This window comes from Cerasicoccus arenae, assembly GCF_014651635.1.
GTDB lineage: Bacteria > Verrucomicrobiota > Verrucomicrobiia > Opitutales > Cerasicoccaceae > Cerasicoccus > Cerasicoccus arenae.
Genome location: NZ_BMXG01000019.1, coordinates 1 through 57,671, shown reverse-complemented (window position 1 = coordinate 57,671; position 57,671 = coordinate 1). Strand labels below are relative to the sequence as shown.

The following is a 57,671-nucleotide window of genomic DNA, read 5'->3' as shown; positions in this document are numbered from 1 at the left end:
TGACCTCATGGCCTTCTTCTTGAAGTGAGGAAACAAGGGCGTCTTTAAGATCGACGCCGCCGTGATCAGAACCAATGGCGATTTTCATGATGAGCTTTGCGCGTATTGCGGATAGTGTTCGCGGAGAAAGTTTAGGAGGCTGGGGATGGCTTCGACCATGGAGTCACGGCAGGCCTCATATTCGCGGAGTTCGCGTCCAAATGGATCGGGGATCTCGATGCCAGCATCGCCAGACATCAGTTCGCGGAAGAGATATAGATGACGGGGCACGTGGTCGAAATGGACTTCAATCAGCGTGCGGTGGGTCTGTGTCATGCAGAATATGGCAAAGGCCTTGTCGAGCAGTTCCTGGCTAATCTGTTGGCTCTTGTGGTCGCTAAGATTCAGGCCGACGGATTTGAGTGCGCGGACGGAATTAACGGAAGCTGGGTCCCCGTCATAGGCCGAAATACCGGCGGAGACGACTTTGAGGCGGTCGAGGGGGGGGGGCTCCGCCGCCAGACCGTGCGCCAACATGCGCTCACCCATCGGGCTACGACAGATGTTGGCGGTGCAAACGACGATGATGTGATCCCGCTTAGGCATAGTATCCATTGCTTATAGCACAGGTGGGAATCCTTGCACGAAAAAACGGAGAATTTCAGCTTTCGCGCTCTAATTGACGCCAGCCAATGTCACGGCGGAAATAGGCATCGGCCCAGCTAATCATTCGAACGATTGAGTAGGCTTCATCTTGCGCGGCTTTCAGGGTGTTACCAGTCGCCACAACGCCGAGGACACGTCCTCCAGCGGTGACAATCTCACCCGCATCTGTGCGCTTGGTGCCTGCGTGAACGATTGAAACGTTGTCTGGAAGTTGGGCAGGAAAGGAAATGACGTCACCCTTGCGGTAGGCGTCCGGATAACCGCCTGCGGCCATGACGACGATCATCGCGTATTCATCCTTCACGCGCACGGTTTCGGGTTTCAGCTCGCCGCGGGCACAATCGAGGATCAATTGCACGGGATCTTGCTCTAGCAGAGGGAGTAATATCTGGCACTCAGGGTCCCCAAAGCGGACGTTGAACTCGACCACCTTGGGTTGACCGTCTGGCATCACCATAATGCCCACGTAGAGCGTGCCACGGTAGTCAATGCCGTCCTTTTTAAGTGCACGGAGTGTAGGGATGATAATTTCCTCGCGGACCTTCTTTTCAACGGTGTTGTTGACAACGGCTGCGGGGGCGTAGGCACCCATACCGCCGGTATTCAGGCCCGTGTCACCTTCGCCAGCGCGTTTATGGTCCTGGCTGGCAGGCAGCATAATGTAGTCTTCGCCGCTGACCATGAGCATGATCGAAGCCTCCTCGCCGTCCATAAATTCTTCGATCAAGATTTCTTGGCCTGCTTCGCCAAAGGCATTCTTGACGAGCATTTCCTGTGCGCCGCGCTCAGCTTCTTCGAAGGTCTGGCAGATGAGGACGCCTTTGCCCGCGGCCAAGCCGTCTGCTTTGATGACCAGTGGATATTCCGAGCGGCGCAGATAATCGACCGCTAGCGCGAAGTCGGTGAACTTCTCGCCCCACGCTGTTGGGATTTGATTATCAATTAGAAACTTCTTAGTAAAGTTCTTGCTGGCTTCGAGACGGGCACCATCGAGGCCGGGGCCATAGGTATCAAAACCAGCGGCGCGCAGGGCATCTGCTGCCCCCACGGCCAAGGGGGCTTCGGGGCCGACAATGACTAAATCGGCTGCCACTTCGTGGGCTAAAGCGACAATGGCGTCTGAGTCGTTGACGTCTAGAGGGCGGCACTGGGCGTCCATCGCCATACCACCATTGCCCGGAGCAGCAATGATTTCGTCCACTAACGGGCTTTTACGGCAAGCGATGACCAGCGAGTGCTCGCGGCCGCCGGATCCAATGACCAATACTTTCATGGGCAGAAGAAAACCATCGGTCCGGCTTCGTGCAACCATGGAATGCGGTCTGAAATTTCCTACCAGTCGAAGATTGCCGCAAAAACTTCTAGAATATCCAGACTGCCGATGGCTTGTTCCCATGCGCTGGGACTTTGTCTGGCTTCTCGAGGTGTGACTTTCTGGTTGATGACTGAACGGAGTTTTCTCATCTCGCCTTTATCCAGCCAGACGCCTTTGCAATGGCGGCAGTGATCGATGACGACGCCATAATACTCAATGGCCTGAAGAGGTATTTGACAGCCAGCACATTGACGGACTGGGGCATTTACTGGTGGCTTAGATGTGAAGTCGAAATGCGGATCTTGAAAAACTCGTTCTAATGTATAGCCAGGCACCCAAATGCCGGAGCATTTCTCACATGAATGGTAGTCAACGCCACCGCCAGCACGAGTCGCCAACACATGGCCATCAATCGGACAATAGAGTGATCTGCTATGTTGGTTGGGATTGGATCGCATGATGATTAACTGGTCTGACGCATTTGCCATTCGTCCAACGTAATGCCGTGCTGGTTTTCTTCGACCCATTGGCCGTTCTTGAAAAATCCAAACTGAAGGAAGCGGAGGAAACGGAGCCCGTTTTTCTGGAGCACGCGCTCGCTGGCCTTATTCCAAAGCGCATGGTTGGCGATGATCTGGGCGGCACCTAGGCGGGTAAAGCCGAAGTGGAGTAGGGCGGCGACGGCCTCGGTCATGTAGCCTTGTCCTTGCTGTTCGGGGTGCGTCCAAAATCCGAGGTTCCAGATGCCTTCCGTTTGTTCACGACGTATGGCGCACCGGCCGATGAATTTACCGTCTTTGTCCTCAATCGTGAATCCGTAAGCCCGGTCACTATCCCAAGCTTTGAGCGAGTCGAGATAATGGGGAAGCAGCTCTTCCTCGGACTGCGGTGGCTCCCAGAGCATGCCATCATTAAAGCCGGGATAGCGTGAGGCCGCCATTGTGTGCGGTGCGTCTTCCCGAGAGACGATACGCAAGTGGCATCGGCTGGTATTGAGAGTTAAGCTCTGGGGGAATTTTGCCATGTCGCTACAATCGTTTCACGCATCTTGAATGCGGTTATAGGCTGAGCTAATTAGATTATGAACGCTGGTTTTGATTTGCGTTAGCTGCTTAGCGGGCACGATGAGACCGTTCTCGCAAATTGCTTTCGTAATCAGAGGCTCAATGGGGTTATCGATAAACCTTTCGGGGGAGAGGAATATTTCGTTCTTGATGTCGAGATTAAGCAGGAGGTTGCGGCATTTCGCCGCGTAGCAGTAAGGTGTGACGGGGACGCCGCACATGATACCGAACGCAAGGGCATGGAAACGGGTCGTGTAAAAGCGTTGAACATTCCTTATACGGGCCAGCACTTTTGCTGGCTTGTTCTGAAATTTCAGGTAAGTCACATCCATTCCCTCCAGAATGTGCCGGGCGATCGTGTCATCACCTACGGTGAAGGGAATGTGGGTGACTTTTTTTCCCTGCGCCAACCAATGCGCAACGATGGCTCGGAAATAAGTCCGGTATTGTTGGAATATTCGCTCACCCTGTCGGCGGTGTGCATCGGAGGAAGCTTCAACGAATTCCGACTCAATCTGAACGCTCTTATTGAGCAAGGAGCACTGCACTTCAGCGAGATTTATCCCAATTGGCAGCTCATGGTTATTGGAGGTGTTCCGGTAGGCATTTTCTTCAAAGTGCGCGAATGACAAGTCATATGCGCAGTTAGCGATCGTTTGGCCTGTCATCGATTCAAACTTTTGTTTGGCGTCGTGGGTGCGCACGCTGAACACACTAATTTCACGAAGAAACTGTAGAATATCCGGCTTTTGGATATCTCCAACGAAGCCGACTCCTAAGATAGCCACACGTTTCCACTGGCCCCGATAGCGTTCAGCCAAGTTTCTTAAAAAGCTTTCATCAGCAATTGCTCCTCCACCAATGATTGCGCGTGGAGCTTTTGGCCACACACCTAGGTTGTAGTGTGACTGCAACCCGTATTTGGTGGAGGTATCTTTAAGCGCCAGTTGGATGGCACCGGCCAAAGCCATGTCACCAGTGTTGCCACCGTGATAGCTGCCAATGATAGCTACTTCCGGGGGCGAGATCTTTTGACGCACCCAGCGCAGTCGATGTTTCGCAGCTAAGTAAAGAGGAGACAATTTCTGATTCTCTTAGTGCTCCGCGTCAATCTGCTCTGGCTGAAATCGGTGCTTCTGCTTTCGCTCAGAATCCCTTGATTTCAAACAGACCGGAGACGCTCTCGTTGGAGTGAATATGCATGATCGCCTTGCCGAGTAGCTCGGCTACAGAAAGTACGGTGATGGGCAAGCCACGTGGGTCAACTGGCGTGGTATTCGTGGTGATCAACTCGTCAATAACGCCCTTTTGGAGACGCTTGTAGCCCTTTTCATTGAGCACACCGTGGGTAACGGCTGCACGGACGCTTTTCGCACCGTTCTCCTTGAGGAGTTCGGCGGCGGCGGTCAGCGTGCCTGCGGTTTCAGTCATGTCGTCAATCAAGAGGACATCTTTGCCCTCGACATCGCCCACGAGATTGAACGCCTCGACTTCGGTGGCGCTAACCCGCTTTTTGGCGACGAATCCGAGAGGAGTTTTTAAAATTGCAGCGTAGGCAGCCGCCATCTTCATCCCGCCAACATCAGGCGAGTAAACGACAAGATCGCTCTCAAGCTTGAGTTTTTGGAGGTAGTCGGAGAAGACGGGTGAAGCGTAAAGATGATCGACTGGTAGGTCGAAGAAACCCTGAATTTGCTGGGCGTGCAGGTCCATCGTGAGGACACGATTAGCACCAGCGGCTGCGATCAGGTTGGCTACGAGCTTGGCAGTAATTGGCACGCGTGGCTGGTCCTTGCGGTCCTGGCGGGCGTAGCCGAAAAACGGTAGAACTACAGTGATGCGGTTGGCTGAGGCGCGGCGGGCGGCGTCGACCATGATCAGCAGTTCCATCAGGTGTTGGTTGGCCGGATTACAGGTAGGTTGAATCAGGAACACGTCGCGACCGCGAATGTTCTCATCAATGCGAACAAACGTTTCGCCATCTGGGAAGGCTTCCACGGTGGCCTCACCAAGTCGGCAGCCGAGATACTGGCAAATTTCTTTGGCTAGTTCGGGATTCGCGTTTCCGGTAAAGATTTTAAGTTCCTGTTCTTTCATGCGGGTGGTTTCCAAAGGGAAAAGTGGCGTGGCGGCGAGTGAATTCAACGTTTAGGTGACGTTTATGGTTATTTCGTGAAGTGAAATTCGATTACTTGGCCTCAATGAGCAGAAGGCAGCAGAGATTCCTCGATCTTCTCCAATCGCTTGAAAAGCTCAGGCAGACGTTTGGAAAGGATGTGGATACGATTAGCCAGAGAGGCCTCCAGTGCTGGGCTGCCACGATAGTATTTGCCTGGCTCGGTATCAAAATGAATGCCACCTTGAGCACCTACGATTGTGCCGGCGGCCAAGCGCAGATGTCCGGTGATGCCGGCTTGGCCAGCCACAACAACATGGTTTTCCAGCACCGTGCTGCCAGAGACGCCAGCTTGGGCAACGATTAGGCAATGAGGGCCAATGTGGACGTTGTGCGCGATCTGGACGAGGTTGTCGATCTTCGCGCCTTCGCCGATGCGAGTGCTGCTGAATCTAGCGCGGTCAATGGCGGTGTTGGCACCGATTTCCACGTCATTTTCGATTACGACATTGCCAATCTGTGGTACTTTTTCGTGGACGCCGCTAGGGCTTTCGTAGCCAAATCCGTCCGAGCCAATCACAGTCCCAGCATGGATGCGCACGCGGTCGCCGAGGATACAATCGGCATAAATAGTTACGTTGGGCCGTAGCCAGCAGCGTTCGCCCATAAGAACACCGCGACCGACAAAAACCTGGGCTTGCAGCCAACTGCGGTCGCCGATTTTCGCATCGGCTTCGATTACGCAGCCGGGGCCGATATGTGCCCCCAAACCGATTTCAGCCGTTTCGTGAATGACGGCGCTGGGGTGGATGTTGGCTTCGGGCCAAGGCCAGAGCTGAGACTCCAATTCCCCGCAGATACGGGCCAGGGCCAAGGATGGGTTTCCCACCCGGACAAAGCATTGGCCTGCCTTGGGTGTGCCTTGGTATTCGATTGGGACGAGGATAACGCTGGCGCGACTCTCCTTGACCTCAGGCGTGTATTTCTTGTTGCCGAGGAATGACAAATCGCCGGGTTCAGCGTCGCGCAGTGCGGCTATGCCAGTAATCATGCCTTCAAATGCGCCATCCAGTTGGTCGGCACCGCTGAGGCTTTGGATCTGCGAAAGGCGATAAGCGATCTGCATCGTCAGTTAGATTTTGCCGCAGCGCTCACGAACGCGAACATTTTATGAACGGAATGAGCGGTAAGTTGATAAAGGGGCGTTAAAAAACCCCGGAGGCGTTAACCTTCCGGGGCTGAAAATTGAATTTCTCTGTCGACTACGGTTTGGCGGCGTTGAGCTTGGTCAGAACGTCATCGGTGACATCCATGCTCTCTTTGGAGAATACAACGGCGAGGCCTTGCGTGTTGAGGACCAAATCAGCGCCCTTTTCCTCGGCGACTTCGGTCACGACTTCTTGGATATCAGACAGGTGCAGCTCGGTGATGGCCTGACGGCGCTGTTGAAGCTGGCGATCGGTCTTTTGGCGGAAGGCATTGACGTCACGCTCTTTTTGTTGGATGGCCTGGATTTGTGTCTGGGCTTCTTGGGCGATTTCGTCTTTGCGATCTTTGGAAATGGCCGGGCTGCCGGATTCCGCTTGTAGAGCCTGCAGCTTTTCGGTCATCGCCATGCCTTCTGTGATCATGGATTGGATTTCCTGCTGTGCGTTTTCAATCGAGCTTTGGAACTTGGCTTCAGCTTCCTTGGCCTTCCAGTAGCCGTCGTAAAGCTTGGCGACATTCACCGTCAGAATGACGGGAGTCTCCGCAAATGCCATGTTGATTGCGCTGAATGCGAGGAGGGTGATCAGGAGTTTTCTCATAGTTAGGATTTTGATGTGCTAAGGGCGTTTTGCTGATAAAACAATGACTGTAGGAGGTTCAAAGGCTGTGTCATGCTGACAGCCGGTTTAGAAAACCGTTCCGAACGAAAAGTTAAATACTGGGCCACTGCTTTCATTGAACTGGTCACTGTGGATTGGCCAAGCGAAGTCTAGATTTAGTGGTGAACCGAGTAGTAAGATGATCAGGCCAACGCCCACGTCGTCGTTCCAGCCGCCAGAAGTGCTGGTGATCGATGTGCGGTTGACGGGGATGATTTGGCGAGGGCGGACGGCAGCCAGAACGCCAGTGCCGGTGTCTGACGTTGGAATCCAGTTGCCAGCCGATTGGTTGACGAAACCGCCGTCATAGAAGAACTTCATGCCGAGCTGCTCCATGAAGCGGAAGATGTATTCCACCTGAACGAGACCCATGGTGTCGCCACCAAGTGCTTCGCCGGAGATCGGATCTTTCGGGCCAACTTCTCGGAAATTAAAGCCACGTAAAGTGTAAGGCCCACCGAGGAAATATTTGTCGAAGAAGGGCACGCCGTCCTCGTAGGTCTCAGGCAACCAAGCTCGTTGATTGAAGAAAACGCCCGTTTCGGTCTTGGTGGGGATGACCGTGCCAGTGCGCGCGTGGAGGCGGATGGTTTGGTCAAACAGATCGAAAGTGGGGATGTATTGGGTGGCACGCACTTCTTGGCGAATGTAGTCGGTGTTACCACCAATGCCGGTGCCCGCGAGCTCGGTAATGTATTCGAGACGGTTACCACTGGTAGTCCAGAGGAGATTGTTACGCGTATCGCGAAGGAGCTGGAAACCAAGCTTGGAAACGGTGCGGATGCCCTTTTCCTGTTGGATAACCGGCGAAGCGTAGGGGTCGACGTCTTTGATGTCGACCTGCTCAATTGTGTAGGACAAACGGCCTTCAACCAGTTCGAAGAGACGTTTGCGCAGATAAAGCTCCATGCCTGTGCGCAACTCATTGTAGGAGCTGGAGAGGTAATCGGACTCGGTGCGGTAAATTTCAAAACCAAAGGCAAGCTCGCGCTGGAAGACCCAAGGCTCTTCAAAGGACAGCAGGAATTCGCTGGACTGCACACCGATCGAGAAACGAAGGCGGAACTTCTGACCACCACCTTGGAACATTGAGCGGTAGTTGAAGATGTCGAAGTTACTTTGTGTTAATTCGGCAAAGGCGACCACGGACTCGATGGAGCTAAAGCCCGCACCGAAGGTTAGGTTACCCGTGCTGCCTTCCTTGACTGTTACACGCAGATTGCGGCGGTTGGGGAGGTTGCTCGCTTCAGGTGCCAGATTTACGGCCTCGAAAAAGCGGGTGTTTTCCAAGCGTGCCTGGCTGGCCTTCATGCGAACAAGGTCAAAGACATCGCCTGGTGCGAGCGCCAATTCGCGGATGATCACGCTGCTGCGTGTCTTGGTGTTGCCCTGCAGGGTGATGCTCTCTACGTAAAACTGTTCACCCTCGGTAACGACGAAGGTCAGGTCGATCTTTCCGGTATCTACGTTGGGCAAACGCTCAATGCGGATAAAGGTGTCGAGGTAGCCAATTTGGCCGTAGAAGTCTTTGAGAAGCTCGACATCTTCGTCGATTTTCTTGGGGGAGAAGACATCATCGGTCTGGGTGGCAAGAATGCTGACCAGTCTTTCGGTGGTGAACAGTTTGTTCCCTTCAAAGGTGATGTTGCCTACATAATAGCGACGGCCTTCGTGAATCGTAATGATAATATCAAGCTCGCCACTGGCTGGGTATTCCAGAACCACTTCGGATTCAGGGATTTCTACGTCGAGATAACCTTCGTTCTTATAGTAATCACGAATGATGTCCAAATCGCGTTGAAAGTCTTCTTCTTGCAAACGCCCGCCGCCGACAAGCCAAGACCAGAGCCAGAAATACTCGGTTGTGGTCATCATGTCACGTAGGGTGCTGGAGCTGAAGTTCTCGTTGCCCACGAACTCGATATTATCGATGTCCAAACGCTCGCCCTCATCGACAACGAAGATGACGACGGCGGTGCCGGTCGTGTCATTACGGTCGATGCGATAGCTGACCTTGGCATTGGTGTAGCCGTCTTTTTGCAGAAGATCGAAAATTTTCGTGGAGTCGCGTTTGACCTGCACTTCGTCCAGTGGCAGACCACTAGAGGTTTCGATTTCGTCTTCGAGGTCGTCTGCATCTGAGTCCACCAAGCCTTCGAAGGTGATACCGGTAATACGGTATTTGGGAACAACGACGAACGTCAGCTCAAAGTTACCGTTGGGGAGGGTCGTCCGGCGCGCTTCGATAAACTCGAAGAGTCCACTCTGATAAAGAGAGCGGACGGATTTATCGACCTGTGGCTCTTGATAAGGCAGGCCCACCCGTTGCTGGATGTGCGCCAGCACGTTTTGTTCGCTGACGTTTTTAAAGCCCTCGAATTGAATGTCTACTTTTTCAACAATTGGCGCATTAGCAGAGGCATCTTGCCCCCGCGCGAGCGGGCATTGCAGTATAAGAAAAAGCAGCAGTGATGCCTTAACGGTCCAGTCAAGCAGGTTGTGGCGTGTAGTTTTCAAAGCGCGTCAGGTTCTTCGTGAACATTAAAGGCACGGTTCCTACTGGCCCGTTACGTTGCTTGGCAATGATTAAATCGCGTGCAACCGCGTCACTGGCAAGGTCTTCCTGCTCGTCGAATTCCCGGGGCTTGGAAATGAGTAGCACTACGTCAGCGTCTTGCTCGATCGAGCCGGACTCGCGGAGGTCAGACATTCGAGGCTGTCTTTTTTCCTTTTCGCTCTCACGGTTGAGCTGCGCGAGCACGATTACCGGGATGCCTAATTCCTTGGCCATACCCTTCATGCCGCGCGAAATATCGGCAATTTGCTGTTCACGCGGGATGCTGTTATCGCCGGCCACGAGTTGCAAATAGTCCACTACGACCAAGCCAAGTGGCATCTGATTACTCAGGCGGCGGGCTTTGGCGCGGATTTCCAGAATTGTCAGGCCCGAGCTGTCATCGATAAAAAATGGTGCTGCTTTGACTTCTTGTGCCGCACGGACGAGGTCTTTTTGCTTTTCTTGCGGCAAAAAGCCTTCGCGCAACTTGGACATATTAACGCGTGCACGACTACACAGCAAGCGGACGGCGAGCTGTTCGGCAGGCATTTCCAGCGAAAACATTAGGGTCGGGGCTGCAGTTCCGGTACGGGGCATGATTGCGCCCTCGACCATATTCAAAGCCATCGAGGTTTTCCCCATGGACGGTCGGGCAGCGACAACAATCATTTCTGCCGGATGCCAGCCGGTTGTCATTTTATCCAGATCGACGAAACCTGTTGTGGTACCGGTAATTTCGCCCCGGTTCTCATACATCTGGTAGATCAAGCGCATGGCACCGTCGACGGTCTTGTCGATTTTTTGGGCCGAATCGCTGATGCGGTCTTCGCTAATCTTATAAATGCTTTGCTCTACTTCTTCAATGAACGCCGTAACATCGCCCGGATTCTCGTAAACGCCCTCGACGGTGCGGTTGGAGAAGCGGATCAGCTCACGCAGCAAATGGTATTCTTTGATGCGCTCGATGTAGTGGGGCATGTGCGCGGTGGTGCTGATTTGCCCCGTAATTTCAAATAAGTAGGCATCACCGCCAATTTCCTCGAATTTTTGTGTGCGGTTGAGTTCGTCACGGAGGATGAGTTCGTCAATCGGGGTCGACTCCTTGTAGAGCGCCGTCATCGCGTCAAAAATCATCTGATGCTTGGCGCTGTAAAAACACTCGGTACGCACCTTTTCCTGAATGCACTGCGCCATGGTATCGCTGCCGCCTTCCAGCAAAATACAGCCCAGCAACGCCTGCTCGAGGCGCAAATCATGCGGGATCAGACGATCTCCGGCATATGGTTCCAGATCATTTTTTTTCTTCTGAAACGGACGCTGTTTGTACTGAGTGTCGGCCATTGGACGATCATTGATATTTGGCCCCGTTCGTAAAGAAAAACGTTATTCCCAAAACCTTGTGAGTAACTCTGTGGGTTACGTTAATTCCGCTTTACGATACGCTTACACGATCCGTACCCCTGATTTTGTCGGGTTAATTCTCCTGAAGATTTTTTATTGAGCTTCCAGTTTCTGGGCCAGAGAGTTGACGATGCGCTGGGCGGCACCTTGGTTACGGGCGTGCCAGTTACGGGCGGCGCGGGCCAGCGAAAGGCGTTTGGCAGGATCGCGGAGGAGTTGAAGCAGCTTTTGCTCGGCGTCTGAGGCGTCGATTCCCCGCCAAGCGGCGTTTTCAGCTTCGAGGGATTGGCAGACTCGGCGGAAATTGCCCATGCCTGGGCCGTAAACGATTGGCAGGCCGAGAGCGGCAGCCTCAATTGGTGTTTGGCCTTCGGTGTGCGGCGGTAAGCTTTTGCCGACAAAGACCACGTCTGCGGCTTGGGTCAGCATCGCCAGTTCGCCGGTGGTGTCGCCCACGTAGACATCGAGCGGGGACGTCACCGCCTCGCCGGTACGGAAACTAAACCTGACTGCGTGGCGCTCTAGCTCGCGGCGGATTTCCTTGCGACGCTCGGCATGTCGCGGTGCGATGAGCAGACGGGCGTCGAGTCCTTCGCGTCGGGCTTCTTGCAGGACTTGGAGCAGGAATGCTTCCTCTCCAGGCCAGGTGGAGGAGCCGAGCAGGACGAGTGAGTTGTCGGCAAAGCCCATTTCCGCCCTTAGTCGGCTGCGAGCGGTCTCATCGAGGATTGGTTCCACGCGGACGTCGAACTTGACGTTCCCCGTGGTCTCCAATCGGTCCTTGGGCAGGCCGAGTTCGGCGAAACGCTGGGCGTCGATGGATGACGCGGCAAAAACGTGGCTGATTTTTCCGAAAAGCCATTTGGCCGAATTGCCAAATTTGCTGTAGCGCCGAAAGGAGCGGTCGGACATGCGGCCGTTGATCAGGATCACGGGTACATTGCGCTTGTTCGCTTGATGGAGATGCTCTGGCCAGATGTCACCTTCCATCAGCAGCGACAGGTCTGGATCGATACGATCCCACGTATTTGCACAAAAAGGTGCCCAGTCGAGTGGGAAAAGACCAGTCTTCAAGCAACAGCGGGTATAGTGTTCCTCGACGAGCGCATAGCCGGTGCTGGTAGTGGTCGTGAGCACGATTTCGACGTTTGATCGCGTTTGCAGCCCCTCCATGATGGGTTGCAGGGCACGGAGCTCACCCACACTGACGGCCTGTATCCAGATGCGTTTGACGCCCGTGCGGCGAGCGGGGGGGCGGTCCATCAGCCCAAAACGGTGATGCAGATCGCGCCCATAGCCACCCCGTTTCAGCATCCGGGAGCCGTAATAGGGCAACCCTAGCAACAGCATGAAGGGAAAGAGGATGCGATACAGGAGGATCATTGAAATTATAGCCTAAAGGGGAACTTGATAACGACTTACGCGTCAAAGGAAACACATCTTTTTGTCCTTGGCTTGTCTGCCATGGCTGTTCGTTAATGCCTCATGCTCATGAATTTTCTTCGATTTACTCCAATTTTCCCCGTTTTTACCGTATTGTTTTGCTCTTTGGCTGCGCCGGTTTTTGCAGATAAAACCGTGACTGCTAATGACTTGCCCGTTGATCCGGCAGTGGTTTTTGGTGAGTTGCCCAATGGCCTGCAATACGCGATTATGCCCAATGCTGAGCCGCCGGACCGTGTCAGCATGCGCTTGCTCGTCAAGGCAGGCTCACTGCAAGAGACCGAAAGCCAGCGCGGCGTGGCGCATTTCCTTGAACACATGGCCTTCAATGGTTCGGAGCATTACGCTCCCGGCTCACTGATCGAATATCTACAACGCCTTGGTATGAGCTTTGGGGCCGACACCAACGCCCACACCAGCTTCGACGAAACCGTTTACAAGCTCGAGCTTCCGGAAAAAACACCCGAGCTCTTTCACGAAGGGCTACAAGTGCTCCGCGATTACGCTGGTGGTCTTTTATTAAGGGAACAGGAAATCGATATGGAGCGCGGCGTTATCCTCAGCGAAAAGCGCGACCGGGATTCGGTGGACTACCGCACCTTCATTGCCTATTGGGAGTTTCTCTTTCCTGAGGCACTCATGCCGCAGCGTATGCCAATCGGCTTGGATGAGGTGATCACCAACGCGCCGCGCGCTGAATTCGTTTCTTTTTATGAGACTTGGTATCGGGCGGACAACATGGCCGTGGTGATTGTCGGTGAAGTGAACGTCGAGCAGGCAGTTAAGGCCATCACGGAAATGTTTGGCGATTTGCCCAAGGCGGAAACGCCGTTGCCAGTTGTTGACATGGGTAAATTGACGACGCCTGAGCTGGCCACAAGCTTGCATTCCGAACCCGAAGCATCGACCACCGAGGTGTCATTGATGACGCTGAGGCAGTTTCATGGCGAGCCGGATAGCCGTGAAGTGCGGGTAAGGGATATGATGACCACCGCTGCTAATCGTATGCTGACGCGCCGTTTGGAAAAACTGGCCAAGCAGGAAAATGCTTCATTCACCACCGGTAGTGCTTATTTTTGGGACTATCTTGATTTCTTTGAATTGGGCGGTGTGGATGTGACCTGCCAGCCTGACCAATGGCGGGATTCGGTCGCCATCATCGAGCAGGAACTTCGGCGCGCTCTGGAGCATGGTTTTTCTGAGGCCGAAGTAGCTGAAGTGAAGGCGAATATTCTCAATGATTATGAAGAAGCCGTGAAGGCCGCGCCAACTCGCAAGTCACGTGCCCTATCCGGGGGCATTGTCAGCAGCTTGTCACGGGAGAACGTCTTTACGTCGCCCCAAACCGATCTTTCCATAGCAGCTGAAGCGATGGACCAATTGACCCCTGAAAGTGCTCAAACTTCACTGGAAGAACTTTGGCGGGGGGGGGGGCGTTTCCTCTTTGTTAGTGGAAATTTAGAGCTGGAAAACGCTGAAACCGAGCTAGCTAAGGTCTATCAGACCAGTGCTGGGAAACTTGTTGAAGCCCCAGAGAAAGAGCGCGAACTCAAGTGGCCCTACACGGACTTCGGGCCGGTGGGAAAGATCGTCAAACAGAGCTACGTGAAGGATCTGGATATATGGCAGGTTCAGTTCGACAACAACGTGCGCCTTAATTTCAAGAAAACAGATTTCGAGGCCAATTCAGTCGGCGTGCTGGTACGTTTCGGGGGGGGGGGGCTTACAATGAAGCCCGAGCAGAAAGGTATCGCGGCGTTTGCTAATTTGGCCTTTTCAGCCGGTGGGCTGGAAGCGCTTTCAGTTGATGAAATGCAGCGTGTGCTTGCGGGGCAATCGGTCGGTGCTGTGTTCTCCGTGGGGGAGGATTCGTTTGAACTGGTGGGCGGCACGACACCCAAGGATTTTGAGCGTCAGCTGCAGCTAATGGCCGCCTATATCACTGCACCGGGCTACCGCGAAGAGGCTGCACGCCAAGCTCGTAAAGCCTATGAGGAGATGTCAATCGAAGTGAATCATACTGCAGAAGGCGTCTGGGGCAATCTGGTGATGAAGTATTTATCGGGAGATAATTATCATTTCGGATTTCCATCACAAGATGATTTTGAATCGCAAAACATGGATTCCTTGCGGGAGTGGCTGAAGTCTCCTTTGGCTGAAGATTATTTGGAGATCAATGTTGTTGGCGAAGTCGATTATGATACCGCGCTTGTTGCGGTGGCGGCGACGTTTGGTGCCTTGCCTGATCGCAAAACCGAGGCCGATAAGTATGAAGATGCGCGAAAAGGTGTGGTTTTTCCCAAGGCGACCGAGCAGCAGCTCTATACCTATGAGTCGGACATCCCGCGGGCAATGGCTGCGGTCTATTGGCCAACGACGGATTTTTGGGACATCAAGCGCACTCGCCGACTAAATGTGCTGGCCAGCGTATTCCGCGACCGTCTCCGTCTGGAAGTACGGGAAAAACTCGGTGAAGGTTATAGCCCCTATGCGCGCAACAGTTCGAGTGAAATCTACCCGGATTATGGCTATCTCTTCGGCTTGAATTTCGCCGATCCGGCCAAGGTCGAATCCGTTGTGGGTATTATTCGCGAGTTGGGCGTGGGCCTCGGCGAAGGAAATATAACGGACGACGAACTTGTGCGCACGGTGTTGCCTTTGCAGAAATACGTAGAGGAATACGTCCGCCAGAATAATTACTGGTTGAGCCGTGTCATGTCAGGTTCCACTATCTATCCACAGCAATTCGATTGGGCGCGCACGCTGGCGTCGGACTACAGCACGGTGACGTTGGACGAGGTCAACGAATTGGCGAAGCAATACCTAGGCGTTGGTCCTGGTTTGCCGATAATCATCAAGCCAGCTACTAACGCCTCGCCTGAATCGGCCGAATAGCCAAGACTTCTTGTCGCTTGCCATCCTGAGAAAAGGGAATTTCTTTTCTTTTGATGGCCGATGAATTGCCCAACGCGTGTTGCCACACCGACGCTTCTCCGGGAGTTACGACGGACGAGCGTGCTTGGACGATGACTTGGCTCAAAGTGGGAATTGCGGCCGTTATGGCTGGTCAGGGGATGATTTTTGGCCTTGGGTTAAACACAGCGGAGGTTCCTCTGACCCGCAGCCAGCCAATTTATTGGGTGCTGCATGGCGGGTTGCTGATTTCTGCCGTCGTTGTGCTAGCGCTGCTGGCTCCGCCACTGATCCGCAATGCATGGCAGGCTTTTCGTGAGCATCGTATCACCGTAGAGGCATTGTTCCTCATTAGTGCGTTGGGGGCGCTTGGGGCTTCATTGACCGCGACGCTGACCGGGCAGGGCGCTGTTTATTACGAAGTCGTGGCGATCGTGCTGGCGATTTACACCGTGGGCAAAACGCTGGGTGCTCGCTCACGAGAACGTGCTCTCGGTGCGGTGCGCGAATTGCGTGACGCCTTTGATTTCGCCTATTTGGAAACATGCTGCGGGCAGCGTCGACGTGTACCAGTTGATGAGCTTGCGCCCGATTCTGCCGTCTCCGTTGCACCAGGCGAACCGATCCCTGTTGACGGCGTAGTTCGCTCTGGTGTGGGTGACATCACCGATACGGCGATGACTGGTGAGCTGACGCCGACTCGCCGGCAGCCGGGTGACTCCGTTTGGGCCGGTTCGTATTCAGTGGATGGGACGTTCATCATCGAGCCCCGCGCCTTGATTGGGGAACGCCGCATTGACGCCATGCTGGAGGCTGTTGAGCAGGCGCGTTTACGTCCGTCGGAATTACAAGTTCAGGCAGATCGGCTGATGCGTTGGTTTGTGCCGAGCGTGATCGTGATTGCGGCAGTGACTTTCATTGGCTGGTCATTGGTCGTTCCTTGGACGACTGCGCTTTTCAATGCCATGGCGGTGCTACTCGTCGCTTGTCCCTGTGCGTTGGGCTTGGCCACACCGATTGCGGTCTGGAGCCAATTGCTTCAATTTGCGCGGTTGGGGTTGACTGTGCGCACTGGTGACTTTGGCGACCAATTGGCTCAAGCGGACCGTATCATTTTCGATAAGACTGGCACGCTCAGTTTTGAATCTTTGCAGGTGGAAGACATCGAAATTGCGCCCGCTTATATGGGCAACCAGAGTGAGCTATTGGCCGCTGTGCGTGTGGTGGAAAGCCTTAGCCCGCATCCGGTTGCGCGCGCGTTAGCCAAGATAGACGCGGACAATATCGATGTGGAGCCTTTGGCGATTACGCAGCATCCGGGTCGTGGGGTGGAGGCTGTCGTGCGCATGACTTCTGGCCGTGAAGCAGTGCTCCGCATTGGCGCACGGGATTTTATCGAGGAATCGCTAGGGGGGGGCGTGCTGATCCGTACCCGTGCGACAAGCAGCAAGCGCGAAGTACTCGTGGCGCTGGATGGCCATTGGGCAGCGGCATTTGACCTGCGCGAGCAGTTGCGGCCCGATATGGAAACCGCGCTGAAGGCTTTACAGACGCAGGGTGTTGCGGTGTCGATTCTCACTGGAGATCCCGAGCCTGCTCAAATGGATTTTGCAGGCATCACCGTGGAGGCTGGCTTGTCGCCGACTGATAAACTGGCACGTGTACGTGCGTATCAAGCGGCAGGTGAGCGCGTAGTGTTTGTGGGGGACGGACTTAACGATGCGGCAGCAATGAGCCATGCCCATGCTGCGATCGCGATGGGCCAGGGGGCTGATTTGAGCCGGGCAACATCCCCTGCGGTGCTGATGGGCGAGTCGCTGTTACCGATTGCCCGCGGCTTGGCTTTGTCACGTAAAGTGCGTCGTGCAGTGCAGGGTAATTTGATTTTTGCCGGGGCGTATAATTTGTTGGGAATGGGGTTGGCGGCAGGTGGCATCCTGCACCCGGTGGTGGCCGCGCTGCTTATGTTGGTGTCCAGCGTTGGGGTGTCAGTCCGGGCAGCGCGAAGTGCACGCAATGAGCCAATTTCTCCGCTTGGGCGGAACCAAGAATAGGCTTTTCGTGTCCTTAGTTCGCGGATAGGATTACCGGTTCCTTTTCATTATGAGCGAATTGCCAACCAATCCTGAAAATAAGACCGAGCCCATTGTAAAGCCAACGCCCGACCCGACGCCTTGGATTGGTGTCGACCTGGACGGTACTTTGGCAAAGTTTTCTGCATGGCGCGGTATTTCCCATATCGGCAAACCGATTCCCGAGATGATGGCGCGTGTCCGCCATTGGCGTGAAGAAGGCCGGAAGGTTAAGATTTTTACTGCCCGCGCTGCGCATGAGGAATACTTACCGCCGATCCGTAAATGGCTGAAAAAACAGAGGCTGGCAGATATGGAAATTACCAACGAACTCGACCCGTATGTGGTTGAGATCTGGGATGACCGAGCGATTCAGGTCATCACCAATAAAGGGCAGATTTTTCGGCATCCATCCGTTACGGCTCGGCCGAAGGCACCGTTATTGGAAGAAGCATTTCCACACGAGAATCGGCCCACGCTCAGCTACATGCAGGCCCGCGTCTAGCTGGAAAATCTACAGTTGAATTGGTGACAGATCGCGGTTTTTCTTATTGGAATGGCCTCAGAATACACCCGCCCGAACATTATTCTCATTAACTGCGACGATCTCGGCTACGGCGACCTCGGTTGCTACGGATCGACGGTTAATCGGACGCCTGCTCTGGATCGTATGGCTGCTGAGGGCGTGCGTTTTACGGATTTTTACATGGCCTCGCCAGTGTGCTCGCCTTCGCGCGGTGCCATGATGACGGGTTGCTATCCGCCACGGATTGGGTTTGGCACGTTTAATGGTCGATGGGTGCTGCATCCTGGGCATGAAGTTGGCCTGAATCCCGACGAGACAACCATTGCCAAGCTGCTTCAGCAGGAGGGTTATGCGTCGAAGCTCGTTGGCAAATGGCATTGTGGCGATCAGCCCGAGTTTTTACCAACCTCGCATGGCTTCGACAGCTACTTTGGGATCCCCTACAGTAACGACATGGGGCGGCAAAAGGAAGACGATGTGAACCCGCCCCTCCCATTGCTGAGGGATAAATCAGTAATTCAGGAGCAGCCTGACCAAGCTGGGATTACCGAGCGTTACGTGGAGGATTGCGTTCAGTTTATGCGGGAGAAAAAGGATCAACCATTTTTCCTCTATTTGGCGCACATGTATGTGCACGTGCCGATCTATGCTCCGGCATCGTTCATGAAAAAATCGCTGAATGGGCGTTATGGTGCCGGTGTGGAAATGGTCGATTGGGCTACGGAAGTCTTGCTGGACGAATTGAAGCAGTTGGGCATTGATGACAACACGCTGGTCATCTTCACGAGTGACAATGGCTCCCGCGCACGCGGTGAAGGGGGGAGTAATGGGCCTCTGCGCGGCCACAAGGCGCAGACTTGGGAGGGCGGTCAGCGTGTGCCTTGCATCATGCGTTGGCCCAAGGGAATCCCTGCCGGATTAACCAGCGATGCGCTTTGCAGTGCGATGGATTTCTATCCGACGTTGGCAACGCTTGGTGACGCAAAACTGCCAACAGATCGCATTATCGATGGCAAGGACATTGCGCCACTCATGACGCAAACCGGAGCTGAATCGCCGCATGAGGCCTTCTTCTATTACTTCAAGAATGATCTGGAGGCTGTTCGCGATAACGAGTGGAAGCTGCACGTGTTTAGAGAAGGAGAAGCAGTCGATGAGCTTTATAATTTGCGCGAAGACATCGGGGAATCAAAGAATGTCTTTGCAAAGCATCCAGAGGTCGTTGCCCGCTTAATGAAGCTGGTCGATGCCTGTCGCGCGGATATCGGCGATTCTGCTGTTGGCATCACGGGACAAAATAACCGCCCCATCGGTCGCATTGAAAACGCTGACACGCTTACGCACTACGACCCGACTCACCCGTATATCATTGCTCTGTACGACCTACAGGATCGAGGTTGATTGCAGGATGCGGATATAGGCTGCCAGCTCGCTAATCGATTGAGGGGGGGGCTTGCTCTCACGTCCGATTCTTGAGCCATTCAATCAGCGCGGGTCCCCAAGGGTGATTTTGCGCGAGGCCGATGCCGTGGCCGTGTTTTTCGTAAATGTGTAGTTCCGCCGGGACGTTGTGACGGCGGAGGGCCTGATAAAAGACAATGCTGTGCTCTGGGACAACGCTCTTGTCTTCGCTGGTGTGGATCAACAGGCAGGGGGGAGTGTTGGCGTTGACGTGACGCTCGGGCGATAGCTGGGCGACGAGCTCCATGTCATCGGCTTTCTCGCCCAGAAGATTTTGTCGCGAGCCAAGGTGGGCATACGGTTCGAAAATACTCACCACGGCGTAAATGGGCACGGCAAAGTCGGGACGGCAGTCAAGGGCGTCGATTTCGTCGCCAGGTAAGCCTTCGGTGAGGGGGGGGAGGGTGGCGGCGCAAGCCGTCAGGTGCCCACCAGCGGAAAAGCCGAGAATGCCGACCTTGGAGGGGTCCAATTCCCACTCGGTTGCGTGATGGCGCATCAGGCGGATGGCGCGTTGGGCGTCTAGCAATGGCACTGGGTGACGGTAGGGCGCATGCCGGTATTCCAGCACTGCCGCGGCAGTGCCATGGCTGCTGATGTAGCGTGCGACACGGTGGCCCTCGTGAGCGATTGCAAGATGGGCGTAGCCGCCACCCGGACACACGACAATGGATTGGCCGGTGCGGTGTTCAGGGCTGGGCAGGTAAATCGTCAACCGTGGGAGGCCCGGGAGGGCATCATCCGCGAACGGCGTTCCGTTTTCCCAGAGACGTATTGTGACGGGCAGGCCCGTGTGAAGAGCGTCCATAGATTTTATCGTGGAAGGTATTCGTTTTTGGTTTCAGCAATTGCTTGGAGCACTGCGTCGTGGACATGCAGGTTGCTCGCTACAACGCCGGAGTTGGCGCTCAGCGTCTGACCTTTGGCAAAGTCTAATGGAGCACCATTCATGTCGGTGACACGGCCACCCGCTTCGACAACGGCTAGCATGCCCGCCGCATGGTCCCAGATTTTTTCCTGATAACCGGGACGGGTGGGGAGGCGTAGATAAATGGAGGCATCGCCACGGGCTACGGCGGCATACTTGCACTGGCTGTCCATGCGGATGGATTGCGTTTTGACACCGAGTTTTTCGGCGATGGCGGCTGCCCAATCGTGCTTGGAGTGCCCGCTTTCGACTGACTCACAGATGGTGGATAAGGCCGGGTTGAAATTGTCATCCACAACGGCTCCTGAGAGCATGTGGCCCTGCATATCGTAGATTTCGGTACCGTGGTGCAGTTGAGAAACGAGCAGACAGCCAGCGCCGCCATGGGGGAGGTCTAGGTTGTGGGGGAGTGCCGGACAACCTAGCACGCTCAATACGACTTCGCCGTTTTCAATGAGAGCGAGCGCGACAGCGTATTGATCTTGGCGGAGAAACCCCTTGGTGCCGTCAATGGGGTCCAGCGTCCAAAAACGGCCTTCAATGCCGCCGTAGTTACCACGATCAATCGCAGTGATGACGCTATGTTCCGTGGCGTCTGGGTCGATGGTCTGCACTTCAGTGATGATGCGCTGACGTAGATCAGTTGCACCAGTAAGCTCGGCGGCATCCTCCTCAGCGACAGCAGGATCGTTAGGAAAGGCTTTAGCTAAGTGGGAAAGAATAACTGCCTGCGAACCGTAGTCAGCAATGGTGACGGGAGAGCGGTCTTCCTTTTCTTTGTGGTCTCCGGCGTTCAGGCGCTGGCGGACATTTTCACAGAGTTTACTGGCGGCAATAACCGCTTCGATGGCAGCAGCCTTTTCGTTATTCCAAATTTTCATAGCGAGCAGTTTAAACGGGAATGCTTAAGAATTAATCCCAGAATGAAAAACCCAAAAGGTGGCGAGCGGAATCCTAAATTCCTCATTTCGTGCCGGCCGAGGCCTTTGTGCCCTATTTGGCGGTCTCAACGAAACGTTTCTCGCGAATGACCGTGACTTTGATTGTGCCGGGATAATTTAGCTCCTCTTCGATGCGTCGGCGGACGGTCCGAGCCAAGTGGCGGGCCTCTTGGTCGTCCATTCGGTTGGGTTCGACAATGATGCGGATTTCCTTGCCAGCCTGAACGGCATAAACCTCGCTGACACCATCCATGTCGCGCGCAAGGTCTTCCAAGCTACGGACGCGCTGTAAGTAGCCTTCCAGAGCATTGGCGCGGGCACCGGGACGACTTGCTGAGAGGGAGTCTGCCACGCGAAGCAGCCCAGCGTAAACGCTTGAAGGAGCCACTTCGTCGTGTGAGGCAGCCACTGCATTGACCACACGTTCGTCTTCGCCATAACGCTTGAGCAGCATGGCGGCGCTGGAGGCGTGGCTGCCTTCGTAGTCGTGGTCAATTGCTTTGCCGAGGTCGTGGAATAGCCCGCAGCGTTTGGCCAGATCGGGATCGAGTCCCAGCTCTGATGCGAGCAAGGAGCAGAAATACGCCACCTCGATCGAGTGCTCCAATGTATTTTGGTTGTTCGAAAGGCGGTAATGCAGCTTACCCAGCAAGGAAACGATTTCAGGATGAACGCCGTGCAGGCGAAGCTTGAGCAATGAGCGTTCGCCAAGCTCGATCACGCTGTCTTTTAGCTCGTCGCGGACTTGTGTAACCGTCTCTTCAATCGAAACTGGGTGGATACGGCCGTCCTTGATCAGGCGTTCTAGCGCAATGCGGGCGATTTCGCGGCGGACAGGGTCAAATGACGAAACGAGCATGGAGCCGGGTGTTTCGTCAATCATCAGGGTGACGCCGGTTGCGGATTCGATGGCGCGAATGTTACGGCCTTCGCGCCCAATCAAGCGGCCCTTCATGTCCTCGTTGGGGATTTGAACGAGGGTGGCGCTGATTTCATTGGGAGGGGTCGCGGTGATGCGCTGCATCGTGTCGATCAGGATGCGCTGGGCCTCATGGCGGTACATCTGTTCGCTTTCCAATAGGACCTCGCGCTTGATTTCCTTAACGAGCTCGTCTTCGCTGGTGCGGAGTTCTTCACGCCAAGCTTCAATGGCTTCTTGGGACGTCCAATTATTGATTTTACGCAGGCGATGGCGATAGGCATCACGGTAGCGTTTGACGCGTCTCATTTCCTCGGCAAGGCGCTTGGCGGAGAGGGCTTGATGTTCCTCTCGGGTGATAATTCGAGCCTCTTTTTCGTTGAGGTTGTTGTCGCGATCTCGCTGATCGTTCTCACGCTGGCGCAGGTGTTCTTCTCGCTCTAGAATTTCTTTTTCGAGTTCCTTACGGCGCTCTTGCTGCTGTTCGAGCAGCTCCAGCTTAGTCAGACGGGTGGATTCGTCGGCGGAGCGTTCTGTAGCTTCTAACTGCTTCGCATGCTGGGCAGTTTTTTGCTTCAGTTTCTGAGCGAAGAGGGCTGCAATTAGGGCACCACTCATCAGCGCTCCTATTAGGAGCGTTATTAGATTTTGCCAAGTTAGGTCTAACATGCGAGGTTTGCGCACAAACCTGCGAGGATGGGATTTGCAACGGGGTAAATGTAAGGTGTAACAGATTTTTAGTGATGGCAAGCCCGATTCCGAGTCCACGTTCTCAAACAGTCAATTGGCAGAATGAGCGTCGCGGTCGCTGTCGGTTCAGCGCTCTATTCGTTCGTGTTTTTCCAACCAGCCGTGGAAGCCTCCCATGTCGACTTGAGTGCGGAGCGTACTGCGAAAGTCTCTTGGATCTGGTCGATTCTTAACCGGATTGACCAGCACGAGGGAGCCACCGGGTCGGAGGGTCTTGGCAGCGGCAGCAAAGAGTTCCTCTATCAATTGGCCTAGGTCTTCGATTGGTACGCGGCGCCCCATGGGCGGATTCGAGATGATCGCATCCACTTGACCTGTGGGGATGACGCCCTTGCTGACTGAATCGCGAAAATCTGACTCGATCCAGGTCGCTTGATCCGCCGAAAATCCTGCTTGAGCCCAGTTGCCCTTGGCGATTTCGAGAGCTTCCGGACTTATGTCCGTACCTAGGCATTGGCTGAGATTGGCGCTTAGCCGGGCTTCGACCAACTCGGAGCCAGTGCCGCAAAAGGGGTCCCAGACGACTTGGCCATCTTGGATGTTTGCCAGACGGACGATGGTGGCGGCGAGCGGCGGGTGTGATGCCGCAGGGATGTCTCCGCGTCGATATTGGAAGCGCGGATCGCTGGTACCATGTGGGCTTAACTCTAGAAGTAGGCCCTTGCGGCTCTCACTGGCTTGGATGGTCCAAGGTGCTTGGCGACTATCGTTGAGCAGTTTTGGTTCGCGGGCGTAAACGAGATCGCTGATCTCAATGACGTCATGATTTTGACGTTTGCGCGTGTCAAAATGGAGTCGGTAGCGTAGTGCGCCATTAGTAAAGGCAGACATGAGGGCGACCGTGGCTGGTGCGGCGATGAGTGCGGCAATTTTCTCCAATCGAACCTTTACTGATGTTTCATCTACGCGTCCGAGAATGAAGCCCAATGTGTCGAAGCAACGTAATTGATAGAGTAAGCCTAAGCTAAGGGGGGCCTTGCCTCGGAGGTAAATGACGCCACGCGCGGTTTTGTCCAATTTGAGGGCGGCTGAGATCTCACGATGGGCGCGGATCTCGTCTTCAAGCACTTGTTCAAGTCCGGGACGGCAACGCAGGGCGACGAAGACCTCTTCGGCTGGCGTGTAGGTTTGTTCAATGTCAATCGCCCCGGCGTCGGCGCGGACGAGTTTGGCGCTGAGCTTTTGCTCAACGACGCGTTGGGCAAAATCAGCTTTATCCCCGGCGAGTTGCTCCAGCGTGGCTTGGCCACCGATTTTTTGTAGCGTTTCGAGGATTTCTGCACGCTCTCGTTCGTTCACTCCGCGTTCCATGAGCGCAAGTAAGGCCTGCTCTTCTTCGGAGCCGGCATCGAGGCGAGGAAGGGCGTTCATGGCATAGCGGCGCACGGTTTCCAGTGAGTCGTTTAGCCGAGAAACAGCCCATTCGCGTGCACGAGCCTTGTCTTCCGTGTTCCCTTGCTGGCCGATGACCACGCCAATTGCGCGGATCAGGGCGACATTGCCTTGGCGCTCGGCATCAGGTGCAGCGGCATAAGGCCCAGCCATTTCCCATAGCGGTGCTACGCTGAGTTGGCTGAGTTCGCGGAATTGTTCTTTTTGCCGATGTTTCTTCTTTTTGGGCACCTTCATGAATCACATCTATTGCGACGTGTTTGCCTCGCGAAGGCAATTGATTTGATTGCCCAATTTTATTGAGAGCCACTGTCGCAAACAAAATAACGGCTTATCAACGCCAACGACAAATATTCATTGCTTGGCGAAACGGTAGACTCCATCTTTGGCGATAGTGGACGAGACTTCTATCATGCAGGATTTGACCTTGGTGGTCGCCGCCGCCGCTTTGGTGACGGTGATTTTTCACCTATTGCGCCTGCCGGTGATCCTTGGCTATCTGTTGGCAGGGTTGATGATTGGGCCTTATCTGCCCGAATTGCCTAACCTGAAGGACGCTTCGACGATTAATCAGCTAAGCGAGTTGGGCATCGTTTTTCTGATGTTTACGATTGGGCTGGGCTTTGACCTGACGCGGGTGAAGCGTGTCTTCTGGCCGGCACTGCTGGCAGTCTCGATGCAGACGGCGCTGGTGTTTTTCATTGGTATGCTGTGTGCGCCGCTCGTTGGCTATTCGTCCATGGAGGGCATTTTCCTCGGCGCGGTGCTAACCAATTCCGCGTCGATGGTCTGTATTCGACTGCTGCGGGACAAGGGGCGTCTGAACAGTGTGGAGGCTCAACTTGCCGTTGGGATTTTGGTCTTTGAGGATATCGTGGCCGTGCTGCTTTTGGTTATCTTGGGCGGCGTATCCGTTTCTGGCCATATCGACGTGGACAAGGTACCGCTGACGATCCTTTTCATCGCGATGTTTGTGGTCGGAGTGTATTATTTCGGTCGTGTGTTCGCGGCTAGGTTGACGAAATTCTTGAAGCGTGCAGGGAGTGTGGAGTTGATAACGCTGGTATCCGTCGCCGTGGTGCTGGTGGTGGGCTGGATCGCAAATTTTCTACACCTTTCGGTGGCCTTGGGTTCATTTTTGGCTGGAGCTATTTTAGCCCAAACAGCCTTGTCCAAAGAGATCGAACGGGTAACCGAGCCGCTCCGTGACCTGTTTTGCGCTGTCTTCTTTGTGTCGATTGGTATGCTGATCAACCCGATTTGGATCTGGGATAACCTGATCGCAGTGCTGGGTATCGCCGCGTTGGTCATCGTGGGCAAGCTGGCTGCTTGCTGGCTGGGCTTTTTCTTGGGGGGGGCTACGCCAGAGGTTGGCTTTCGTGCGGCCCTGCCAAAGGCAAGCGTCGGTGAGTTTGGCTTCATTCTCGCGGCAATGGGCTATGGTTTGGGCATTACAGGAGAGGGGCTCACGAGCATGACAGTCGGTCTGGCGATCGTTACCTATCTGGTGATGCCGATCATTAACGCCAAGCCTGAGCGCCTTTACGCCAGCTTGGCGGACCGTTGCCCTGACGTATTGAAACGCGCTACGCGTATTTATGGCGGAATGCTTGATGCTGTCGGGCGCTTCATTGGGCGCAGTGCGTTCGCTCGTCTGGCAAGGCGACCGTTGATGCACGTCGTGTTGTATTTTCTGGTGCTGAATTGCATCGTGGCGATGGCCTACATTGGCTCACAGTTGCTGGAGAACTGGTCGGAAATCCGGGGCTTTGAAGACGTGACGCAGCTTGGCGTATGGATTATTGCCGCTGGCCTTTGCCTGCCGTTTTTAACCGCAATTTTGCGTAATCTGGACGCCCTCATTTTTTTGGTGACGGACGCGGTGATCGGCGAATCCCGCGATCGCCAATTCCTGACGGGCGGCATGAAGAACCTTTTCCACACGCTGCTCTTGTGCTTGGTGCTGGTGTTATTTGGCGGGTTGTATCTCTCGGCGGCGTCGGCATTTTTCCCGAGCGGCATTACGCTGTTCGTCTTCCTCATCCTGTGTTGCGTGGCGTTGGCGTTGTTCTGGCGCTCGATTAATAAGGTCAACAGCCGGATCGAATTTCTCTTTTACCAAAGCTTTCAGCAGCACTCTCGCGAGAGTGACGAGCAGGCCCGCGAAACCGCGCTACGCGAAATAGCTGGGCGTAATGCCTGGGACGCCCAAGTTAAGGAGCATGTGGTTGGGCCAGATTCCGTGGCCTGTGGGCGCGAATTAACCGAGCTCAAACTGCGTTCCGAAACTGGCGCTCAGGTAATCGCGATTTCTCGGGGTGGAACGACGCGCTTTGATCCCTCGCCACACCTACCACTATTCCCCGGCGATAACGTTATTCTCTACGGGCAGGAAAAGCAGGTCGAGGCCGCTGTCCGCATGCTTGAGACCAAGCGCCGTGAAGAAGAAAACACGGATTCGGACGACCAGGCTTTCCAGATCGAAAAGGCTTACATCGGTGGTCAGTCGGATTTAGTCGGGCGCACACTGGCCAGCTCGAATATTCGCAAAACGCATAATATCACCGTGCTCGGCATTCAGCGAGGCAAACGGCGCATTGTCTCCCCCCCCGCAGACGAACTTATCCAAGCAGGAGACCTACTTTTAATTGCAGGACGTAGCGCTGCGGTGGAGGCTTTTATCGCAGCGCATCAAGTGGACGATGCCGGGGAGCTAGAACCGGTCGCCGATGCCCAACAAGCCGCGGAAAAACCAGAGGCCGAACAGCACAATTCCGAAGAAGCGAAAAGCGGAGAGTAGGCTCCGCTCTTATAAGGGGCAGCCGGTGTCGATAAATTCCCACTGAAGATTGAATTTATCGGCGACATCTTCGGCTAAAGCGCATACGCCAAAAGTCTCCGTTGCGTAGTGACCGCCGAGGTAGAGATTGATCTCCAGTTCTTGCGCAATGTTGAAGTGCTCCTGCTTCAGTTCGCCCGTGATAAAGGTGTCAATACCGCGCTCGCGTAGCTCGGGGATGGCGGAGCGCCCGCTGCCAGTCAGAATGCCTATGCGTTTGGTGTTCTGTGGTCCTGCCTCGATGCAGATCAGTGTCTCGGGGAACAGCCCTTTCAGTCGTTCGCGCAGATGGGCGCGGTCTTCGATGGCAGGAGCCGTCACGGCGATGTCGTGCTTCTCGTAACGGACGAATCCGCCGTCGACGTTGAGACCAAGTTTGCGGGCAAGGATGGCGTTGTTGCCGATTTGCGGATGGCAGTCCAGTGGCAGATGCGAGCCATAGACGGCCAAGTTGTTTGCAAAAAGCGTTAGTAGCTTTTTGCGATGGACGCCAGTAAACGCCGTAGGCGGATTCCAGAACATGCCGTGGTGAACGATGAGGAAATCTATTCCCCGTTCGGCTGCCAAGGTAAAGGGCACAAGTCCTGCGTCCACCGCTGCGCCGATTTTGGTCACGTCACCGTGATTCTCAAACTGTAAGCCATTGTGGGCACCAGGGAAATCAGCAATTTCCTCGCGATGCGTTCGCTGGTCGCAGTATTCGACGATGTCTTTCAGTCTAGCCATGGCTCGCAGAAAATAGCGGAAGGATTGTAGTTAAAAGGCTAAAATCTTACAAATGACATCATTACCCGCCGTTCTTCGACTCTTACTTTGGATGGATAGGGGCGTCTAGGGCTTGCCCTTTATGATGCCCCTGCTTTGGATGGCCGCGCAATGGCTAACCACCGACTTGCAGCGCTACTACCGTCACACGTCACGTTCCCGAAAAATTGGGAGCATGTGGCGACTCATCGGGTGGGGCCATTCATTACACGCGTGATACACCGTTTGCCGGATGGCGCGCTGCACATTTGGTCGTCGCGTCGACATCGTAAGGGCAGGGGTGCGGTCGTCCACGCACGAAACAGTCCTCTGGCGCAGAGTGATTCATTAGCCGACGCGAAGCATGTTAATGGCCATTCTGGTGCTCAGAAGCGACATTGGCGACTTTGGAGTTGGCGGCTGTGTAGTTTGTCTTGGTGGCTCGGACTGATATTTATCATTGGCTCTATTTGCTTCGTGCTGGGGACGGTGCCCGTCGCGTTTCCCGAGGTGCTGAGCGTGTTTGGACTGCCGACCTATAATTTCGATCTGGTCTGCTTTATTGGTTCGCTGTGGTTTACGCTCGGTAGTTATTTACTGCTGTTGGAAGCGCTCAATGCGGATTTAGATGCGACGCTGCAACTCAAGGCCCACGAAGCAGCGCGTTACCTTGAGGGCCAAGTTGAGAAATGTCCCGATAAACGCATTCGCTGGTTCGGTTGGGAGCCTAAGCGACTGGATTTTCTGATCGCAGCCGTGCAATTAACAGGTGCGATTATCTTTAACATCAATTGCGGAATGGGCCTCGTAGATGGATTGAACTGGGTGTGGGCAGATATCCTGATTTGGACGCCTAGCACAGTTGCGTCGTGTTGTTTCTTAACTGCCAGTTACTTGGGGGTAATGGAGGTCGCCCATAGTCGTTGGTCTTGGCTCTGGTGGGATATTTCCTGGTGGATCAACTTTTTTAGTCTGCTGGGATCATTAGGTTTTTTAATCTCCAGCTTGGTCGGATATTTTGGAGAAGGTCCGGTGGTTTTGCCTCAATGGTTCGGGAATTATTTCGCTCTGATGATGGGTTCGTGGTTTTTCCTCTTCGGAACTTATCTCATGGTACCTGAATTATCAGTCGAGGAATCAGCTTAGGCGTTCCCTAAAAGTGATGATCGGGGAGGATGAATTTCCCTTGCTTCGCTTATTGGGCCAAGCAGACTCCCACCCATGCGCCGAGCAATTTACCCTGGCACCTTCGACCCAATCACCTACGGGCATCTTGATGTTTTGGAGCGGGCGACCCATCTTTTCGATGAGGTCGTGGTCGCGGTGGCACCGAACGATGCGAAGAACCCGATATTTACTCAGAGTGAGCGTTTGGCGCTCGTGAAGGAGATGATTGTTGGGATGGAGGCAGTTAGTGTGCAGTTATTGGAAGGGCTAACGGTGGATTTTGCCCGTCAACTGGGTGCCGTGGCGTTGGTCCGTGGTTTACGCGCGATTTCGGACTTCGAGTATGAGTTCCAGATGGCGCAGATGAATCGTCACCTCGCTGACGACATTGAGACGATTTTCTTGATGCCCAACCAAGAGTATTTCTACACCAGCTCAAACATCGTCAAGGCGGTCGCCAATTTCGACGTTGTCCGTGTTGCGAATTTCGTCCCCCCGCGCGTGCTTGAGGCTTTACGGGAGAAGTTTCCCGCCCAAGCCTGAGCTTCTTTTTTCAGTACATGAAGCACATCGCAATTATTTGGGGCCTAGGAGGCGTCTTCCTTTTTATCGGCAGCGCGGTCGTACGGCTGACACCTCATGCCGTTGAAGCCGTCTCTGGCGGGCTGACCACGCTCCAGTGGATCGTGGCGATTATTTGGGCGTTGTTTATGCTCGTGGCTGAGGGCTACCGCGGCTTCCAAAAGCAATTTTCCCCGCGCGTCGTCGCCCGGTCAAAGTATCTCTCGGAAAATCCGAAGCCGCTCCACGTGCTCTTTGCGCCGTTTTTCTGCATGGCGTATTTCCATGCCACGAAAAAGCGGAAGATCGTGACTTGGTGCCTGACGCTCGGTATTGTGGGCCTGATTGTTATTGTGCGTCAGCTTTCTCAGCCTTGGCGCGGCATCATCGATATCGGCGTTGTGCTTGGCCTTGCTTACGGTCTGCTCTGGATCGCGATCTACGCCGTGCAGTGTTTCACTGGCGGTAAGTTCGACGTAGACCCCGAAGTGGCATAGCCGATGGGCTAGCCACGTTCTAGGCGGAACACACTCGCGCCATCGAAACCAGTGTCAGCAGGAGAGGACTCGGCATTGGCGGTGATGCGCCATTCGGGATTGGCTTCCAGAAACTGCTCGACGACACCCGCGTTTTCCTCGGGTTCTAGTGAGCAGGTACTGTAAATCAGACGCCCGCCATCGGCGACGAATTCGGCGGCTTTAGTTAAGAGGCTTATTTGCAGCTCAACGCAGTTGGTAATGTCATCCGGGCGCAGGCGGAGCTTGATGTCAGGACGGCGCCTGATGACGCCTGTGTTAGAGCACGGGGCGTCGAGTAGGACGGCGTGGAATGCGCCGAGCTCTTCGGCTTGTGCGTCCATCAGGTTCAGTGCGACGAGGTGAACTTCGGGGCCATCATCATCGGTGCTCCAAGCGCGGAGATTCTCATCAAGCTGGTTAATGCGTGGGCCGGGTTGGTCGAGTGCGACCAAGAGCCCAGCGGGATCGTTGCCCAGAGCCGTTAACAAATGGCATGTTTTGCCTCCTGGGGCCGCGCATAGGTCGAGGATGGCTTCGCCGGATTGAGCATCGGCCAAGGCTGGGGCAAGCCAAGTTGCCGGGTCTTGGGCATAGGCCTGACCACTGGCGAGTGCTTGATGAGCAATGTACCACTCTGCCGCTACTCCGAGCCGGAAAAAGCGTGGTAAGCGAGCGGTTGAAGAGAGTGTTGAGTCGGAGTCAATGGCGGCTGGCAGCGTATCGATGGGGGCGGGGGTCCAAGAGGGGGGAGGGGAGACAGTTGGGTTTCGCCAGCAGAGCCAAGGTTCGGCGGGGGTCTGATTGAGCAGGAGCTCGCGCTCGGTCCATTCGGAACCACGTTCGGCGATCCAACGACGGACAAGCCAGTCTGGGTGGCTGGTTTTTAGCCCGAGTGAGCCGCTTTGGAGTATTTCTGTGAGCAGGGGGGGGATTCGGCGGAGGACGGCGTTGACCAATTTACCTTCGCCGGGGCTGAGGGCTTTTTTGACGCGTTCGACGGTGAAATCAACGATTTTAGGCAAGCTCTCGTCTTTTTCGAGGCCGGGAAAAAAGTCAACTGAGGGGATGCCTTCATCGTCTTTTTTTCCAGATGAGAGGGGGGGGGGGATAGCTCCAGCAGCGATATTTTCGAGCCATTCAGCCAAGGCGATGGCGAGCATTGCCCTTAGTTGGACGCGGGGGGGGCGAGAAATCAGCGTATCAAGCAAATGATCGATTAAACGCATGTGACGAACGGCGCCATAAAACAAACGTTGACAACGACGCCGTTCCTCGGAGGAAATGTCTGTAGTCAAATTATTTAATAGCGCGTCGGCCTTCTGGTCGGAGCGCGAGACAAACTTCTCGCACAGCGCGACTGCATGGCGCCAGCCATCCGCAGACGCGCCGTGTTTCTTTTTCGGTAGGACAACCTTGGTTGGGAGATCGGAAGAGTCGGAAGAGGGTCTCATTCCCGATTAATTAAAATCCCATGAACCAAGAAGCAATCGATTTGCTCATACAAAAGCAGCCCGCACTTTCGGGCGACCGTAAAAAACTGGAGGCGATGCAGCCCGGAGCGTTCTGCATGCATCGTTCCTGGGGCTTTGGCACTATCCAAGGCTACGACGAAGGTGAAGGTAAGCTCATCATCGACTTTGAGGACGGCAAGGACGGTCACCAGATGGCCCCAGCGTTCTGTATTGATAAGTTGGAGATACTAGACCCGGAGAATATCCTCGTGCGTCGTCGCACCGAGCCTGCAGTCATCGAAGAGATGATTAAGAAGCGGCCCGGCGATCTAATCGTGGAAGTCCTTGCGCGAATGCCAGATCAAGAAGCCAGCCCAACTGAATTGGAAGGGGTGCTTTCCCGCCTATTAGGCCCAGCTAAATTTAAGAAGTGGTGGACTCAGACCAAGAAGGTACTTGTTAAGGACCCACGCGTCCAGACGCCTTCTCGCAAGATCGACCCGTATATTCTGCGCGAAGAGCCGTTGAAGCCTGAGCAAGAAATTCTGGAAGATTTTTACGTCGTCAAGCAACCGAAGAAGAAGATTCTTCTGGCTGAAAAGCTGCATCAGATTTCTGAAAACGTGAAGGAGATTCAGTCTGACCTCCCAAACATATTTGAGCACTTGACCGAAGCGGTTAAGAAGGCCCACGGCCTGAGCCAAGCTGAGCGTTTGCACGGTGTATGGGTCCGCAATGACTTAGCCCGCCACTTGGAAGCTGATCCGGAAACCATCGAGCCGACTTCCAAGTCACTCGTTATGGAAACGCCAGACCTCAATGCCTTGGCGGCAGAAATTCCGACTGGCTACCAGAAGCGTTTCCTCGACCTGTTGTCCCGCACCTATCCGGACAACTGGCAGAGCGTCGTCATCGACATCCTCCGCAACAGCGAAGGTAAGATGACCAGCGAAACGATTTCCTTCCTCGTTGACCGCGAGTGCGAAGAAATGGTCGCCGATCATTTTAGACGTTGGTTGCGTGAGCAGAACCTACGTGGTCCTGTTCTGTTGTGGATCATTAAAAACCGCAACTCCCGCAAGTTCCGTAAGCTCGTGGATGGCTTGATTAGCCCACGCTTCCTGAACAACGTTCTTTACGCGATCGACCTAGAAGCACTCCAGAGCACGGGTAACCGCCGCATCCCGCTGGCAGACATCCTCAGTGACGACAAGGAGTTGATCACCGACATGCTCGCTGAAGCCAGCGAAGAAGAAGCACATGACCTTGCTCAAGGCCTGATGCTCAATCAAGGCTTCGAGGGCTTGACGAAAAATTCGCTCTTGGCTCGCTTCATTAAGACTTATCCTAGCGTTCAAGGCCTGATCTCCGGTTCCGCACTGGAGAAGGTAGAAGACTTGATCGTCAGTAAGAAGAGCTTTGACGCACTTAATGCCGAACTCAAAGAGCTGGTTGAAGTTCGTATTCCTGAGAATAAGGAAGCGATCGCCGTTGCTCGTGAGCATGGTGACCTTAAGGAAAATTCGGAATACAAGATGGCCCGGCAGGACCAGGATACCCTCATGGCTCGCAAGGCGAACCTTGAGCGTGACCGTAATCGCGCCAGCGTCACCGACTTCACCGATGCCTCTAATGACGTGGTCAGCGTGGGTTCGATCGTCCAGCTCACCAACAGTGATGGTCAGTCTGAAGAATATGCAATTCTTGGTGCCTTTGATAGTGAGCCAGAGAAGAACATCCTCTCCTACAAGACTCCCCTCGGTCAGGCATTGGTTGGCAAAGGCGTCGATACGACGGTTACCACCGAAATTGATGGCAATACGGTGCAGTGGACCATTAAGGGCATCAAACGTTGGGTGGACAGCGGTCGCACGCTGTAGCTCGCGATGTTTCATATTTTTACAAAACCCGTCATCAAGCATGGCGGGTTTTTTCATGGATGCGTCATGCGGCGCATTTTTGGACTTTAATCTGCGTGAATAAACGATAAACACCTGACCATGGCTTCCTGGGACACTCTCAAGCTACTCGCCGATGCGACGCGCCTGCGGCTTATCCAACTACTGCGCCGCGAAGAGCTGTCGGTGGCAGAGTTGCAGGAGCTGCTTGCTATGGGGCAATCGCGGATCTCCTCGCATTTGGCGTTGCTGCGTCAGGGCGGGCTGCTGGATGACCGGAAGGAAGGTAAGAAGACCTTCTACTCGCTCAGCGACTCCGTTGCGCCGCCCACGGTGAGGTTAATTGACGCAGCATATGAAGCTGCTCGTGAGGAGCCTGAGTTTCGTGAAGACGAAAAAAACCTAGAGCGGGTGCTCGACCGGCGTCGCCGCGCTTCTGAGGATTATTTTAATCAGGTCGCTGGTCGTCTTGGGCGCAATTATTGTCCGGGCCGTTCTTGGGAGGCCATTGGCCATTTCCTGCTGCATTTGACTCCGTACATCAAGATTGCTGACCTTGGGGCAGGGGAGGGTGTACTTTCCCAATTGCTCGCCCAGCGCGCCGAGCAAGTTTTCTGCATCGATAATTCACCTCGGATGGTCGAGGTCGGGGTTGAGCTTGCGGCCAAGAACGGCATCGAGAATCTGCATTATAAATTGGGCGACATCGAAAACGTTCCTTTGGAAGACGGCAGTGTCGAATTAGCTTTACTGAGTCAGGCATTGCATCATGCGGAAAAGCCCGCCAAGGCCATCGCTGAGGCGTATCGCATATTGAAGCCGGGGGGCACGCTCGTGGTTCTGGACCTCAAGGAGCATCAGTTTGAGAAAGCGCACGAGCTTTACGCTGATCGCTGGCTGGGCTTTTCGGAAAATCAGCTTTATCGCTGGCTCAAGGACACCGGTTTTAGCACGGTCAAGGTTAACGTGGTTGCCCATGAACAGGGAGATCCTGGCTTCGAGACCGTCTTGGCTAGCGGGGTGAAGGGAGAGTAGCTCTGGAACAAACCAGCGCGTGGTCTGGTCTTTGAAGGGCGAGCAATCGTATCAACTGGCTCGCCTCGGGCGCGTTTATTGTTAATATTGCAGCATTATGACCAAGTTTCCGCCGCTCATTGATCCGCCCGTATGGAGTGAACAGGACCATCTTGATATCCAGATGGCGCACCGCATTTTGGAGCGCACGAGCTTCGCTACGCAGTTGGTTAATTTGCTCGGCGCGCCGATTGAAAAAGGACTCGAAATGCTGCCGGACAAGGCAAACGGCGTTATTGTTAGTGCGACGGACAAGGCTCTCCGTGCCGCCCTGGAAGTGGCATTGCTCACTCTGGAAAAAGATCGAATTAGCACGAGCAGTAATCTCATTCATAAGTTCGCCACAGCGACTACGGGGGGGATTGGGGGTGCTTTTGGGTGGGCTTCATTGCCGGTTGAACTGCCGATTTCTACCACGATTATGCTGCGCTCCATCGCGGATGTTGCCCGGAGCCAAGGGGAAGACTTGCGCAATGCTGAAGCCCGCTTGGCCTGTATCGAAGTCTTTGCGCTCGGTAATAAATCCAAGAGTGGCAAAAAAGAATCGTCTGACGCCAGCTACCTCGCGATCCGGGGTCTGCTGGCCCAGCGCGTTACTGAGGCCGCTCAATATGCTGCGCAAAACGGTGTGTTGGACGTTGGATCACCCGCGTTGACTCGTTTTATCGCGAAAGTGGCTGAGCGTTTTAGCCTGACCGTCACTGAAAAGGCGGCTGCGATTATGGTGCCAGCGATTGGCGCGGTCGGCGGTGCCATCGTCAATACCTACTTTACGGGTTTTTACCAAGATTTGGCCTTGGGCCACTTCATCATGCGACGACTGGAGCGCCAGTTCGGCCCAGATGTCGTGCAGGCCGAATATCGAGAGCTGGCAAAGTCGAAAGACTCGGCCAAGCTTATCGAGGACCGCTGATCAACTGATCCATTCCTTGATCACCGTAATGGCACCCACGAAAATGAGGCCGTAAAATAAGACGCCGCCTCCGTCGGTTGATTTTTCAAAAGACGATTGGGTCAGATACAAGCCGACGCCGATTAAGCCGAAACCGAGTAAGTACTTCATAATTAATTTGAAATGAGGTAAGACTGATTTTAAGTGATTTAATGGGATGTCAAGAGTGGAAATGCCACCATCTATGTTCCGTTGCGCTTTATCCTTGGCGGCGAGGCGGTCTCTCGTTTAAGTCCGACACTTTAAAGCTATGAAAATCGTTCTCGCATATTCTGGAGGTTTGGACACGTCGGTGCTGGTGCGCTGGCTTAAGAATCATTACGACGCCGAAATCGTCACTTTCGCTGCTGACGTGGGTCAGGAAGAAGAGCTTGATGGCCTAGAGGAAAAGGCCATCGCTACAGGCGCGTCCAAGCACTACACGCTGGATCTCGTTGAGGAGTTCGCGAGCGACTTCATCTATCCGATGATGCGCGCCAACGCCATTTACGAAGGCCAGTATTACCTCGGGACGTCCATTGCACGTCCGTTGATTGCCAAGGCACAGATCGAAATTGCTGAGCAGGAAGGCTGCAACGCCGTTGCTCACGGGGCGACCGGTAAAGGCAATGACCAGGTTCGTTTTGAGCTGACTTACGCCGCACTTGCGCCCGAGCTGCAAATTATCTCACCGTGGCGCATGCAGATCTTCCGCGACGCCTTCCCTGGCCGTACGGAAATGATCGATTGGTGTGCCGCAAATGGCGTTAACGTTGAGGCCAGCGCTTCCAAGCCTTACTCGATGGACCGCAACCTCCTGCATATTTCCTACGAAGCTGGTATTCTCGAAGATCCATGGTTCGATCCGACCACGCCGGAGAACAAGAAAATGTTCAAGTTGAGCGTGGATCCTCAGGATGCGCCCAATGAGCCAGAATATGTCGAGCTTACCTACGAACGCGGCGATTGTATCGCGGTCAATGGCGAGGAAATGAACCCCGCCCAAGTTCTTAAGACACTCAATAAGCTCGCGGGTAAGCATGGCATTGGCCGAGTGGATCTGGTGGAAAACCGCTTTGTCGGCATGAAGAGCCGTGGCGTTTATGAAACCCCCGGCGGCACGATTCTCATGCAGGGTCATCGTCAGGTGGAGAGCATTACGATGGACCGCGATCTTATGCATTTGCGCGACAGCCTCGTGCCAAAATACGCCGAGCTGGTCTACTACGGATTCTGGTATGCGCCCGAGCGTGAAGCGTTGCAGGCTTTCTTTGACGACAGCCAAAAGCATGTGTGCGGCGTCGCTCGCCTGAAGCTTTACAAGGGAAACGTCATCACTGTGGGTCGCAAGAGTGATCTTTCACTATACGACGACAAAATCGCCTCTATGGAAGGTGTTGCCAGCGACTACAACCCCGACGATGCCAGCGGCTTTATCCGTTTGCAGGGGCTCCGCCTGCGCGCTCGCGCCATTAAGCAATTGTCCAAGATGAAACTTTGATTTTATCTTTCCCTTTATGCTCTCCCGCATCGCATTCGTGATCAACCGCGAGAAGCCACTCGCTGGCGAGTTGGCGGATTTTCTCGAGGGCGTGTGCGCCGAGCATGGGGTGGAGTCGACCCGTAGCAGCGATTACCCGATTGCCGAGGGCTACCTCGATGGGGCGGATGCCTGTTGTGTGCTTGGGGGCGACGGAACGATACTTTCCACCGCTCCAGAGTCCATGCGCTCCGGTGTACCGGTATTCGGGGTGAATCAGGGGAAGCTGGGTTTTTTGGCAACGTATTCCCCTGCTTCGATTCGCGAGCATTTCGTGGCAGTATTACAGGGCGAGTTCGACATCCAGAAACGCTCAGTACTGCACTGCACTACGGCGGATGACCAGCATGCGCTCGGGCTCAACGACGCCGTAATCAAAAGCGCGGATGGGCGCCGCTTGATTGGCTTACAGGTCTGGTGCGCAGGCACGTTAGTGACTGAGTATTATAGCGACGGTCTGATTTTCAGCACGCCGACTGGCTCCACGGCCTATAATCTGTCTGCTGGCGGCCCAATCATTATGCCCGGCGCGGAGGTGCTTGTGATGACTCCGATTTGCCCGCATAGCCTAAGTAACCGGAGTCTGGTACTGACCCGTGACAGTGTGCTTAAGGTGAGTGTTATGGAGAATGCCAAGGCACAGGTCACGCTCGATGGTGCTCAACGCTTCAACGGACAGGAAATTTTCCCGCTTCAAATTCATATCTCACGGGGTGAGTTACCGCTGCTACTGCCCCGTAGTTATTCCTATTTTACCATTTTACGCCAGAAATTGCGTTGGGGTGGTGACATGGGAGAACAATCGCTATAGCAACGATTTACGGGATTTTTACGGGATGTAATGATTGTGCTGATTTTCCGCTTTAAGCTTGCTCGCAAAGGCATAATCAGAAAAATTCGCTAGCACACATGGGTGAGTACTACATTCAGGAGCCAGGCTCAGAAGAAGCGAAAGGACCTTATGATGTTGGCCGTATAGCGGACTTGATCGAGGCTGGCAAAGCGAGCGAAACCACCCTCTATTACGATGAGGATCGGGAAGACTGGCTACCGCTCATGGAGTGTGAAGAAATCCGTTTGGCAGTAAACCCTGTTCAAAAACCGCTTAGTCTACGTCCTAAGGACATTAGCGAGGATTCACTGAATCACGATGACGAACACTTGCCGGAGCTGAAGGTCGACCAGATGCTTGCAGCCGCAGAAGGCAACACTGATGAGACTCGTCACCTCAAGAAAAAGCATCGTGCCGCAGAAACTGCTGCCGCAATTTCACTGCCTGCGCTAGCCGTTATCATGCTTATGGCGGCTATCGTGGACATTTGGCCAAATGTTGCGGTGATTTCGACTATTCAAGAAGATGGCGATTATGGATTACTCATTTCCCATCCACTGCTTGTTGTTGGTGTTGCGGACCTTTTTCTGACGCTCTGCTGCATTTTGTCAGTGACTGACGCTTTTCCGCTGATCCGCTTTCGAATGATGCTCGGGTTCGGCTATTTTACTTACATTTTCTGGTCATGGGGAGATCAGACCATGATGATCGCTGTTGCGGTTAGTTCATTCGCCGCTTGGTTCTGTACGATCACCCTGAACCTTTATGCCATGATTGCTTGTGCGGTGCTGGGCATCGTGGGTATGGGGGCCGTTGCGGTGATGACCGTGCTCGGTTGATGTATTTTTATGCGGCCAGCTATGGCTGCTTCTTGTATGGGTACGCAACCGTCTAATCCCAAACGCTGGTGGAGTCGCGCACAGGAGGAAGTGAGCGCATTTCCCGAGTTGATGCGTAGCGAGATCTGGCATACTGGCCACCTTGAGGAGCGCTCGCTACGGGCAAAGTTTTTCGGGTTCCTTCGGGTTATGGCTCTGACGGTTGATGGTATCCGTACTAATCGGATTCCCAGTCATGCCGCCGCCCTCAGCTATTACACACTTATTGCGTTGGGGCCGCTGATCGCAATAGCGATCATGGTGTCTGGTTTTGTGGTGCCCGAGGATGGGCGAGACCGCCTCGCAGACACCTTAACGGATGCGGTTTACTACGTGGTTCCGTCTGCCAAGCAGTCAGATGAACTCGAAGCCAAGGTGCCTGAAGATGATGCCAAGCCTGGTGAACCCAAGGAGATGGAGACGGTCGACCAGCAAGAAGTCGAAAGCGACCTGGAAAAGACGATTGATACCTTAGTTGAAAATTCGCGTTCGGGCACGGTAGGCGTCATCGGCTCAATTGTTCTGATTGTGATCAGCATACAGCTGCTGTCTACGATTGAGAAGACGTTCAATACGATTTGGGGCGTGCAGCAGGGGCGTAATTTCGTCCAGCAGGTGGTTTTTTATTGGGCGGTTATTTCGCTGGGTGCGGTAGTCAGCGTGACCCTAGTGACGCTCGGGGTGTACAGTAAGGTGTCGCAATTCTTCGATACGGTTCCGTATGGGGATTATTTTCGGTCGATGTTTATCGTCTTTACGCCGTTTCTTATCTTCTTCATCACGGTATTTTTGTTGGCGTCCTTTAACCGGTTTATCCCAAATGCCAATGTGCATTGGATTCCGGCGCTGCGTGGCGCAATGGTGGTCGCTTGCTTGCTTTACCTAAACCAGTATTTGAGCTTTTTCTACATTGGCTTTGTGGTTCGTCAAAAAAGCCTTTTCGGTGCTGTTGGCATACTACCGGTGTTATTGTTTGGTCTATTCGTTTTTTGGACGTTCCTGTTGTTGGGCGGGCAAATAACTTATGCCATTCAAAACGTTAATCGCCTGACTCATCAGCGGGCGTGGGATAACACCAGTCGGCGCGCACAAGAGCTGCTTGCGGTTACCACGTTGGCCCTGATTGCTCGTCGTTTTGAGAACTGCGAGGCACCGCTTTCAGCAGACGACTTAAGCGAGCGTATCCGGGTGCCAGTCCATACGCTCAACCACACGATTCGAACCCTAGTTAAAATTGGGTTTTTGAGCGTGGTTGAGCCGGATGACAAGGATGACGCGGAGCGCTATCAGCCCGGTCGGCCTGTCGATTATATTTCACCAGCTGATTTCAAAGATCGTCTGGAAATGAATGGTAACAATGAGGCTCTAAAACTTCTCAGTGAGGCCGACCCGATTGTCGACCGTTACCGTGAAATCCTCCTTCATTTGCCGGAGGATCACCCGTCGCGTGTGTCATTCAAGGACTTGATTAATGAGTCCAAGCGACCCGTCTAAAAAAGACCTGGAAATATCCTGACGTGTCAGGGGAGGCGGGGGGGGGGCTCGACACGGGTTTAATAGCTTAACTTACTCCAGAGTCGAATCCGGCGATGGATTCGATGATAGTATCGATAATTCCTAATGATAGGTCCGAGAGCGTCGATTTAAAGAATATTACCCTGAAACGCGCATCGAAATATTTTCTGTCATTATGTGATAGCAACCCCCAACGGCGAATTTCTGATAAAATCAGTCCCCAGTTTTCAATCATTAATATGTCGCTTTACTCGCAGGCAAACCCAAAACGAAATCCATTGAAGCAATCCGGTATCTCTAGCACTAGGTGCACGGATAAGCGAGGCTTTGCGCTGATTGTCGCTCTTGTCTTGATGGGTTTCATGCTCCTATTGATTATTTCTATTTCGACCTTATTGCAGGTCGAATTAGCCTCTACGACACATTCTAAGAACCTCTTGTTGGCCCGCCAGAATGCGTACATGGGTATGTTGACTGCTTTGGGTGAACTGCAAAAAATCGCTGGCCCTGATGCCCGCGTTACCGCGCGGTCGGATATTTTCCTAGAACCCGGTGGCTTGAATGCGAGCCAGCTAGAGCAGCCTTATTGGTTGGGTATCTGGAACTCGAAAAATGCAGATGACACCGTTAAGCAGGCGCAAGACTATCAGGACTGGGATTCCCTGACGGCTGAGCAGAAAATTGCGCAGGCTTACTGGATCGTTAGTGGGAACGAGGGAGTTGCCCCAGATAATCCTGATTACCTTACCCCTCTGAAGGCTTTGGTAGAAAACGATTCAGTAATATTGGCAGGTGCTGCAGAAGACTATGATGTAGAGGCTGTACGAGTGAAGAAAGTCGTGGTTGAAGGTGTTGGAGAAAGCGGGCACTACGCCTATTGGGTCAGTGGCGATAACTCAAAGGCCTTGGTGAATGTGGTGGATACCGATGCCTCGACGAGCAATGATCCTAAAACGCTGAATCGCTCATTCCAAATTGCAAACCGAACCGGTGTGGGCGCGGTTGCCGGCCTAGATAAGTTTTCACCCGATGATTTATGGTTAGACCGCATTATGGATTTGTCTTCTGGTTACATTAACTGGAAGTCTGATGATGTAGAGGATCTCAGTGCCATACGGCGCGCTCGATTCCATGATTTAACGGCATGGTCAAAGGGATTACTGGTGGATGTAAAGGATGGGGCGCTGAAGCGCGATTTGACGCAGGCCTTTGAAATTTACACTTCATTTGAAGAACATTTCCAAGATCAAGCGTTTACAAACCAAGAGGCTTCGGATGAGGCTGCAGCCGATCCAACGACTCCTGAGCCTTACAATTTTGTGGCAGACCCTGTCGTTGTTAGCGGCAGTCCTAATTGGGCAATTTTGCGCGATTATTATCAGCATTATTGGCCAGCCTCGAGTTGGAGTAAACTGAAAGACGATTACCTTAATTTTCGGGGTGCGTACAAGAAGGTTGATGGGAAGTCGAGTGAAGAGGCAATGTTTACGCCACATTGGCATAATGGGACGAGGAAATCTGATCCATATGTTAGTTCTGGTTTACCTTATCAATATACTTCAGAGACTAGCTACACAAATGGTGACAACTACCAAGCCTCCAGTTTGATAACCCCGGTAGTTGCTCAAATTCGTCTTACATATGCATTCGAGTTGGTACCCGGAATGGACGGCGCGAAAGTTCCTGTAATAACGTTTAAGCCAGTTTACACTTTATATAATCCTTATAACACAAATATGGGGGCGAATGACTTTGGCTTTGTTTCGACATTGAGCCCGAAAATTACACTAGAACTTTTCTTTGTCGACGGAACAAAGGTTGTGGAATTTTATCAAGCAGAGCTACATAACGCAAATAAGCAGGGGACTTTAAAAGTTTCCCTTGGAAGTTTTAATATCGGGCCAGGCACCCTAGTTCATGAGGCATTTATCGGTTCTCCTTTTGGTAAAGTGGAGAGTAATTCGGGGGCAAACGCAGACTATGTTAAGCCAAATTGGACGGCAGTTGGTGGGTTGAGATTTCCTCTCGATAAAGTCGATGAAACTAATACTCCAGATCCAGCCTCTACAAGTGGGGCAGTTTCCCTTGCAGAAGCTCGGGCTTCAGGCGTGAAAGAACCCAGTTGGCATGCCAAATGGGGGATATCGACGGAAGAAAAAGAGTGGCTTAGGCAGGCCATTGCGGTGGATGCTCCGATTACTATCAAAATCGAATACGAAAACTTTGGCATAATGAGGAGCTGGACTAACTCGTCGGCAGCAGGCCAGTCTTACAACAATATCGTGGATCTTTGGGAGGCCGATAGTAATGATCAGCCTGATAATTTTAAAACGAGTTTTGTGTCGATGACGGCAGCGGGGCTTCAGGATTCGTTCGAAACTCTTGTTTTTTCTTTGAGAACGACTGAGCGGATGGGCGGTTTTGAGTCAGAAACAGACTCATTGCGAAACTTAATCGATAATAACTATAGAGCGATCTTTAGCAATTCCAGGTGGGACGGTGGTAATGGAAAAAGCCGCTACTTGAGTCTCTATGATGTCGAGTCTCTGGGACAAAATGAGCAAGAGCCGGAGAGTTATACGGATCCCGATAATGGCGTAAAGTATGGTTACTGGGGGAACAGTATTGAGTCGACTGGGCAAGCGAGCGTCGTGCTCTTTGAACGTCCACGGGGCCGCTTAATGTCTTTAGGTCAGCTTCAACATGCGAATTTGGGCCGCTATCAATTTGATCCAACTTACATTGTTGGTAATTCTTACGCTAATTTGAGAATCCCCATGGATCAGACTCGGGTAACTAATTTTGATAACGTATCGGGGTTAACATATTTTGATGTGCCTTATTTGGCGAATGAACGGATTTGGGATGGATTTTTCTTTTCCACGCTTGAGATTCCGAGAACAGCTGAAGGGCGGGAAACTCTGGCAGCGACGTTGGATGACCCAGGGGTAAGTCTTTCGGACCATATCCTGAATCCTCGAATGGAATTTATTACTTCTGATATTTCTGATTCCGACCGTTACAATCGGATTGTTGTAGAAGACATAGCTGATGAGAATTTTAAGTCTGCGATCTATCGGCCTGCTTCCGAAATGTGGATTAATGGTGCGTTTAACGTGAACTCGACTTCAGTGGAAGCCTGGAAAGCAGTTTTAGCTAGTAGCCAAAATTTGCGCTTCCCCGTATATGATCCGTCAGGAACTAATGAAATTGTTACTGAAAGCGATGTTGCTTTCTCAAGAGTTAGTCGGCCCTACAGTAGAGGTTTCAAGGCTAGCGATGAGGCAACGGAAGCCGAATTTTGGAAGGGGTATCGTCTACTGACTTCTGCGGAGTTGGACGATCTTGCGGAGTCCATCGTTGAGCAAGTTAGGGCGAGAGGTCCATTTCTTAGTTTGGCGTCTTTTGTGAATCGTCGACTAAGCACGGATGAGTTTAGCAAGAAAGGGGCGTTACAGGCGGCATTAGACGATCCGAGTCTGGGTGGAGACACTTCGTTGGCAGTTAATGTAATAAACAACCCAAATGTGGCAGGTGAGGCGGTTACGGCATTTAGAGATTTCAGGAATTTCCTGCCTGAAAATTTATCATCAACCGATCGATCTAATATGGGTTTTCCAGGCTATGTATTGCAGGGAGATATCCTTCAACAGATCGGTTCTTTCCTGACCGTTCGCTCAGATACATTCACGATTCGAGCCTATGGCGACGTAATAAATCCGATAACCAAGGAAGTTACCAGTCAGGTGTGGTGCGAAGCAAAGGTGCAGCGCACTCCAGAGGCAATGCCTGGAGTTGCCCAGGATGCTTCCGAAATGGATGAGTTAATTCAGCCATCCAGCACCTATGGTCGCCGTTTTGAAGTTGTTTCATTCCGTTGGTTGGAATCAGACGAAATTTAAAAATTCATGAAGTTTAGTGGTAAATATTTAATCGTGATTTCCTGTATGCTGATGGCTGGGTCGCTTTTTGGGCAAGGCTCAGATCCTGCGGAAAATGTAAGTCTGCAGTTTTCAACGCTCAGTTGGAAGCGCACGATTCAGGATTTGTATTTCCAGAATGCAAGTGGCGAAGAAGTTAAATTCTTTGTACCTAATGGTTCACCGTCCAATACTTTTGATTACTTTGGGCCAGTTCCATTGGTCTTTTATAAATACAACGGTAAAGACGCGCAAGGTATACCAATAAAAGAAACGATCGCGAGGTATAATCCAATGACAAGGAGTCCGCGCCTCCTTCTTTTTATCCCTGATTCGAGGCCCGGCTACGATCCATACCGCATACTGCCTTTAGACTATTCTCCAGCAGAAATAAAAAAGGGCTCCTATCGATTCTTTAATCTAGCGAGCTATCCGGTGTATGTGCGTTTTGGGAAAAATGAATTCAAAGTCGATTCTCGTGACTCGGCAACCGTGCTGTCTGACCCCTCGAAGGCTGATGGCCTTGATGTTGCCATGGCAATGCAGGTGAGTGAAGAAGCGGACAGTGCGCGCATTGTTTATTCTGCAGGATGGACATTACGGGCTGGTCGATCTGCCTTGGTGTTTATCACTAATGAGCAAGGTGTATCGGGTCAAATTGACGTTAAGCGAATTTACTTTTAATCGCTGAATACAAAGATGTTATCAGCCAAGGACAATTAGTTTAATAGGTTAAATTAATGGATGCTTTGTCCCACGCTATTTAGGCGACAGGTTACATTTAATTCTGCATTCATCCGGTCTCAACTCCCGATCAATTAACTTACGATTAGTGATTTTAGTTGGGCCACAGTTTCATCCCTAAATCAATTACTTACTTATCAAATGAAGCCACGGATTTTATTTTTACCTCACGGAAATCTTCAATACAGCCAGCTTGAGCCATCTCGTCGACCATGGGTGATCGATCAGTCTTATGAGCCGCTGTTTGATTTGGTTGAACAAACGGATGCGAAGATTGGCTTCGAGGCTTCGGGTGAAACCCTGAAAATAATGGCGGATACTCGCCCTAAGGTTCTGGCCAAACTGAAGGCGTTGATGGATGCTGGAAAAGTTGAAGGTGTGGGGTCACCATTTACTCATATTATGTTGGCGAACCTAAGTCCCGAGATGGGAGTTGCCAGCTTGAAGGATGGGCTGGATGCCTGGGAGCGCTACACGGGACATCGTCCTCGCTTAGGATGGAACCCTGAATGTAGCTGGGCTGATTTCCTCCCGGAAATTTTTCAGGAAGCCGGTTTCGACTCTCTGGTTATGGATGGTGATTCTTTCTTCCTGAGCTTTCCTGAAATCCGTGAAGCAACTGGATTGGATTATGATGTGCGTGGACACAGCAATAAAACCAAGCTTTTCCGTATCGCTGAGTACATCAAGGACAAGCCGGAGTATTATCGTTACCTGACGAATGTTTCCAAGACGTCATCGGGGCTGAAAATGTTGTTCCGTGTAGATTTCTTCGCGAATCCAATGCTCTGGTATTTGATGGGGGCGACTGAAGGTAACCGTAAAGATCCAGTTTCGCTGTCAGAGATTTCAGACTTACTCGGTGACTGGAAAACACGGGCTGAAGATTCTGGGAATTTCCTGATTCCTTACGCTGAAGACGCTGAATATATCGGTACAAGCGCCTATTTCTATGTCAAACAGTTTGGCTATGCTCGTTTCTTCGAACATGAGCCAGAAAGTGTGACACGCTTTGCACATTTGCTTAATCTCGCGTCTGAATGCGGTTACGAATTCGCCACTCCGTCCGAAATTATAGATCAAAGTGAGGCAATTGAAATCTCCAACGGCCAAATCAATACCATTGAACGCGGATGTGCTTGGCATGGCGGTACTGCGCGCGCTTGGTTGAACACTTCGCATGCTCGTGTATTGGATCCAACCTGCCAAGCAGTTTACCAAGGCGTATTGCGTCTGCAAGAAGTGATTGAACCCGTTTCGAAAGCGGGGGCAATTTTGGATCAGGCCCGTAAGGAAGTCACCTCGGCTTATGTTTCAGATTCGCGCTGGCCTCCCGCTCCGACGTCGCCCGGCCGCTTTAATGTAGCAGAGAGTATTGCTGATTTGAAGAAGGCTAATAGTTCCTTGGAAAAGGCGATGATGGCAGCCGGTATTTCGGATCAACGTTCCCTCTATTCACCAGGAATTATGAAGACTCAGATTCTATCGATTGAGGAAGAGCTGATGGCTATGCCATACTTCGGTGAATCAAAGGCCGTGGAAAGCAATGTTTCAGCAGCGGCGCTATAGACGATAGAGAATAACGATTCTTTTGGTCGGCCACCACCCGCTCATTTCCGAATAGATTAGGTGATTAATGTTTAATTTATAACCCTGTAATACCCAAATTAATGAAAAAAATCTCATTCAGCTTGTTATCCGTAGCAGCGGCCTTAATGGCTAATTCACTGTTTGCAGCAGACTATCACGTCTTGCCGAAAAGTGCCGGGCTGGCCGATGGCTCCTCTTGGGAAAATGCCGCTGCGGGATCACGTGAGGTCGTTGGAGGTTTTATTGAAAACATGCAACCAGGCGATGCCATACTCTTTGGTAGCGGTGTCTACGATTCATTCGCTATGCGTATTGGGCAGAGCGGTAGTGAGGGGAATCGTTTGTCATTCCGCGGAGTCGATACGGGTGATGGACTTCCGTTGATGAAGAGTTCATTCGTTAAGGAAAACCCATCCAAAGGTTCCACATTTATTACCATTGATAGCGGGGCATCGCACCTTGAGTTTGATGGTTTTCGAGTGAACAACTACAAGGGAGTCGTTTATTCCCGTGGTCTCAATGTGGACTTGGCATTTTCAAACTTCACTGTACATGATTGTCGAATTGGAATTTTCCTCGAGGGTGGTGGCTTGAATGAAGGTGCGGAAAATAATTCTCACGACATTGAAATTACCGATTCGAAGTTCATCGGATTTACCAAGTCGGCAGTGCGTTTGCAGAACGGTAACTATAATGTGAAAGTCGAAAATGTTTTCGCTGATGCCGGTGGTAAAGAGTATTCCAATGACCCGTTTCACATGGCATTCTTTGTTCCTGGTGAGTACCGCAAAAAGGGTAATAGTCCTGCCGATGACCATCACATCACGTTTATTAATTGTGAAGCACGAAACAGCTATCAGGATAAGGGTTCCAAGTATTGGAATGGAGATGGTTTTGTGACCGAAAGTGGCACGCATCATATTACCTATCTGAATTGCCGCGCTTATGACCACACTGATGGTGGATGGGATTTGAAATCATCGGATACGGTTTTGGAAAATTGCGTAGCTATTGGCAGTAAGCGTAACGTTCGAATCTGGGGCGATGCGAAGTTGATCAATTGCTTTATTGGATACAGCAAGCATCGTGGTGGTTCTGGCGGTGCATCCGGACTTTACCTGACAGGACGAGCTAGTGTTGTGGTGGAAAATAGTACGATTCTAAACAATGACGGCCATCAAATTTGCTTGGAAAAAACCAAAAAACAGTCTGCAGGCGAAGCGAAAGTGATTGTTAAGAACAGTATTGTAGGTGTGACAACACCAAGTGACAGAAGCCTAGCCCGCGTTGATAAGGGCAGTGAACTTGAGAAGATTGATTCTCTTTTCTTTCAAACGACTGAGCTGAATCCCGGTTTTGTCGATCCAGTAGCAGATTGGGATGGCCAAGGCACGAATTTCAACAATTTGAAATTTGGCAAGTCCAAGGGCTACTATCAGAAGTAGGTTCTCATTTTCTGTTCGTAGGCACTTCTCTCACTCATTTAGGCTACATTGATGAAGTTCTACTTTCGACTGCTACTTTGCCTGATCCTGTGCAAAGGCCTCTTTGGTAACAAGGATATGGTCGTAGAACCGGAGGCACCGGTAATCTACATGGTGGGGGATTCGACCATGGCCAATAAATCGAATCCAGAAAACAATCCAGAGCATGGCTGGGGGCAGTTATTAGCTGAGTTTGTCGAGGCAGGTGTGACTGTTCAGAACCGTGCTGCTGGAGGTCGTAGTACGCGCAGCTTTATTGCGGAAGGGCGTTGGGATAAGGTGATGGATGTGCTGAAGCCCGGTGATTGGGTTATCATACAGTTTGGCCATAACGATCAGAAAAAGAAAAAGCCAAAGGTATACACGGATTCTGAAACGGATTATCAGGAATTCCTTGCGAAATTTGTTAATGAAACACGTTCACGTGGAGCACATCCCATTTTGGTAACATCCATTTTTCGACGATATTTCAAGGAGGGAATGGCTAAAAGTAGTTTGGGGAATTATCCAAATGCGACTAAAGAAGTGGCATCCAGTTTAGAGGTTCCGTTGATTGATTTGCATCGATCAAGTGGCGAACTTCTCAATGATTTGGGTGAAGAAGGTTCTAAGGCACTTTTCCTGCATTATGAACCAGGGGAGAGCGATTTTTACCCTAAGGGAAAGCATGACAATAGCCATCTTTCCGAGCAGGGAGCACGTTCGATCGCTAAACTTTTTGCTGAAGAAGCTTACGCCTTAAATATCGGCTTCCCAGTCAATAAGGAATCCCTTGCTAGTGTAGCTGCTGAATAAAGATCGACTATGATCCTCGATCAAATCGGATTCCTCGTGTTTGATCACTTCCTCACGATATAATAAGAGCACTAAGGTGAATCAATTTGAAGGAAGCAGGGCACTGGTAACTTGAAATAAGTAACCACCCCTCGCAGATTGGTGCTTTTAGCCGTTCGCTAATGGCAATGAGCATTGACAATTCAAGTTAATAAATCGAAATTATATTATACATATGCACATTTTCAACACCCCACTCAGCCGAGGCGTTCGCGAGATAATTTGCGAATTGTTTTCTCAGGCCAAGAAAATCTCATTCCTTGCCACCGCAGTTTTTCTGACTGGAAGCATTTTTGCTCCTTCGCTAGTCAATGCTTGCACCCGCGCTATGTATGTCGGTGGTGACGGTACGGTGATTACTGGCCGAAGTATGGACTGGATGCAGGATATGGAGACTGATCTGTGGGTATTCCCAAGAGGGATGGAACGCAACGGAAATGCTGGCTCGGATTCGCCTACTTGGACGTCCAAATATGGCAGTGTGATTGCTTCAGCCTATAATATCGCTAGTGCAGATGGGATCAACGAAAAGGGCCTGGTTGCCAATATGTTGTATCTCGCAGAAGCCGAGTATGGAGATGATACAAAGAATCCACCCCTGTCGATTGGCCTGTGGGCGCAATATGTCCTTGATAATTATGCCAACGTCAACGAAGTCGTCGATGGTCTGACTGAGAAGCCGTTACGCATTGTAGCTCCGAAGCTTCCCAATGGTTCAGCTGCTACCCTACACCTATCCGTTTCTGATCCGAGTGGGGACTCCGCCATCTTCGAATATCTGAACGGTAAGCTGACGGTGCATCACGGGAAGGAATACAAGGTTATGACCAACTCACCGGTCTACGATCAGCAGCTTGCCCTCGATACCTATTGGAATAAAATCGGTGGTATGTCATTCCTGCCAGGAACCAACAGTGCGGCTGACCGCTATGTCCGCGCCTCATTCTTTATGGATGCGGTGACCAAAAAATTGGATTCGAGCTATATCGCTGATGTCCCCAACCAGACCTATGCTCATCAGGCGGTTGGTCAGACGCTTTCAGTCATTCGCAGCGTGAGTGTTCCGCTCGGTATTGTGACGCCGGGGCAGCCCAATATCGCTTCAACGCTTTGGCGCACGGTCGCGGACCAAGCGAACATGGTCTACTTTTTTGATTCTTCGACAACGCCGGATACTTTTTGGGTTCCGTTGAAGGACATGGATTTCTCCAAGACCGCCAAGCCCAAGAAGCTGCCGATTGCTGGAGGCCATTACTATTCCGGCAATGCCGCCGAGCAATTCGTCGAAGCCAAGCCGTTTACCTTCATGAAGGCTGAACCCGCAAAGACTAAGTAGACAGTCCACATTTCAGCCAGTTCGTGACTTTTATCCTAAATGATGTTAGTTAGCCTGATGACTTGGCTGGGTTTATCCTGCGGTGGGATTTGATTTGCCGCTACAGTAATTGACGGAGGCGGCTGGCGCTTTCATTGAGGCCACCGATGCGGCTACGACGGATCCAGATTTTTTCGTAATGGCCAATGAGCAACGTTAGCTCGGCGCGAATGGTTGGACTGAGCTGGAATTGTTCGATGGGCCCAAGGTGGCTTTTTATCGCCAGACAGCGTTGCGCGGCAAAGCGAGTCAAGTCGATGGCGAGGTCGAGCTCATCGCGAATCCAGTCACTGTCCTCGACATGGAGAGTAGTGGCGCTGAGCGCGGATTTCCATTCCCAGGTCTTGTTGATGACATCTTGCAAGGCTTGCTTGGGACATTCTTCCAGCTTGGCTTGAAGTTCGTCGATGGGCATACGGGTACTGGTGCAGAGGAAGCTCTGATTTACTAGCTGGATGGGCAGCATACGATCAACATTGCCCAATTCTAAGAGAATGCGAACCGCCTGCTCATCTTCACCTTTGAAAAAGATGCGGTTGATTTGCGGTGTTAGATCGAGATTGCTATCGGCGTCGCCATGCCATGCAAAGAGGGCACCTGCGACAAGACCAGGTATCGAGATCGGCCAAGTTTGTGGATGGCCATGATCTCCCCAGTGCGTGACGAGCAGGCCGACTGCCTTATGACGCAATGCGTGGCGGGCGGCGGAACGAATGTTCTCCAGCATGTTCCGGTAACGGCCAGTAAAACTGCCCCAAGAAGAGTCTCCGGGCGCGACGTAAAAAGGATGATCGGTGCTGGCGAGAATTTCGCATTCACGGTCAAAGGGATGCTTGGCCTCGTAGCCCCAAAGAATGGGGGTTACGTTGGCGGGGAGCTCTTTGATGAACTCTGGATGTTCCAGTAGAACATCCGCCCAGCACATCGGTTCGCAGTCATGGTTTTCCGCCAGTTCACAAATGCGCTTGAGGAAGCGAGCATAGACGGCATGTTTACCTTCACTCTGGACTTGGGGTGCGCTCCAACCTTGGCCGAGTTCCCATGGCTCGTCCCCTCCGACATTAAATTTGTGGCTGGAAAAATGTGGGAGCAGTTCGTCGTAGAGTTCGTTGAGAAATTGGAGGCTCTGCTCGTCGGGGCGCAGCACGCCGCCGCTGGGGCGTGGGCCGGTAATGGGGTTGGTGAAGCCGTCGGGACATTCGGCCAGATGGTGATATTCGGGATGCTTCAGCCATCGTTCCATATGGCCGAAGGAGTTTTGGTTGGGGACGAGTTCGATGAAGCGGTCGGTGCAATAGGCGTCGAGGTCTTCAATTTCCTGAGGTGTCATTGGCGAGGCGAGGCCCCAGACGAGTTTATGCCCTGCGTAGGCGAAAGTGTGTTCAGTATAAAGTTGTAGCTGGTTATAGCGTAACTTTGCCAACACATCGACGAGTCGGTAAAGGTGCGCCATTGTCGGGACGCGGTCGCGGGAAATATCGAGCATGTAGCCGCGGTTCGGGAAGTCCGGCCAGTCTTCGATTCGTAGGCAGGGCAAGCCAGGTCCATCGGATAGCTCGGCGATTTGTTTGAGGGTCTCTTGGGCGTAGAATGCGCCCGCAGGATCCGCGGCCGAGATCGTGATCTGGCCGTTCTCGATGGTCAGTCGGTAGCCTTGAGCGGGTAAATTGATCTCCCCAATGGCGACTTCCGCCTCAATGTCTGCGGGGCAGGAACCATTCAGGGGCTTCAACGTTCTGGGTTCAGGAATGAGTAACATGGTGAGAAGCTTCGATATAGTTTGCAGTGTCTGTTGGCGTCAACAGGCATTTTCTATGCCTAACCGTGCTGCAGCTTGAGTGCATTGAGCGTCTTGAGCACGATGGGTTCATCGGGTGCGAGGGTTTCCCGTTGGCGATAGAGCTCCCGACAAACCACTGCGTAATCAGTTTTTGTGCCGCCTGCTTCGCATTGCAAAGTTTGAATGTAACGGATTGCCCGGTCGATAAGCTTGTTGTTGCTGGGCTTGACGTAGGTCATGAGATTACCGGCATAGCGACTCAGGCGGCCCATTACCAAAGTGGAGTGAGCATTGAGTAATATTTTAAGTAAGAGCTGGCTTTCCAGTAGAGGCAAGCCAGCGGGAACGGCTTCGGCGGCTAGCCGGTCGAGTGACCAGCCCACGGCACCATCCACGTGATCAATGCTAAAGCAGTGGTGACGTGCCTCTCCGCAGGACTGGGCACGGTGGCGCGCTGCATTGGAACTAATGTCATAGCCCATGAGCTGTTCGCGGCGGGTCACGGGCAGGTTCTCTGGCCAAGTGAGGCAACGCGGTTCGCGACGCAATAGGCGTCGCCACGCCAACGCGGCAGCGGGTTCGGTTGGGAGCGTTAGGTAGCACAGGCTGAGTGGCTCAGTCGTTGCCTCGCCAACATAGCGCTCAAATATTGATAAGGAAAAAGTCGGTGCGCGTTCGGTTGTGTCAGTCAGTACGGTGACGCCATAGTCGTCGGTAATGTAAAGCGTGCGGTCGCCTCCTTGATAGATTTCGCTTTCGCGGACAATGAATTCGACGAGGAAATTCCAGTCCGATCGGTCCACGGTTGCGCGAAAACACTTCAGCCGATTAGAAAAACTTTGCGTTGCAAAGTCTTCTTTCGCAGCAAGCTCGAGCGTCAAGCCGATTGCATACTGTAGAACCGTGCTCGCCTGCATGCGCGTGCTACCAGCAATGCCCATTGGGCCGACGGCAAGGTTCCATTTGCGGATGCCTGGGTGGTCGATAACGCAGCGTGAGCGTTCGACAAGTTGGCGAAGAAGCTCGTCCGGGTTGCAGTAGCAGAACCAAGGGGCCATGCGGCTGATACGTGCGGCTTCTTCGGTTACCCCAATCACCCAAGGCGTTTCGCCGCCCTCGGTCGAGGCGATGAGCAGGTCGTTCGCGCCGAACCCCAGCTCGTGCAGCTGGCGGGTACCGTACTCAGGGAAATCTTCGAAGCCTTCGATGGAGCGAATGAGTGCGGCGTCGCCTCCGGCCATGAAGCCGATTACTCTGTCTTTGAAAGCTAGTGGGACGAGGCCTTCGCGGCAGAAGGTTTCTAGCGCAATGGATAGTCGTCCCGTCGCGCCGCAACCGGCGAGGAAAATTCGTCCACCACTGTTGAAAACCGTGTGAATGTCAGCGATTAAATTTGCTGCCGGACTGGTGAGCTGGCTCATCGTTGCGAGCGCTTGCTGATCAACGGTTTTGAGCGCGTTTATGGCGGCGGGCAGATCGCTCTGGCACTGCTGAGATAGGTGTTGTGTGAGTGGATGCGATTGCTCGGTGTCCAGCTGGCCAAGCTGGAAATCGGCGGAGCAAGCGAGGAATTCGTCGGCGGATTCGGCAGTTTTCACAAGAGACAGTCAGCAAGAAATTTTGGCTGTCGGCGATGGTATTTTCGAGATGGAGTTGCGGATGTGCCGTTTTTGATCTATCCGATCAGCATGAACCGTTTGTTGCTTGTGTTTATTTTGTCGAGTGGCTGCTGCCTTGGTGCGCCAAAAGTGGAAGAGCTTTATGCTCAGCATTGTCAAGTTTGCCACGGCGAAAAGCTTGAAGGCGGTCTTGGTGCGTCCTTGATCGACGGTGAATGGCGCAGCGACGGGAGTATTCGAACGCTCATGGATATCTTAAGAAATGGCCAACCGGAGTTCGGTATGCCGGGGTTCGCAGGGCAGTTATCCGAGTCCGAAATGCGCGCGCTGGTGATCTATATTCAGGAAAGGGAGAAATACGCACTTGAGCAGCCGCCTAAGCCGGAGCCTGGTACGAAGAACGTTTACTCGGTGGCGGGTGAGCGTTTTCGCCTAGAAAAAGTCGCTTCGGGATTGGCTACGCCGTGGTCGGTGGCGTTTCTGCCAGAGGGGCGTTTTTTAGTGACTGAAAAGCTAGGCGGGTTGCGGATCATCGAGGCTAATGGCAAGTTTGGCGAACCGATTAAAAGAACGCCGGCAGTATTTAATAAAGGGCAGGGCGGGCTGTTAGAAGTCGCGTTGCATCCCGATTACGCCAAGAATGGTTGGGTTTATCTTGCCTTCAGTGATGCGGATGGTGACGTTTCAATGACTAAGATAGTGCGTGGGAAAATCTCCGGCAACAATTGGGTAGAGCAAGAAACGATTTTTGAGGCACCAAAAAAATTCTACACGAATCGTGGTCATCATTTTGGTTGCCGCATTGCCTTTGATGACAAGGGCTATTTATTCTTCAGCATTGGGGAGCGGGGACAACAGGAGCAGGCTCAAGACACAATCCGTCCCAATGGCAAAATCCATCGCATTCATGACGACGGACGGATTCCGTCGGATAATCCTTTTGTCGAAAATGGCTTTCTAACGATCTGGAGCTATGGCAACCGCAATCCACAAGGGTTGGATTTTCATCCGGAAACAGGTGTTCTGTGGGAGAGTGAGCATGGGCCACGTGGTGGTGACGAGCTCAACGTGATCCAGCGTGGTGCTAATTACGGCTGGCCCATTGTCACTTATGGGATGAATTATAATGGCACGCCGATCACCAGCGAAACCTCACGTCCGGGAATGGAACAGCCCATTCATTACTGGACGCCATCCATCGCAGTGTGCGGGATTGATTTTTACGAAGGCGATGCGTTCCCTTCGTGGAAGAATCGTTTGTTGGTTGGCTCGCTCAGACAGCAGGAGCTTCATCTTATTACGCTGGACGGCGAATCTGTAGTACGTGACGAAATTATTCTGGAAGATCGGGGCCGGGTTCGAGATGTAGCGAGCGGGCCGGATGGGGCGATCTATCTTGTCCTGAATAGCCCCGATGAACTCGCACGGCTGGTTTCTCAGCCAAAAGATTGAGTAGTATAAGCCCAACCCTGCCCGTCGATGGGGGGATTAGAAACCTAGCAACACTGTTGATGGTCGTCTTTTCGCAACTAGGTTACACCGTGGAAACGGTTGAATGTAGCTGATTCAGGGATGCCGAAAATTATTACGGAATATGAAAGAGCTTTTTACGGAACCAAAAGGCTACATTAACCAGTGCAATCATTACTGGGACTTCGACAAGTGGTCCGATTACTGCGGCAAAGGCGACGCCTGAGCCAATCCCGAAAACGGCGACCGCGACTGCAATCGCTAGTTCAAAGTTATTGCTGGCTGCGGTGAAACTTAGTGTGACGCTTTGACGGTAATCTGCTCCAACCCATTTGCCCATCATGAAGCTTACCATGAACATGATGGCGAAGTAAATCGTTAGCGGGATTGCGATGAGTAAAACATCGAGTGGTACTTCTACTATTTGGTCTCCCTTGAAGCTGAACATCAGCACGATTGTAAAGAGCAAGGCGATTAGTGTTAATGGACTAATGCGTGGAATGAATTCTTTCTCATACCAGTCTCGTCCCTTTAGCTTCAAGCCGACAAACCTTGTTAGCATTCCGCCAAAAAACGGGATGCCCAAGTAAATGAAAACGCTCTTCGCGACGTCGCTCATCGCGATTGATACCACATTTCCTTCAAGTCCGAAGAAAACGGGAAGCCACGTTATGAAAAACCACGCATAGAGACTAAAAAAAAGTATTTGGAAGACACTATTAAATGCGACAAGCCCAGCTGCGTATTCATTGTCTCCTTCAGCCAACTCGTTCCATACTATTACCATGGCTATGCACCGTGCTAAACCAATGAGAATGACGCCGGTCATATACTCAGGGTGGCCCCGTAGGAAAAGGACCGCCAGTACGAACATTAGTACTGGCCCAATGATCCAGTTTTGTACCAGCGAAAGCGTGAGCACCTTTAAATTTCGAAATACACGAGGCATTTCCTCGTAACGCACTTTTGCCAATGGCGGATACATCATCAGGATCAATCCAATGGCAATGGGCACATTGGTTGTTCCAACTTGAAAGCGGTTTAAGAATTCATCAGCACCATTCCATAATGCGCCAATTCCAACACCAACGGCCATTGCTAGGAATATCCATAGTGTTAGAAAACGATCCAAAAATCCTAGTTTTTTTCTGCAAGGCGTGCATGCTGGTATAGATGCTTGGCTCATCTTATATTAATTTTTTTGATTCAGCGCGTCGCGATATCCTGCGGCATATGCCAAGAAAGACTTTTGGATTTGATCGCGAATTCGGCGAAATGCATCCATCTCAGTTTCGTCGTCGCGGACAGCCTTGGGAGGGTCTTCGAATCCCCAGTGATAGCGGTTAACTTTACCGGGGAATAGTGGGCAACTTTCATCAGCGTTGTCGCAAACTGTGATGACTGTGTTAATGCCTGCATTCATAAATTGATCTAGGTGCTTGGATGTGTGGCCTGAAATATCAATTTCAAGTTCTTTAAGAGCAGCAATTGCGTTTGGATGAACATAGCCCGCAGGCTGTGAACCAGCACTGTAAACCTCAAAGATATCGCCAGCTACATTGCGAAGAATGCCTTCGGCCATATGGCTACGACACGAGTTTCCTGTGCAAAGTATTAACACTTTTGTTTTGTTCATGGTGCTTTGGGTAGAATCACGTGGTTAAATAATTATACAAATGAACTATAAGTTTTCTGTTTGTAGCATATTCCGTATTTGGGATATGCCGTCAATGGCATTTTTGGAATTTTTCAAAATCGAGGTAAATCCCAAAATTAGTGGACAGTTACTGATTATCTAAACAAGGAAGTGAAATCAATGAGTAGTGATTTGTCCTATTTAATAATATTGATATGTTGCATGTTGCGAAAGCAATCTACAATCAATTTATATCATACTTATCGGTTTTGAAGAAACTGCCTCGCATAATCACTAGCATTTCAAAATGGCAGGGAAGGCGGGAATCGAACCCGCAACCAACGGTTTAGAAAACCGCTGCTCTATCCGTTGAGCTACTCCCCCAAGTTTTTATCAAATAAATGCTTATGAATGATTCTTACTGGCGAAATTGGGTATTTGGTAACCTGATTGTGTGATCTGATGGATTTTAGGGCATGCCGAAGCACGTAAAAATCAAACCAATCCACGTTCCTAATGGTTGCTGAATGCCTGTATCGTCATGAAACATCGGGAAATTACTATGTGTGGGTAAAATCCAACGGCAAGCAAATCCGCAGGACTTTAAAAACCACTGTTTCCATCGCCGAGATCGGCCGGGAGATGGGTGTCAGTGAAGCGACGTATCAACTCATGCATTCTGAATCCCTCGGTGTGAGCGAAGACTGGAAGATTGATGACGTCGGTGCTGAAAACCTATGATAGTGATTGAGCTCTCTACTATCAGACTTGGACCAGCTACATCAGATATTACCAAAGCTTTTGTCCGCTTGTTCGTCCACTAGGGGGGGGCTTTACTCAATCAATCCAGTAAAAACAAGAATCTGCCGGGAATCTCTGATTAAGCAGTGGCCGACTTGTGGGACTCAGCTGGTTTCTCGGACTTGAATCGAGGGAGGTCTAGGGACTGACCGGGGGGGG

46 protein-coding genes and 1 tRNA gene (1 of these 47 running past the window's edge) are annotated in these 57,671 nt (G+C 52.4%); 23 read left to right on the top strand and 24 right to left on the bottom strand.

Annotation, left to right across the window (positions count from 1 at the left end; all coding sequences use genetic code 11):
* The 12 genes from rpiB to IE065_RS13850 form a co-directional block, all read right to left on the bottom strand.
* Window positions 1-88, bottom strand: the 5' portion of a protein-coding gene (rpiB, locus tag IE065_RS13905; RefSeq protein ID WP_189516128.1) for a ribose 5-phosphate isomerase B. Its footprint begins 356 nt before the window's first position; 88 of the gene's 444 nt are visible here — the first part of the coding sequence; it begins with the start codon at window positions 86-88; its stop codon lies beyond the left edge, outside the window.
* Window positions 85-585 carry an arsenate reductase/protein-tyrosine-phosphatase family protein gene (locus IE065_RS13900; protein WP_189516126.1) on the bottom strand — a complete coding sequence of 167 codons (501 nt, stop codon included), beginning with the start codon at window positions 583-585 and terminating at the stop codon, window positions 85-87. Before IE065_RS13900 ends, rpiB begins: the two co-directional genes overlap by 4 nt.
* Before the next feature lie 55 nt (window positions 586-640).
* Window positions 641-1,918, bottom strand: a complete 1,278-nt coding sequence (gene purD, locus IE065_RS13895; RefSeq protein WP_189516124.1) for a phosphoribosylamine--glycine ligase — start codon at window positions 1,916-1,918, stop codon at window positions 641-643.
* 59 nt (window positions 1,919-1,977) lie between these two features.
* A complete protein-coding gene (locus IE065_RS13890) occupies window positions 1,978-2,418 on the bottom strand; it encodes a TFIIB-type zinc ribbon-containing protein (RefSeq protein WP_189516122.1) in 441 nt (146 codons plus the stop codon).
* Between the two features lie 5 nt (window positions 2,419-2,423).
* On the bottom strand, window positions 2,424-2,984 hold the full coding sequence (locus IE065_RS13885) for a GNAT family N-acetyltransferase (protein ID WP_189516120.1): 561 nt from the start codon (window positions 2,982-2,984) through the stop codon (window positions 2,424-2,426).
* Between the two features lie 15 nt (window positions 2,985-2,999).
* A complete protein-coding gene (locus IE065_RS13880; RefSeq protein WP_189516118.1) occupies window positions 3,000-4,064 on the bottom strand; it encodes a polysaccharide pyruvyl transferase family protein in 1,065 nt (354 codons plus the stop codon).
* A gap of 106 nt (window positions 4,065-4,170) precedes the next feature.
* Window positions 4,171-5,121 (bottom strand): ribose-phosphate diphosphokinase, encoded by a 951-nt coding sequence (locus tag IE065_RS13875; RefSeq protein WP_189516178.1) that lies wholly within the window; start codon window positions 5,119-5,121, stop codon window positions 4,171-4,173.
* Between the two features lie 101 nt (window positions 5,122-5,222).
* Window positions 5,223-6,266 carry a UDP-3-O-(3-hydroxymyristoyl)glucosamine N-acyltransferase gene (gene lpxD, locus IE065_RS13870; protein ID WP_189516116.1) on the bottom strand — a complete coding sequence of 348 codons (1,044 nt, stop codon included), beginning with the start codon at window positions 6,264-6,266 and terminating at the stop codon, window positions 5,223-5,225.
* A gap of 136 nt (window positions 6,267-6,402) precedes the next feature.
* Complete coding sequence (locus tag IE065_RS13865; RefSeq protein WP_189516115.1) at window positions 6,403-6,948, bottom strand: OmpH/Skp family outer membrane protein; 546 nt, start codon at window positions 6,946-6,948, stop codon at window positions 6,403-6,405.
* A gap of 87 nt (window positions 6,949-7,035) precedes the next feature.
* A complete protein-coding gene (gene bamA, locus IE065_RS13860) occupies window positions 7,036-9,525 on the bottom strand; it encodes an outer membrane protein assembly factor BamA (protein WP_189516113.1) in 2,490 nt (829 codons plus the stop codon).
* Window positions 9,497-10,906 (bottom strand): replicative DNA helicase, encoded by a 1,410-nt coding sequence (gene dnaB / locus IE065_RS13855; protein ID WP_189516111.1) that lies wholly within the window; start codon window positions 10,904-10,906, stop codon window positions 9,497-9,499. Before dnaB ends, bamA begins: the two co-directional genes overlap by 29 nt.
* A 153-nt stretch (window positions 10,907-11,059) precedes the next feature.
* Window positions 11,060-12,349 carry a 3-deoxy-D-manno-octulosonic acid transferase gene (locus IE065_RS13850; RefSeq protein WP_189516109.1) on the bottom strand — a complete coding sequence of 430 codons (1,290 nt, stop codon included), beginning with the start codon at window positions 12,347-12,349 and terminating at the stop codon, window positions 11,060-11,062.
* Between the two features lie 108 nt (window positions 12,350-12,457).
* Here IE065_RS13850 and IE065_RS13845 point away from each other — a divergent pair, with 108 nt between their 5' ends.
* From IE065_RS13845 to IE065_RS13830, 4 genes are read left to right on the top strand one after another with little or no spacing between them, the layout of a single operon-like run.
* Entirely contained in the window at window positions 12,458-15,304 is a 2,847-nt protein-coding gene (locus IE065_RS13845) for a M16 family metallopeptidase (protein ID WP_189516107.1), read from the top strand.
* Between the two features lie 53 nt (window positions 15,305-15,357).
* Entirely contained in the window at window positions 15,358-17,376 is a 2,019-nt protein-coding gene (locus IE065_RS13840; RefSeq protein ID WP_189516105.1) for a heavy metal translocating P-type ATPase, read from the top strand.
* A 49-nt stretch (window positions 17,377-17,425) separates the two neighbouring features.
* Window positions 17,426-17,899 carry a hypothetical protein gene (locus tag IE065_RS13835; protein ID WP_189516103.1) on the top strand — a complete coding sequence of 158 codons (474 nt, stop codon included), beginning with the start codon at window positions 17,426-17,428 and terminating at the stop codon, window positions 17,897-17,899.
* Between the two features lie 51 nt (window positions 17,900-17,950).
* Window positions 17,951-19,321, top strand: a complete 1,371-nt coding sequence (locus IE065_RS13830; RefSeq protein WP_189516101.1) for a sulfatase family protein — start codon at window positions 17,951-17,953, stop codon at window positions 19,319-19,321.
* A 58-nt stretch (window positions 19,322-19,379) separates the two neighbouring features.
* On the opposite strand, the gene IE065_RS13825 is transcribed toward IE065_RS13830, so the two are convergent.
* The 4 genes from IE065_RS13825 to IE065_RS13810 form a co-directional block, all read right to left on the bottom strand.
* The gene (locus IE065_RS13825) at window positions 19,380-20,189 is read right to left on the bottom strand and encodes an alpha/beta hydrolase (protein WP_189516099.1); all 810 of its coding nucleotides are present in this window, start codon (window positions 20,187-20,189) and stop codon (window positions 19,380-19,382) included.
* Between the two features lie 5 nt (window positions 20,190-20,194).
* Window positions 20,195-21,190: a 3'(2'),5'-bisphosphate nucleotidase gene (locus IE065_RS13820; RefSeq protein ID WP_189516097.1), complete on the bottom strand. Its 996-nt coding sequence runs from the start codon at window positions 21,188-21,190 to the stop codon at window positions 20,195-20,197.
* Between the two features lie 112 nt (window positions 21,191-21,302).
* Window positions 21,303-22,838, bottom strand: coding sequence for a ribonuclease Y (rny, locus tag IE065_RS13815; protein ID WP_267908215.1), 1,536 nt, complete (start codon window positions 22,836-22,838; stop codon window positions 21,303-21,305).
* Window positions 22,839-22,985: 147 nt separating this feature from the next.
* Window positions 22,986-24,548, bottom strand: a complete 1,563-nt coding sequence (locus IE065_RS13810; protein WP_189516093.1) for a TRM11 family SAM-dependent methyltransferase — start codon at window positions 24,546-24,548, stop codon at window positions 22,986-22,988.
* Between the two features lie 157 nt (window positions 24,549-24,705).
* Here IE065_RS13810 and IE065_RS13805 point away from each other — a divergent pair, with 157 nt between their 5' ends.
* Window positions 24,706-27,111 (top strand): cation:proton antiporter, encoded by a 2,406-nt coding sequence (locus tag IE065_RS13805; protein WP_189516091.1) that lies wholly within the window; start codon window positions 24,706-24,708, stop codon window positions 27,109-27,111.
* 9 nt (window positions 27,112-27,120) lie between these two features.
* Here the strand turns inward: IE065_RS13805 and IE065_RS13800 are convergent, their stop codons facing one another.
* A complete protein-coding gene (locus IE065_RS13800) occupies window positions 27,121-27,876 on the bottom strand; it encodes a Nif3-like dinuclear metal center hexameric protein (protein ID WP_189516089.1) in 756 nt (251 codons plus the stop codon).
* A 150-nt stretch (window positions 27,877-28,026) separates the two neighbouring features.
* On the opposite strand from IE065_RS13800, the gene IE065_RS13795 reads away from it, so the two are divergent.
* From IE065_RS13795 to IE065_RS13785, 3 genes are all read left to right on the top strand, one after another.
* The gene (locus tag IE065_RS13795) at window positions 28,027-29,040 is read left to right on the top strand and encodes a hypothetical protein (protein WP_189516081.1); all 1,014 of its coding nucleotides are present in this window, start codon (window positions 28,027-28,029) and stop codon (window positions 29,038-29,040) included.
* Between the two features lie 75 nt (window positions 29,041-29,115).
* The gene (gene coaD / locus IE065_RS13790) at window positions 29,116-29,604 is read left to right on the top strand and encodes a pantetheine-phosphate adenylyltransferase (RefSeq protein WP_189516079.1); all 489 of its coding nucleotides are present in this window, start codon (window positions 29,116-29,118) and stop codon (window positions 29,602-29,604) included.
* Between the two features lie 17 nt (window positions 29,605-29,621).
* Window positions 29,622-30,119 carry a hypothetical protein gene (locus tag IE065_RS13785; protein WP_189516076.1) on the top strand — a complete coding sequence of 166 codons (498 nt, stop codon included), beginning with the start codon at window positions 29,622-29,624 and terminating at the stop codon, window positions 30,117-30,119.
* Between the two features lie 8 nt (window positions 30,120-30,127).
* On the opposite strand, the gene IE065_RS13780 is transcribed toward IE065_RS13785, so the two are convergent.
* Complete coding sequence (locus IE065_RS13780) at window positions 30,128-31,591, bottom strand: RsmB/NOP family class I SAM-dependent RNA methyltransferase (RefSeq protein WP_189516074.1); 1,464 nt, start codon at window positions 31,589-31,591, stop codon at window positions 30,128-30,130.
* A gap of 20 nt (window positions 31,592-31,611) precedes the next feature.
* On the opposite strand from IE065_RS13780, the gene IE065_RS13775 reads away from it, so the two are divergent.
* From IE065_RS13775 to IE065_RS13765, 3 genes are all read left to right on the top strand, one after another.
* Entirely contained in the window at window positions 31,612-33,471 is a 1,860-nt protein-coding gene (locus IE065_RS13775) for a GreA/GreB family elongation factor (RefSeq protein WP_189516072.1), read from the top strand.
* A gap of 120 nt (window positions 33,472-33,591) precedes the next feature.
* A complete protein-coding gene (locus tag IE065_RS13770; RefSeq protein ID WP_189516070.1) occupies window positions 33,592-34,524 on the top strand; it encodes an ArsR/SmtB family transcription factor in 933 nt (310 codons plus the stop codon).
* Window positions 34,525-34,621: 97 nt separating this feature from the next.
* A complete protein-coding gene (locus IE065_RS13765) occupies window positions 34,622-35,476 on the top strand; it encodes an EcsC family protein (RefSeq protein ID WP_189516068.1) in 855 nt (284 codons plus the stop codon).
* Here IE065_RS13765 and IE065_RS13760 read toward each other — a convergent pair whose 3' ends face one another.
* On the bottom strand, window positions 35,477-35,626 hold the full coding sequence (locus tag IE065_RS13760; RefSeq protein WP_189516066.1) for a hypothetical protein: 150 nt from the start codon (window positions 35,624-35,626) through the stop codon (window positions 35,477-35,479).
* A gap of 139 nt (window positions 35,627-35,765) precedes the next feature.
* Here IE065_RS13760 and IE065_RS13755 point away from each other — a divergent pair, with 139 nt between their 5' ends.
* From IE065_RS13755 to IE065_RS13710, 10 genes are all read left to right on the top strand, one after another.
* Window positions 35,766-36,995 carry an argininosuccinate synthase gene (locus IE065_RS13755; RefSeq protein ID WP_189516064.1) on the top strand — a complete coding sequence of 410 codons (1,230 nt, stop codon included), beginning with the start codon at window positions 35,766-35,768 and terminating at the stop codon, window positions 36,993-36,995.
* A 16-nt stretch (window positions 36,996-37,011) separates the two neighbouring features.
* On the top strand, window positions 37,012-37,845 hold the full coding sequence (locus IE065_RS13750) for an NAD(+)/NADH kinase (RefSeq protein WP_189516062.1): 834 nt from the start codon (window positions 37,012-37,014) through the stop codon (window positions 37,843-37,845).
* A 98-nt stretch (window positions 37,846-37,943) separates the two neighbouring features.
* Entirely contained in the window at window positions 37,944-38,705 is a 762-nt protein-coding gene (locus tag IE065_RS13745) for a hypothetical protein (RefSeq protein ID WP_189516060.1), read from the top strand.
* Between the two features lie 21 nt (window positions 38,706-38,726).
* The gene (locus tag IE065_RS13740) at window positions 38,727-40,238 is read left to right on the top strand and encodes a YihY/virulence factor BrkB family protein (protein ID WP_229792123.1); all 1,512 of its coding nucleotides are present in this window, start codon (window positions 38,727-38,729) and stop codon (window positions 40,236-40,238) included.
* Between the two features lie 104 nt (window positions 40,239-40,342).
* On the top strand, window positions 40,343-44,161 hold the full coding sequence (locus IE065_RS13735) for a hypothetical protein (protein WP_194500045.1): 3,819 nt from the start codon (window positions 40,343-40,345) through the stop codon (window positions 44,159-44,161).
* 6 nt (window positions 44,162-44,167) lie between these two features.
* Window positions 44,168-44,863: a hypothetical protein gene (locus IE065_RS13730; protein ID WP_189516054.1), complete on the top strand. Its 696-nt coding sequence runs from the start codon at window positions 44,168-44,170 to the stop codon at window positions 44,861-44,863.
* 201 nt (window positions 44,864-45,064) lie between these two features.
* The gene (locus IE065_RS13725; RefSeq protein WP_189516052.1) at window positions 45,065-46,492 is read left to right on the top strand and encodes a polysaccharide deacetylase family protein; all 1,428 of its coding nucleotides are present in this window, start codon (window positions 45,065-45,067) and stop codon (window positions 46,490-46,492) included.
* A gap of 101 nt (window positions 46,493-46,593) precedes the next feature.
* Entirely contained in the window at window positions 46,594-47,958 is a 1,365-nt protein-coding gene (locus tag IE065_RS13720; RefSeq protein WP_189516050.1) for a right-handed parallel beta-helix repeat-containing protein, read from the top strand.
* A 51-nt stretch (window positions 47,959-48,009) separates the two neighbouring features.
* Window positions 48,010-48,792 carry a rhamnogalacturonan acetylesterase gene (locus tag IE065_RS13715; protein ID WP_200163343.1) on the top strand — a complete coding sequence of 261 codons (783 nt, stop codon included), beginning with the start codon at window positions 48,010-48,012 and terminating at the stop codon, window positions 48,790-48,792.
* A gap of 214 nt (window positions 48,793-49,006) precedes the next feature.
* The gene (locus tag IE065_RS13710) at window positions 49,007-50,167 is read left to right on the top strand and encodes a linear amide C-N hydrolase (protein ID WP_189516048.1); all 1,161 of its coding nucleotides are present in this window, start codon (window positions 49,007-49,009) and stop codon (window positions 50,165-50,167) included.
* A gap of 100 nt (window positions 50,168-50,267) precedes the next feature.
* Here IE065_RS13710 and IE065_RS13705 read toward each other — a convergent pair whose 3' ends face one another.
* Window positions 50,268-51,965, bottom strand: coding sequence for a beta-N-acetylhexosaminidase (locus tag IE065_RS13705; RefSeq protein ID WP_189516046.1), 1,698 nt, complete (start codon window positions 51,963-51,965; stop codon window positions 50,268-50,270).
* A 59-nt stretch (window positions 51,966-52,024) separates the two neighbouring features.
* On the bottom strand, window positions 52,025-53,584 hold the full coding sequence (locus IE065_RS13700) for an N-acetylmuramic acid 6-phosphate etherase family protein (protein ID WP_189516044.1): 1,560 nt from the start codon (window positions 53,582-53,584) through the stop codon (window positions 52,025-52,027).
* 90 nt (window positions 53,585-53,674) lie between these two features.
* On the opposite strand from IE065_RS13700, the gene IE065_RS13695 reads away from it, so the two are divergent.
* Window positions 53,675-55,057 carry a PQQ-dependent sugar dehydrogenase gene (locus tag IE065_RS13695; protein ID WP_189516042.1) on the top strand — a complete coding sequence of 461 codons (1,383 nt, stop codon included), beginning with the start codon at window positions 53,675-53,677 and terminating at the stop codon, window positions 55,055-55,057.
* A gap of 133 nt (window positions 55,058-55,190) precedes the next feature.
* Here IE065_RS13695 and arsB read toward each other — a convergent pair whose 3' ends face one another.
* The 3 genes from arsB to IE065_RS13680 all read right to left on the bottom strand — a co-directional run bounded on the left by arsB (window position 55,191) and on the right by IE065_RS13680 (window position 57,095).
* Window positions 55,191-56,261, bottom strand: a complete 1,071-nt coding sequence (arsB, locus tag IE065_RS13690; protein ID WP_189516040.1) for an ACR3 family arsenite efflux transporter — start codon at window positions 56,259-56,261, stop codon at window positions 55,191-55,193.
* 6 nt (window positions 56,262-56,267) lie between these two features.
* On the bottom strand, window positions 56,268-56,711 hold the full coding sequence (locus tag IE065_RS13685; protein ID WP_189516038.1) for an arsenate reductase ArsC: 444 nt from the start codon (window positions 56,709-56,711) through the stop codon (window positions 56,268-56,270).
* 308 nt (window positions 56,712-57,019) lie between these two features.
* A tRNA-Arg gene (locus tag IE065_RS13680) sits at window positions 57,020-57,095 on the bottom strand.
* Between the two features lie 132 nt (window positions 57,096-57,227).
* On the opposite strand from IE065_RS13680, the gene IE065_RS13675 reads away from it, so the two are divergent.
* Window positions 57,228-57,452, top strand: a complete 225-nt coding sequence (locus IE065_RS13675) for a hypothetical protein (protein ID WP_189516036.1) — start codon at window positions 57,228-57,230, stop codon at window positions 57,450-57,452.
* The last annotated feature ends 219 nt before the right edge of the window (window positions 57,453-57,671 follow it).

Excerpts from the sequence above, each read along its gene's own strand:
- IE065_RS13755 (WP_189516064.1), top strand. The coding sequence starts at position 35,766 with ATGAAAATCGTTCTCGCATATTCTGGAGGTTTGGACACGTCGGTGCTG.
- IE065_RS13715 (WP_200163343.1), top strand. The coding sequence starts at position 48,010 with ATGAAGTTCTACTTTCGACTGCTACTTTGCCTGATCCTGTGCAAAGGC.
- purD (WP_189516124.1), bottom strand. The coding sequence starts at position 1,918 with ATGAAAGTATTGGTCATTGGATCCGGCGGCCGCGAGCACTCGCTGGTC.
- IE065_RS13730 (WP_189516054.1), top strand. The coding sequence starts at position 44,168 with ATGAAGTTTAGTGGTAAATATTTAATCGTGATTTCCTGTATGCTGATG.
- IE065_RS13785 (WP_189516076.1), top strand. The coding sequence starts at position 29,622 with ATGAAGCACATCGCAATTATTTGGGGCCTAGGAGGCGTCTTCCTTTTT.
- IE065_RS13675 (WP_189516036.1), top strand. The coding sequence starts at position 57,228 with ATGGTTGCTGAATGCCTGTATCGTCATGAAACATCGGGAAATTACTAT.
- IE065_RS13850 (WP_189516109.1), bottom strand. The coding sequence starts at position 12,349 with ATGATCCTCCTGTATCGCATCCTCTTTCCCTTCATGCTGTTGCTAGGG.
- IE065_RS13725 (WP_189516052.1), top strand. The coding sequence starts at position 45,065 with ATGAAGCCACGGATTTTATTTTTACCTCACGGAAATCTTCAATACAGC.
- IE065_RS13705 (WP_189516046.1), bottom strand. The coding sequence starts at position 51,965 with ATGTTACTCATTCCTGAACCCAGAACGTTGAAGCCCCTGAATGGTTCC.
- IE065_RS13810 (WP_189516093.1), bottom strand. The coding sequence starts at position 24,548 with ATGAAGGTGCCCAAAAAGAAGAAACATCGGCAAAAAGAACAATTCCGC.
- IE065_RS13845 (WP_189516107.1), top strand. The coding sequence starts at position 12,458 with ATGAATTTTCTTCGATTTACTCCAATTTTCCCCGTTTTTACCGTATTG.
- IE065_RS13695 (WP_189516042.1), top strand. The coding sequence starts at position 53,675 with ATGAACCGTTTGTTGCTTGTGTTTATTTTGTCGAGTGGCTGCTGCCTT.
- IE065_RS13890 (WP_189516122.1), bottom strand. The coding sequence starts at position 2,418 with ATGCGATCCAATCCCAACCAACATAGCAGATCACTCTATTGTCCGATT.
- coaD (WP_189516079.1), top strand. The coding sequence starts at position 29,116 with ATGCGCCGAGCAATTTACCCTGGCACCTTCGACCCAATCACCTACGGG.
- IE065_RS13760 (WP_189516066.1), bottom strand. The coding sequence starts at position 35,626 with ATGAAGTACTTACTCGGTTTCGGCTTAATCGGCGTCGGCTTGTATCTG.
- IE065_RS13875 (WP_189516178.1), bottom strand. The coding sequence starts at position 5,121 with ATGAAAGAACAGGAACTTAAAATCTTTACCGGAAACGCGAATCCCGAA.
- IE065_RS13835 (WP_189516103.1), top strand. The coding sequence starts at position 17,426 with ATGAGCGAATTGCCAACCAATCCTGAAAATAAGACCGAGCCCATTGTA.
- IE065_RS13820 (WP_189516097.1), bottom strand. The coding sequence starts at position 21,190 with ATGAAAATTTGGAATAACGAAAAGGCTGCTGCCATCGAAGCGGTTATT.
- IE065_RS13885 (WP_189516120.1), bottom strand. The coding sequence starts at position 2,984 with ATGGCAAAATTCCCCCAGAGCTTAACTCTCAATACCAGCCGATGCCAC.
- IE065_RS13775 (WP_189516072.1), top strand. The coding sequence starts at position 31,612 with ATGAACCAAGAAGCAATCGATTTGCTCATACAAAAGCAGCCCGCACTT.
- IE065_RS13840 (WP_189516105.1), top strand. The coding sequence starts at position 15,358 with ATGGCCGATGAATTGCCCAACGCGTGTTGCCACACCGACGCTTCTCCG.
- IE065_RS13795 (WP_189516081.1), top strand. The coding sequence starts at position 28,027 with ATGGCTAACCACCGACTTGCAGCGCTACTACCGTCACACGTCACGTTC.
- dnaB (WP_189516111.1), bottom strand. The coding sequence starts at position 10,906 with ATGGCCGACACTCAGTACAAACAGCGTCCGTTTCAGAAGAAAAAAAAT.
- IE065_RS13710 (WP_189516048.1), top strand. The coding sequence starts at position 49,007 with ATGCACATTTTCAACACCCCACTCAGCCGAGGCGTTCGCGAGATAATT.
- lpxD (WP_189516116.1), bottom strand. The coding sequence starts at position 6,266 with ATGCAGATCGCTTATCGCCTTTCGCAGATCCAAAGCCTCAGCGGTGCC.
- IE065_RS13770 (WP_189516070.1), top strand. The coding sequence starts at position 33,592 with ATGGCTTCCTGGGACACTCTCAAGCTACTCGCCGATGCGACGCGCCTG.
- arsB (WP_189516040.1), bottom strand. The coding sequence starts at position 56,261 with ATGAGCCAAGCATCTATACCAGCATGCACGCCTTGCAGAAAAAAACTA.
- IE065_RS13865 (WP_189516115.1), bottom strand. The coding sequence starts at position 6,948 with ATGAGAAAACTCCTGATCACCCTCCTCGCATTCAGCGCAATCAACATG.
- IE065_RS13830 (WP_189516101.1), top strand. The coding sequence starts at position 17,951 with ATGGCCTCAGAATACACCCGCCCGAACATTATTCTCATTAACTGCGAC.
- IE065_RS13740 (WP_229792123.1), top strand. The coding sequence starts at position 38,727 with ATGGCTGCTTCTTGTATGGGTACGCAACCGTCTAATCCCAAACGCTGG.
- IE065_RS13765 (WP_189516068.1), top strand. The coding sequence starts at position 34,622 with ATGACCAAGTTTCCGCCGCTCATTGATCCGCCCGTATGGAGTGAACAG.
- IE065_RS13825 (WP_189516099.1), bottom strand. The coding sequence starts at position 20,189 with ATGGACGCTCTTCACACGGGCCTGCCCGTCACAATACGTCTCTGGGAA.
- IE065_RS13720 (WP_189516050.1), top strand. The coding sequence starts at position 46,594 with ATGAAAAAAATCTCATTCAGCTTGTTATCCGTAGCAGCGGCCTTAATG.
- IE065_RS13800 (WP_189516089.1), bottom strand. The coding sequence starts at position 27,876 with ATGGCTAGACTGAAAGACATCGTCGAATACTGCGACCAGCGAACGCAT.
- IE065_RS13780 (WP_189516074.1), bottom strand. The coding sequence starts at position 31,591 with ATGAGACCCTCTTCCGACTCTTCCGATCTCCCAACCAAGGTTGTCCTA.
- rny (WP_267908215.1), bottom strand. The coding sequence starts at position 22,838 with ATGTTAGACCTAACTTGGCAAAATCTAATAACGCTCCTAATAGGAGCG.
- IE065_RS13735 (WP_194500045.1), top strand. The coding sequence starts at position 40,343 with ATGATAGTATCGATAATTCCTAATGATAGGTCCGAGAGCGTCGATTTA.
- IE065_RS13750 (WP_189516062.1), top strand. The coding sequence starts at position 37,012 with ATGCTCTCCCGCATCGCATTCGTGATCAACCGCGAGAAGCCACTCGCT.
- IE065_RS13745 (WP_189516060.1), top strand. The coding sequence starts at position 37,944 with ATGGGTGAGTACTACATTCAGGAGCCAGGCTCAGAAGAAGCGAAAGGA.
- IE065_RS13900 (WP_189516126.1), bottom strand. The coding sequence starts at position 585 with ATGCCTAAGCGGGATCACATCATCGTCGTTTGCACCGCCAACATCTGT.
- IE065_RS13685 (WP_189516038.1), bottom strand. The coding sequence starts at position 56,711 with ATGAACAAAACAAAAGTGTTAATACTTTGCACAGGAAACTCGTGTCGT.